Source organism: Streptomyces sp. NPDC047515, from assembly GCF_040643055.1.
Classification (GTDB): Bacteria; Actinomycetota; Actinomycetes; order Streptomycetales; family Streptomycetaceae; genus Streptomyces.
The window spans coordinates 171,464-229,134 of sequence record NZ_JBEYTM010000001.1 but is presented as its reverse complement, the minus strand read 5'-3'; the positions used below and the strand labels follow the sequence as shown (position 1 = coordinate 229,134).

General features: G+C 69.7%; 44 protein-coding genes, 2 tRNA genes and 1 pseudogene (2 of these 47 running past the window's edge). 8 read left to right on the top strand and 39 right to left on the bottom strand.

The features are described from left to right. The 24 genes and pseudogenes from ABZ826_RS00955 to ABZ826_RS00840 form a co-directional block, all read right to left on the bottom strand. Positions 1-160, bottom strand: partial view of a class I SAM-dependent methyltransferase gene (locus tag ABZ826_RS00955; RefSeq protein WP_361440170.1) — the 5' portion only. It extends 635 nt beyond the left edge of the window; 160 of the gene's 795 nt are visible here — the first part of the coding sequence; its start codon is at positions 158-160; the stop codon falls past the left edge of the window. A gap of 156 nt (positions 161-316) precedes the next feature. Beyond that, on the bottom strand, positions 317-1,201 hold the full coding sequence (gene rfbD, locus ABZ826_RS00950) for a dTDP-4-dehydrorhamnose reductase (protein ID WP_361440167.1): 885 nt from the start codon (positions 1,199-1,201) through the stop codon (positions 317-319). Then, the gene (gene rfbB / locus ABZ826_RS00945) at positions 1,198-2,184 is read right to left on the bottom strand and encodes a dTDP-glucose 4,6-dehydratase (RefSeq protein ID WP_361440164.1); all 987 of its coding nucleotides are present in this window, start codon (positions 2,182-2,184) and stop codon (positions 1,198-1,200) included. Before rfbB ends, rfbD begins: the two co-directional genes overlap by 4 nt. Next, positions 2,181-3,251, bottom strand: coding sequence for a glucose-1-phosphate thymidylyltransferase (locus tag ABZ826_RS00940; protein WP_361440161.1), 1,071 nt, complete (start codon positions 3,249-3,251; stop codon positions 2,181-2,183). The genes rfbB and ABZ826_RS00940 overlap by 4 nt, the downstream gene beginning before the upstream one ends. Positions 3,252-3,400: 149 nt before the next feature. Next, a complete protein-coding gene (locus tag ABZ826_RS00935) occupies positions 3,401-4,627 on the bottom strand; it encodes a glycosyltransferase family A protein (protein ID WP_361440158.1) in 1,227 nt (408 codons plus the stop codon). Between the two features lie 142 nt (positions 4,628-4,769). After that, on the bottom strand, positions 4,770-6,800 hold the full coding sequence (locus tag ABZ826_RS00930) for a hypothetical protein (protein WP_361440155.1): 2,031 nt from the start codon (positions 6,798-6,800) through the stop codon (positions 4,770-4,772). A gap of 147 nt (positions 6,801-6,947) precedes the next feature. Then, complete coding sequence (locus tag ABZ826_RS00925; RefSeq protein WP_361440152.1) at positions 6,948-8,447, bottom strand: bifunctional cytidylyltransferase/SDR family oxidoreductase; 1,500 nt, start codon at positions 8,445-8,447, stop codon at positions 6,948-6,950. A gap of 335 nt (positions 8,448-8,782) precedes the next feature. Further along, on the bottom strand, positions 8,783-10,219 hold the full coding sequence (gene obgE / locus ABZ826_RS00920; RefSeq protein WP_361440149.1) for a GTPase ObgE: 1,437 nt from the start codon (positions 10,217-10,219) through the stop codon (positions 8,783-8,785). Positions 10,220-10,378: 159 nt separating this feature from the next. Next, a complete protein-coding gene (gene rpmA / locus ABZ826_RS00915) occupies positions 10,379-10,636 on the bottom strand; it encodes a 50S ribosomal protein L27 (RefSeq protein ID WP_018103204.1) in 258 nt (85 codons plus the stop codon). A gap of 14 nt (positions 10,637-10,650) precedes the next feature. Continuing rightward, positions 10,651-10,971, bottom strand: coding sequence for a 50S ribosomal protein L21 (gene rplU, locus ABZ826_RS00910; RefSeq protein WP_030921216.1), 321 nt, complete (start codon positions 10,969-10,971; stop codon positions 10,651-10,653). A 515-nt stretch (positions 10,972-11,486) separates the two neighbouring features. After that, a complete protein-coding gene (locus ABZ826_RS00905; RefSeq protein ID WP_361440146.1) occupies positions 11,487-15,371 on the bottom strand; it encodes an Rne/Rng family ribonuclease in 3,885 nt (1,294 codons plus the stop codon). A gap of 232 nt (positions 15,372-15,603) precedes the next feature. Beyond that, positions 15,604-16,386, bottom strand: a complete 783-nt coding sequence (locus ABZ826_RS00900; protein ID WP_361440143.1) for a TIGR03936 family radical SAM-associated protein — start codon at positions 16,384-16,386, stop codon at positions 15,604-15,606. Between the two features lie 122 nt (positions 16,387-16,508). Further along, positions 16,509-17,698: pseudogene (locus tag ABZ826_RS00895) on the bottom strand (hypothetical protein). Between the two features lie 89 nt (positions 17,699-17,787). Beyond that, positions 17,788-19,713: a TIGR03960 family B12-binding radical SAM protein gene (locus ABZ826_RS00890; RefSeq protein WP_361440140.1), complete on the bottom strand. Its 1,926-nt coding sequence runs from the start codon at positions 19,711-19,713 to the stop codon at positions 17,788-17,790. 50 nt (positions 19,714-19,763) lie between these two features. Beyond that, a complete protein-coding gene (locus ABZ826_RS00885; RefSeq protein ID WP_361440137.1) occupies positions 19,764-21,290 on the bottom strand; it encodes a CYTH and CHAD domain-containing protein in 1,527 nt (508 codons plus the stop codon). A gap of 51 nt (positions 21,291-21,341) precedes the next feature. Further along, positions 21,342-22,532, bottom strand: a complete 1,191-nt coding sequence (rodA, locus tag ABZ826_RS00880) for a rod shape-determining protein RodA (RefSeq protein ID WP_361440134.1) — start codon at positions 22,530-22,532, stop codon at positions 21,342-21,344. Continuing rightward, the gene (mrdA, locus tag ABZ826_RS00875; protein ID WP_361440131.1) at positions 22,532-24,697 is read right to left on the bottom strand and encodes a penicillin-binding protein 2; all 2,166 of its coding nucleotides are present in this window, start codon (positions 24,695-24,697) and stop codon (positions 22,532-22,534) included. The genes rodA and mrdA overlap by 1 nt, the downstream gene beginning before the upstream one ends. Positions 24,698-24,758: 61 nt before the next feature. Further along, on the bottom strand, positions 24,759-25,424 hold the full coding sequence (mreD, locus tag ABZ826_RS00870; protein WP_361440128.1) for a rod shape-determining protein MreD: 666 nt from the start codon (positions 25,422-25,424) through the stop codon (positions 24,759-24,761). An 11-nt stretch (positions 25,425-25,435) separates the two neighbouring features. Next, the gene (gene mreC / locus ABZ826_RS00865; protein WP_361440125.1) at positions 25,436-26,488 is read right to left on the bottom strand and encodes a rod shape-determining protein MreC; all 1,053 of its coding nucleotides are present in this window, start codon (positions 26,486-26,488) and stop codon (positions 25,436-25,438) included. 125 nt (positions 26,489-26,613) lie between these two features. Beyond that, a complete protein-coding gene (locus tag ABZ826_RS00860) occupies positions 26,614-27,633 on the bottom strand; it encodes a rod shape-determining protein (RefSeq protein ID WP_361440122.1) in 1,020 nt (339 codons plus the stop codon). A 290-nt stretch (positions 27,634-27,923) separates the two neighbouring features. After that, on the bottom strand, positions 27,924-28,337 hold the full coding sequence (ndk, locus tag ABZ826_RS00855; RefSeq protein ID WP_093898216.1) for a nucleoside-diphosphate kinase: 414 nt from the start codon (positions 28,335-28,337) through the stop codon (positions 27,924-27,926). 96 nt (positions 28,338-28,433) lie between these two features. Further along, positions 28,434-28,793 (bottom strand): DUF4233 domain-containing protein, encoded by a 360-nt coding sequence (locus ABZ826_RS00850; protein WP_361440118.1) that lies wholly within the window; start codon positions 28,791-28,793, stop codon positions 28,434-28,436. Between the two features lie 5 nt (positions 28,794-28,798). Continuing rightward, entirely contained in the window at positions 28,799-30,322 is a 1,524-nt protein-coding gene (locus ABZ826_RS00845; protein WP_361440115.1) for a folylpolyglutamate synthase/dihydrofolate synthase family protein, read from the bottom strand. Between the two features lie 138 nt (positions 30,323-30,460). Then, positions 30,461-33,082, bottom strand: a complete 2,622-nt coding sequence (locus ABZ826_RS00840; protein ID WP_361440112.1) for a valine--tRNA ligase — start codon at positions 33,080-33,082, stop codon at positions 30,461-30,463. A 153-nt stretch (positions 33,083-33,235) separates the two neighbouring features. Between ABZ826_RS00840 and ABZ826_RS00835 the strand changes: the two genes are divergently transcribed. Continuing rightward, positions 33,236-34,237: a hypothetical protein gene (locus ABZ826_RS00835; RefSeq protein WP_361440425.1), complete on the top strand. Its 1,002-nt coding sequence runs from the start codon at positions 33,236-33,238 to the stop codon at positions 34,235-34,237. Between the two features lie 86 nt (positions 34,238-34,323). Here ABZ826_RS00835 and clpX read toward each other — a convergent pair whose 3' ends face one another. The 5 genes from clpX to ABZ826_RS00810 all read right to left on the bottom strand — a co-directional run bounded on the left by clpX (position 34,324) and on the right by ABZ826_RS00810 (position 39,070). Next, positions 34,324-35,622 (bottom strand): ATP-dependent Clp protease ATP-binding subunit ClpX, encoded by a 1,299-nt coding sequence (clpX, locus tag ABZ826_RS00830; RefSeq protein WP_351078417.1) that lies wholly within the window; start codon positions 35,620-35,622, stop codon positions 34,324-34,326. 157 nt (positions 35,623-35,779) lie between these two features. Then, complete coding sequence (locus tag ABZ826_RS00825) at positions 35,780-36,460, bottom strand: ATP-dependent Clp protease proteolytic subunit (protein ID WP_361440108.1); 681 nt, start codon at positions 36,458-36,460, stop codon at positions 35,780-35,782. An 80-nt stretch (positions 36,461-36,540) separates the two neighbouring features. Further along, positions 36,541-37,146, bottom strand: a complete 606-nt coding sequence (locus ABZ826_RS00820; protein WP_361440422.1) for an ATP-dependent Clp protease proteolytic subunit — start codon at positions 37,144-37,146, stop codon at positions 36,541-36,543. A 264-nt stretch (positions 37,147-37,410) separates the two neighbouring features. Continuing rightward, positions 37,411-38,805 carry a trigger factor gene (tig, locus tag ABZ826_RS00815; protein WP_361440105.1) on the bottom strand — a complete coding sequence of 465 codons (1,395 nt, stop codon included), beginning with the start codon at positions 38,803-38,805 and terminating at the stop codon, positions 37,411-37,413. A gap of 188 nt (positions 38,806-38,993) precedes the next feature. Continuing rightward, positions 38,994-39,070: transfer RNA gene (locus ABZ826_RS00810), tRNA-Pro, on the bottom strand. Between the two features lie 166 nt (positions 39,071-39,236). Between ABZ826_RS00810 and ABZ826_RS00805 the strand changes: the two genes are divergently transcribed. Beyond that, a tRNA-Gly gene (locus ABZ826_RS00805) sits at positions 39,237-39,310 on the top strand. Positions 39,311-39,434: 124 nt separating this feature from the next. Here the strand turns inward: ABZ826_RS00805 and ABZ826_RS00800 are convergent. Beyond that, a complete protein-coding gene (locus ABZ826_RS00800) occupies positions 39,435-39,629 on the bottom strand; it encodes a hypothetical protein (protein WP_361440102.1) in 195 nt (64 codons plus the stop codon). Between the two features lie 484 nt (positions 39,630-40,113). On the opposite strand from ABZ826_RS00800, the gene ABZ826_RS00795 reads away from it, so the two are divergent. Then, the gene (locus ABZ826_RS00795) at positions 40,114-41,268 is read left to right on the top strand and encodes an acyltransferase family protein (RefSeq protein WP_361440099.1); all 1,155 of its coding nucleotides are present in this window, start codon (positions 40,114-40,116) and stop codon (positions 41,266-41,268) included. A gap of 9 nt (positions 41,269-41,277) precedes the next feature. On the opposite strand, the gene ABZ826_RS00790 is transcribed toward ABZ826_RS00795, so the two are convergent. The 3 genes from ABZ826_RS00790 to ABZ826_RS00780 are packed head-to-tail and all read right to left on the bottom strand — an operon-like array spanning position 41,278 to position 45,119. Beyond that, a complete protein-coding gene (locus tag ABZ826_RS00790) occupies positions 41,278-41,784 on the bottom strand; it encodes an HD domain-containing protein (RefSeq protein ID WP_361440096.1) in 507 nt (168 codons plus the stop codon). 9 nt (positions 41,785-41,793) lie between these two features. Further along, positions 41,794-44,274, bottom strand: a complete 2,481-nt coding sequence (locus tag ABZ826_RS00785) for an FtsX-like permease family protein (RefSeq protein WP_361440093.1) — start codon at positions 44,272-44,274, stop codon at positions 41,794-41,796. Beyond that, positions 44,274-45,119, bottom strand: a complete 846-nt coding sequence (locus ABZ826_RS00780) for an ABC transporter ATP-binding protein (protein ID WP_361440090.1) — start codon at positions 45,117-45,119, stop codon at positions 44,274-44,276. Before ABZ826_RS00780 ends, ABZ826_RS00785 begins: the two co-directional genes overlap by 1 nt. 401 nt (positions 45,120-45,520) lie before the next feature. On the opposite strand from ABZ826_RS00780, the gene ABZ826_RS00775 reads away from it, so the two are divergent. After that, positions 45,521-46,717 carry a cation:proton antiporter gene (locus ABZ826_RS00775; RefSeq protein WP_361440087.1) on the top strand — a complete coding sequence of 399 codons (1,197 nt, stop codon included), beginning with the start codon at positions 45,521-45,523 and terminating at the stop codon, positions 46,715-46,717. A 132-nt stretch (positions 46,718-46,849) separates the two neighbouring features. Here ABZ826_RS00775 and ABZ826_RS00770 read toward each other — a convergent pair whose 3' ends face one another. Further along, complete coding sequence (locus ABZ826_RS00770; RefSeq protein ID WP_361440084.1) at positions 46,850-47,995, bottom strand: PP2C family protein-serine/threonine phosphatase; 1,146 nt, start codon at positions 47,993-47,995, stop codon at positions 46,850-46,852. Between the two features lie 105 nt (positions 47,996-48,100). On the opposite strand from ABZ826_RS00770, the gene ABZ826_RS00765 reads away from it, so the two are divergent. Then, positions 48,101-49,333, top strand: coding sequence for a GNAT family N-acetyltransferase (locus ABZ826_RS00765; protein ID WP_361440081.1), 1,233 nt, complete (start codon positions 48,101-48,103; stop codon positions 49,331-49,333). A gap of 177 nt (positions 49,334-49,510) precedes the next feature. Here ABZ826_RS00765 and ABZ826_RS00760 read toward each other — a convergent pair whose 3' ends face one another. From ABZ826_RS00760 to ABZ826_RS00745, 4 genes are all read right to left on the bottom strand, one after another. Further along, positions 49,511-49,720 (bottom strand): hypothetical protein, encoded by a 210-nt coding sequence (locus ABZ826_RS00760; protein ID WP_361440078.1) that lies wholly within the window; start codon positions 49,718-49,720, stop codon positions 49,511-49,513. Positions 49,721-49,905: 185 nt separating this feature from the next. Beyond that, the gene (locus ABZ826_RS00755) at positions 49,906-50,655 is read right to left on the bottom strand and encodes an IPT/TIG domain-containing protein (protein ID WP_361440075.1); all 750 of its coding nucleotides are present in this window, start codon (positions 50,653-50,655) and stop codon (positions 49,906-49,908) included. Positions 50,656-51,164: 509 nt separating this feature from the next. Next, entirely contained in the window at positions 51,165-51,974 is an 810-nt protein-coding gene (locus ABZ826_RS00750) for a DNA-formamidopyrimidine glycosylase family protein (RefSeq protein ID WP_361440072.1), read from the bottom strand. 83 nt (positions 51,975-52,057) lie between these two features. Further along, positions 52,058-52,546, bottom strand: a complete 489-nt coding sequence (locus ABZ826_RS00745) for a ribose-5-phosphate isomerase (protein WP_361440069.1) — start codon at positions 52,544-52,546, stop codon at positions 52,058-52,060. A gap of 256 nt (positions 52,547-52,802) precedes the next feature. On the opposite strand from ABZ826_RS00745, the gene ABZ826_RS00740 reads away from it, so the two are divergent. Then, entirely contained in the window at positions 52,803-54,251 is a 1,449-nt protein-coding gene (locus tag ABZ826_RS00740) for an amino acid permease (RefSeq protein WP_361440066.1), read from the top strand. Between the two features lie 115 nt (positions 54,252-54,366). Next, positions 54,367-55,674, top strand: a complete 1,308-nt coding sequence (locus ABZ826_RS00735) for an FAD-binding oxidoreductase (protein WP_361440063.1) — start codon at positions 54,367-54,369, stop codon at positions 55,672-55,674. On the opposite strand, the gene ABZ826_RS00730 is transcribed toward ABZ826_RS00735, so the two are convergent. Further along, positions 55,655-56,251 (bottom strand): biotin transporter BioY, encoded by a 597-nt coding sequence (locus tag ABZ826_RS00730; RefSeq protein ID WP_361440060.1) that lies wholly within the window; start codon positions 56,249-56,251, stop codon positions 55,655-55,657. The two genes, ABZ826_RS00735 and ABZ826_RS00730, sit on opposite strands and share 20 nt — an antisense overlap. Positions 56,252-56,789: 538 nt before the next feature. On the opposite strand from ABZ826_RS00730, the gene ABZ826_RS00725 reads away from it, so the two are divergent. Continuing rightward, positions 56,790-57,671, top strand: the 5' portion of a protein-coding gene (locus tag ABZ826_RS00725; protein ID WP_361440057.1) for an amino acid permease. Its footprint extends 537 nt past the window's final position; only the first 882 of its 1,419 coding nucleotides appear in the window; the start codon lies at positions 56,790-56,792; the stop codon falls past the right edge of the window.

Here is a 57,671-nt window from a genome sequence, read left to right as displayed (position 1 = left end):
CGTCGCAACTGATGTCCGTCACCACTCTGAAGGCGGGGTCGACGGCGATGGAGGGCACTCTCGAGAGGGCCAGGCTCCTGCCGTCGTTGACCCCGATCTCCAGATAGTTGCGAGGACGGTAGACACGGTGCATATGACGCAGAAAGTCATGGCGGTTCACGTGGAGCAGCCCTTCGGAGAAAACCAACTGGTCTGGTTCCCGGCGAAGTTACCCCATGACCGCACTGTGATGTAAGCGTTCTCCCCTATGTAAACCTTCGTTGTTCATTTCTTTGAAATTCGACTGAAGTCGACTGCCAATACGATCATTCGGTGATCATGATCGTTGTGCTGCAAAAAGTGCCGGAAATGCCTCTTCCAGCGCCGCCCGCCAGTCCCGAATCGGTTCGATCCCGGCCGCCGTCCAGCGCTCGTGTCCCAGCACGCTGAAAGCGGGCCGTGGTGCCGGCCGTACGAAGGTCTCACTGGTCGTGGGGCGGACGCGCTCCGGGTCGGTACCGAGCAGCCGGAAGATCTCCCGGGTGAAGCCGAACCAGGTCGTCTCGCCGCCGCTGGTGCCGTGGTAGACGCCGGCGGGCGCGGTGCCCGCGAGGGCGGCCTGTCCGAGCCGGACCAGCCGGTCGGCCAGATCGACGGTCCAGGTGGGCTGTCCGCGCTGGTCGTCCACCACGTCGAGGGTGTCCTTGACGCCCTCCAGCTTGATCATCGTACGGACGAAGTTGCCCCCGCCCGCGCCGTACAGCCAGGCGGTACGGACCACGTAACCGGTGTCCGGAAGGGTGTCCAGCACGGCCCGCTCCCCGGCCAGTTTGGTGCGGCCGTAGGCGCTGCGCGGTCCGGTGGGGTCGTCCTCGGCGTACGGCTTCTCGCCGTCCCCGGCGAAGACGTAGTCGGTGGAGACCTGGAGGAGGACGGCCCCGTGTTCGCGGCAGGCCGCGGCGAGGACCTCGGGGCCCGTGCCGTTGACCCGGAGCGCCGCGCCCTCCTGGGACTCGGCGTCGTCGACAGCGGTCCAGGCGGCGCAGTTCACCACGACGGCGGGGCGGTGCTTCTCGAAGCCGGCGCGCACCGACCCGGGGTCCGCGATGTCCATGGCCGCACGGTCCGCGGCGACTGCGGTGACGCCCTCACCGGCGAGCCGGGCCAGGACGTCCTGGCCCAGCATCCCGGCGGCTCCGGTGACGAGCCAGACGGCGCTCACAGCGCGGCCCGGCCCTTCAGCGGCTCCCACCAGGAGCGGTTGTCGCGGTACCACTGCACGGTCTCGGCGAGGCCGGTGCGGAAGTCCTTGCGGGGCTCGTAGCCGAGCTCCTCGTGGATCTTGGTGCAGTCGACGGAGTAGCGGCGGTCGTGGCCCTTGCGGTCCTCGACGTAGGTGACGCTGGTGTCCCAGTCGGCGCCGCAGGCGTCCAGCAGCAGGCCGGTGAGCTCCTTGTTGGAGAGCTCGGTTCCGCCGCCGATGTTGTACACCTCGCCGGCCCGGCCCTTCGTGCGGACCAGCTCGATGCCCTGGACGTGGTCGTCGATGTGCAGCCAGTCACGGACGTTGGCGCCGTCACCGTAGAGCGGGACCGTCTTGCCGTCCAGCAGGTTGGTGACGAAGAGCGGGATGACCTTCTCGGGGAAGTGGTGGTGCCCGTAGTTGTTGGAGCAGCGGGTCACCCGCACGTCGAGGCCGTGGGTGCGGTGGTACGAGAGCGCGATCAGATCGCTGGACGCCTTGGCCGCGGAGTACGGCGAGTTGGGCGCGAGCGGGTCGGTCTCGGGCCAGGAGCCCTCGTCGATGGAGCCGTAGACCTCGTCGGTGGAGATGTGCACGAAGGTCTTGATGCCGGCCAGGTGCGCGGCGTGGATCAGGGTGTGGGTGCCCACGACGTTCGTACGGACGAACTCGGCGCCGCCGTCGATGGAGCGGTCCACATGGGACTCGGCGGCGAAGTGCACCACCTGGTCGTGCTCGGCCATCAGCTTGGAGACCAGCTCGGGGTCGCAGATGTCGCCCTGCACGAACCTGAAGCCGGGGTGGTCGCGCACCTCGTCGAGGTTGGCCGGGTTGCCCGCGTAGGTGAGCTTGTCGAGGACCGTGACGGCGATGTCGCCGGGACCCTCGGGGCCCAGCACCGTACGGACGTAGTGCGAGCCGATGAAGCCGGCGCCGCCGGTCACCAGGATGTTGGTGGTCATGAAGAGATCTGCACCTTGCTGTGGTCGCCGAGCACGAGTCGGTGGGCGGACGGGGAACGGGGTGCGGGGGTCACTTCGACGTCACGGCCGATGAGCGACGCCTCCACGCGACGGACACCGGCGATGGAGGCGCCCCGAAGGACGATGGAGTACTCGATCTCGCTGTCCTCGATCCGGCAGTCCTCGGAGACCGAGGTGAACGGACCGACGTACGCGCCGCTGATCACCGACCGGGCGCCGATGATCGCGGGCCCGACGATGCGGCTGCCGCTGACCTTGGCCCCCGCCTCGATGCGTACCCGGCCGATGATCTCGCTCTCGTCGTCGACCTCGGCCTCCTCGTGGGACGGCTCGATGGTCTCCAGGACGGTCCGGTTGACCTCCAGCATGTCGGTGACGTTGCCGGTGTCCTTCCAGTAACCTCGAATCGTGGTGGAGCGGACATCGCGCTTCTGGTCGATCAGCCACTGGATGGCGTGCGTGATCTCCAGCTCGCCGCGCCAGGAGGGCTCGATCGAGCGCACGGCCTCGTGGACCGCGGGGGTGAAGAGGTAGACACCGACGAGCGCCAGATCGCTCTTGGGCTCCTTCGGCTTCTCCTCCAGGGCCGCGACCCTGCCGTCGGCGTCGAGCTCCGCGACCCCGAAGGAGGTCGGGTTCGGCACCTGGGTCAGCAGGATCTGCGCATCGGGCCGTTCCGTGCGGAACTCCTCCACCAGGCCGGTGATCCCGCCGACGATGAAGTTGTCGCCGAGGTACATGACGAAGTCGTCGTCCCCCAGGAAGTCGCGGGCGATCAGCACGGCGTGGGCGAGGCCGAGCGGCTCGTCCTGCGGGATGTACGTGACCTCGATGCCGAGCCGGGAACCGTCGCCGACCGCCTCGCGGATCTCCTGGGCGGTGTCGCCCACGATGATGCCGACCTCGGTGATACCCGCTTCGGCGATGGCTTCCAGACCGTAGAACAGCACGGGTTTGTTCGCCACCGGCACCAGTTGCTTGGCCGAGGTGTGGGTGATGGGACGCAGGCGGGTGCCCGCCCCTCCGGACAGTACGAGAGCCTTCACGTGACCAGTCCTCATGGGTTGAGATGTCGGTCTTGTCGCGGCTGCGACCTGCGGGGCGACTCTACTGAAAACTGCTGCGCGATCCGTCGTGCGTCAACCCCACGAACGAGACGCGAACACACGTATGGGTCCGGATGGGGTGGGTCCGGTCAGCCCACGCTCATCCTCGCCTTCCACCGCCGTACGTCCCGCCGCATACGCCGGGCGACGCGCCGCGACAGTGACGCCTTGCGGGCCGCGACCTCGGGTTTCTCGATGCGCTTGCCGTCGTGCCAGTCGGGCACGGTGACCTCGAAATCGGACATCGAGAGACCGCTCGAACGGTGCCGGAAGTGCGGGTACGCAAGGAAGACCTTGTCCCCCTTTCGTGAACCGACCACATCCGGAACAGTCTTCTCCCGCAGATACGTCAGTATGTCCACCAGTACGTCGGCCCGGCCCGCAGCGACGGCGGCGAGCCGCAGCCTCTCGGCGACCTTGATCAGGCGCGCCACCTCGTCGGTCCAGTACATGTCCATGAGCGGCGCCGCAAGCTCCATCTTGTGGCGCCGTACCTCCTCCGAGTCCCGGAGGAAGTTGGGGCCGAACTGCTGCAGCGTCCCGACCGTGAAAGGCCGAATCATCAGGAAGTCCCGCTTCGGCCCGGCCGGTTCGAGCCGGTGAATGAGCTCCATCATGGCCCGCATGGAATCGAAGCGCCACACATAGGTACCGCTCTTCGTCACATGCTTTCCGTCGTCGCGGCCGACCAGGTGATAGCAGGTGTAATTGGAGATCACGGAGACTCCGGCGCCCCTCAGATACGCCTCCATGGTGAAGAGTGCGTCCTCACCGGTCTTGAGTCCCTCATCAAATCTCAGACCAATTCGCTCCAGCAGTTCACGCCGGAAGAGTTTCTGTGCGCTCAGCGTGTAAATGACCTTGGAATCGTATACATTGACCCGCTCCTTGGTCGCCGTCCACATCGACCGGGGCGCCCCGCGATTGACCCCGACCACCTTGCCGAGCACCACATCGGTGTGCGCCCGGTCGGCCATGGCGACCATCCGCTCCAGGGCCTCGTCGCCGAAGTAGTCGTCCGCGTCGAGGAAGAACACATAGCGCCCCCTCGCCATGCCGAGACCCACATTGCGCGGCCCACTGGGACCGCCGGAATTCTCCTGCCTGACCACCCTGGTCGGAACCGCGGATCGGGCCGCGAACTTCTCCAGGTATTCACCGGTGCCATCGGTCGAACCGTCGTCGACCGCCACGATCTCGATCCGATGGGCGCCGATGGTCTGCGACTCCACCGATTCGAGACAGCGTATGAGATAGGGCATTGCCTCATAAGCGCCGATGACCACGGTGACGTCAGGAATTGGTATCTCGTTCACATCAACAGAAGACAGTCGCCTTCGCGTGTTGGTTGCCCGGCACCACACGACGGAGAAGTGACCCTTATCACAAAAGGCCCGGCACAACCCTTTTGGGGCTGCGCCGGGCCAGTTGGTTCGTGTAAACGGATTAGGCGATTCCTCAGCCGCTCACGGATTCGCCGAGGTTTCTCGCCATGCCTGCGTTCCGCGCCTCGGACTTGGCCGCGAGCGCCTTCACGGCCGCGTCGAACTGCATGAGGGACGTGGGCTCGTCCGGGCCGAGGAGGTAGTGCTTGAGCTCGCGCCGGTCCTCGGCGAGGGCGTCCGCACCGGGGTCCGTCACCGCGCCGAGCAGGGCGTCCAGCTCGACCGCCGAGTTGGAGAGGATCACCGCGGCGCGCACCGCGGTGTTCTGCCGACGGAACTCGGCCTCGCCCAGCTCCGCCGAGTCCGTGACCGCGTACGGCTTGCCGCTCGCGATGAAGTCCGACACCACGCTGGAGATGTCCGAGACCATGGCGTCCGACTCGTTGAAGCAGTCGTACAGCCGCATCTGGGCACCGGTGATGACCCGGTGCTCCCACCAGCCCTGGGAACGCCAGGACGCGGCGTTCCACTCGTCCTTGAGCCGTGCGGTCTCGGCCTCGCGCGCCGGGTCGGCCAGCGAGTCCCGGGACAGCTCCGCCTCGTCGCGGGCGGTGCGACCGCCGCTGGAGAGTTCGGCCAGCCGCGCCTCGATACGGGCCAGCTCGGCCCGCGCCTCGGCCTGCTCGCCCCGCAGAGCGGACGATTCCCGCGCCCAGCGGGGGTCGTTGGCGCGCTCGGCGGCAGCCCGCTCGATCATCTCGGTGATGCGCAGGTGCACGGCCTTGGCCTTGGCGCTGCGGGTACCGGTGAAGGGGTGCGGCTTGTAGAGCAGGCGGATCGGCTGCTCGGAGTTCAGCAGCCGCTCGACGATGTTCTCGCCGGCCAGCAGCAGCGAGGTGTTGCCCGGGTTGTCGTCCCAGCCCTCCCAGGTGGGGGCGTACAGCACCGTCGGAATCGGGTTCTTCGGCGCACCGGACCACGGCTGAATGGCGGCCAGCTGCGGGCGGCCCACCTCGACGATGTCCTCGTCGCGCACGCCGACGTCGGCCAGCGCGTAACGGTCGCGGCCGGCCCGGCCCGCGGTCCACACCTCGTCGTAGGCCTTGCTGTACGGGTTGACGCTGGCGAGCTTGTCGCTGTCGCCGTGGCCGATGAAGACGTGCTTCATCGTCGGCACCCGGAGCAGATGGATGTTCTTGCCGACGTTGGCCGCGTAGAGCGCGACCCGTACCGACGAGAGGTCCAGGTTCATGAGGTGCACACCACCGGGCACGCAGAGCACGGGCACCGATGTGCCGGCGAGCTGCGGGACGATGTTGCGCTCACGCAGGCAGATCAGCGGCCGTCCGCCGAGCTGGGCCATCGTCTCCAGCCACATGTTGACCTGATAGGCCGAGTCCTTGGAGCCGGAGAAGTACAGCATCACGGTCGGCCGGTACTCGGCGAGCCAGTCGCCCACCGCGTTGAGGACCTTGGTCTCCGGCGGTACGAGCCGGCTCGGCCGGACGTACGGCAGGAGCGCCGCCAGATAGCCGACCGCGAGAACGAGCGTGAGGCCCAGGCCGGCATAGGCGATGACGTACCTGCCGGTCTCGACCGCGACCAGCACCCCCACCATCGAGAAGATGTCCAGGTGCAGCATCTTCTCCGCGGGCCTGCTCATCAGGATCTGCGGCGGTGCGTCCCCTATCCGCACCGACCTCAGGTCGATGTTGCGGGTGACCACCGGAAGCTTGCGCCGCAGCCGGATGAGGGTGACCATCGCACTCTGCGGCGCCTGGAGTCCGTAGAAGGCCAGCAGGCAGGCGACCGTCACGTAGAACAGCGTCTGCTCGCCGTATCCCATGCGGGAGAGCAGCAGGATGAGCAGCAGCTGACGGACGAGGAAGCGGATCGACAGTCCGGCGCGGACTGCGGCGAGCCGGTTGATCAGATAGCTGCCGCAGTGGTGCAGATATCGGTCCGCGAGATAGGTGACCGCGGTCGCCGCGGCAAAGAACCAGAGATTGGGGATTATCGCCGCGAGCATGACGCACGGGAACCCCACAGCCACCAGGAGAGCGGCGGCCAGTTCCGAACCACTGCCCACCCGAGCCAAGCGCATGGCTTTCGAAATCACGAAGTACCGCTTCCGAGGATGCCGACTGATACCTTGCGAGGGAAATATGAAGCCAGAGCTTCACGAATTCGGACCCCTGCAGTTCGCACACGGCGAACTGCAGGGGTCCGAATAGTCGATTACCAAGAAGTATTACACATCGGCCTGTCGGTCCAGGACAGCGGCCAGTGCCTGCTCGAAGCCCGACGCCTCGGAGACACCGCGGGTCGGGTCCTGCTGCCGAACGTCGATGACATGGCCGGTCATCTCGGAGAGCAGGACATCGAGGGAGGTCCTGGCGACCGCCTCGGAGGAGAGCAGCGTGGCCGCGGGCTCGTCGCCGAACGCCTTGGTGCGCATCGGGGTGGCGGTGCGCTCCGGGTTCACGCAGTTCACCCGTACTCCGTCGCCCGCCCACTCGTCCGAGAGCGCCTGGGTGAGGTTCACCATGGCGGCCTTGGTGGACGAGTACAGGCTGTACTCCGCGCGGCCCCGGGTGTAGCTGCTGGAGGTGTAGAGCAGCAGCTGGCCCTTGGTCTCGGCGAGGTACTTGTAGGAAGCACGGGCGATCTGCACGGGCGCCAGGTAGTTGACGTTCAGCGCTTCCTGGATGGTCGTGTTGTCCGTCTCGGCCAGCTTGCCGATGCGGAGCACGCCCGCGGTGTTGATCACGTAGTCGATGCGGCCGGTGTCCGCGTACGCCTTGGAGAGCGCGTCGTCGACGTGCTCCGGGTTCTCCACGTGGGTACCGGTGGTGGAGCGGCCCAGGGCGTAGACGGTGGCGCCGTAGGACTCGGCGAGCGTCGCGATGTCCGCGCCGATGCCGTACGAGCCGCCGAAGACGACGAGGGTCTTGCCGGTGAGCAGCTCACGGTAGGCGGCGTCGTCCGTCGGCTGCGGGACGGCCGTGGAGGCCAGCTGGAAGAGCTTGTCCGCGATGAAGACGTCGACCGGCTGGGTGACCTTCATGTTGTACTCGTCGCCCGCGACGACGTAGATCGGCACGTCGGGGAGGTACTTCAGGACGACCGAGCAGTCGTCGGTGGCCTGGAAGTTCGGGTCGCTCGCGGCGACCTCGTAGGCCCGGCGGATCGTGGAGAGCTTGAAGGCCTGCGGCGTCTGGCCCCGGCGCAGCCGGGAGCGGTCGGGCACGTCGGTGATGAACTCGCCGTCGCCGCCGTGCGTACGGGTCACGATGATCGTGTCCGCGGACGGAATGGCGACGTCCACCGCCTGGTAGCGGTCCAGGGCGTCGACGCAGTCCTTGATGACCCGCTGCGAGAGCAGGGGGCGCACGGCGTCGTGGAACAGGACGTTGCGGTCCTCGCCCTCGGCCAGGCCCTCACCGAGGGCCGCGATGGCGCGCTCGGTGGTCTCGTTACGCGTGGAACCGCCCTCGATCACCTTGGTGACCTTGGTGAGTCCGGCCTTCGCGACGAGCTTCTCCACGTCGGGCACATAGCCCGGAGCCATCAGGACGATGACGTCGTCGATGGAGTCGGCCTGCTGGAAGATCGACAGCGTGTGCTCGATGACAGCCTTGCCTGCGATCTTCAGCAGCTGCTTGGGGATCGACAGTCCCACGCGCTGGCCGGTACCGCCGGCGAGCACGACTGCTGTGGTTCGGGCTTTGGCTATGTGCTGAGCAGACACAGACGACCTACCTTGCGAGGGCTGGGAGACACAGCGATGGTTGCACTCTCCGTTACCGTCTCGCAAGGTGGACGTCGGCCGCCGCACGCCCTGTCGAAACCTTGCGGTGCCTTGCGATCAGGGCGAATAACCGAATTGATCCGTTCCGGCGGGTGACCGACACCACACGGTTGAGCGGCATGAATCACCCTTGAGCGGGTTCGGATCCCCCGTTTGCGCGACGCGGAGGACATGCCGGACCGCCGGACGGGCCGGTGGAGCAGGCCCGTCCGGCGGGGTCGACCACGGCGGAACAGCCCGGAGAGCGACTCGCGCGACGAAAGACGAAGGAGGCCCTAGAACGGGTTGAAGTCGTCGAACTCGCGCTGCACCTCGTCGCGTTCGGCGTCACGGTCGCGGCGGCGCTGCGCCGCCGGGCGCGGCGCTTCGAGACGGTGGTCCTCGCCGCGTCGGCCGAGCATCTCCGCGCCCGCCGCCAAGGTGGGCTCCCAGTCGAAGACGACCGCGTTGTCCTCGGCTCCGATGGCCACACCGTCGCCCGCACGGGCACCGGCCTTCATCAACTCGTCCTCGACACCGAGCCGGTTGAGCCGGTCCGCCAGGTAGCCGACGGCCTCGTCGTTGTTGAAGTCGGTCTGCCGGACCCAGCGTTCCGGCTTCTCGCCGCGCACCCGGTAGAGGCCGTCCTCCTCCTTGGTGACGGTGAAGCCCGCGTCGTCGACGGCCTTCGGGCGGATCACGATACGGGTCGCCACTTCCACGGGCTTGGCCGCACGCGCCTCGGCGACGACCCCCGCGAGCGCGAAGGAGAGCTCCTTCAGTCCGGTACGAGCGACCGCGGACACCTCGAAGACCTGGTAGCCGCGCGCCTCCAGGTCCGGGCGGATCATGTCGGCGAGGTCCTGGCCGTCCGGGATGTCGATCTTGTTGAGGACGACGATGCGGGGCCGGTCCTCCAGTCCGCCGTACTGCTTCAGCTCCTCCTCGATCATGTCGAGGTCGGAGACGGGGTCACGGTCGGACTCCAGCGTCGCGGTGTCCAGGACGTGCACGAGCACCGAGCAGCGCTCCACGTGCCGCAGGAACTCCAGGCCGAGCCCGCGGCCCTGGCTGGCACCGGGGATCAGGCCCGGAACGTCGGCGATGGTGTAGACGGTGCTGCCCGCGGTCACCACGCCGAGATTCGGGACGAGGGTCGTGAAGGGGTAGTCGGCGATCTTCGGCCTGGCCGCGGAGAGGACGGAGATCAGCGAGGACTTGCCGGCGCTCGGGTAACCCACCAGCGCGACATCGGCGACGGTCTTGAGCTCCAGGACGATGTCCCTGGCCTCACCGGGCTCGCCGAGCAGCGCGAAGCCGGGGGCCTTGCGCCGGGCGGAGGCCAGCGCGGCGTTGCCGAGGCCGCCACGGCCGCCCTGGCCGGCGACGAACGTGGTGCCCTGGCCGACCAGGTCGGCCAGTACGTTGCCCTTCCGGTCGAGCACGACCGTGCCGTCGGGCACCGGCAGGACGAGGTCCTGGCCGTCCTTGCCGGAGCGGTGGTCGCCCGCGCCGGGCTGGCCGTTGGTGGCCTTGCGGTGGGGGCTGTGGTGGTAGTCGAGGAGCGTGGTGATGTCCTGGTCGACGACCAGGGTCACATCCCCGCCTCGGCCACCGTTGCCGCCGTCCGGGCCGCCGAGCGGTTTGAACTTCTCACGGTGTACGGAGGCGCAGCCGTGGCCTCCGTTACCCGCGGCGGCATGCAGCTCGACGCGGTCCACGAAGGTGGTCATGGTGGGAACCTCCAGTTACATACGTGCAGAAATGTCACTCGTGCTGTCCCGCGTAGGGGAAAGCCGTCTCTCATGGGAGAAACACGCGAAAGGCGGACCCGCTTCCCGTACGGGAAGTGAGGTCCGCCTCCGCAGAAACCGCTCGACGAGCGCCGAAAATCAGCCGGCGATCGGAACGATGTTCACGACCTTGCGGCCACGGTGCGTGCCGAACTCGACCGCACCGGCGGCCAGTGCGAACAGCGTGTCGTCGCCGCCACGGCCGACGCCCGTGCCCGGGTGGAAGTGGGTGCCGCGCTGGCGGACCAGGATCTCACCGGCGTTGACGGCCTGACCGCCGAAGCGCTTCACGCCGAGCCGCTGAGCATTGGAATCGCGCCCGTTCCGGGTGGACGATGCGCCCTTCTTGTGTGCCATGTCTCCTCAGTCCCTTACTTCGCAGCCGCGGGGATACCGGTGACCTTGATCGCCGTGTACTGCTGACGGTGACCCTGGCGACGGCGGTAGCCGGTCTTGTTCTTGTAGCGAAGGATGTCGATCTTCGCGCCCTTGTGGTGGTCCACGACCTCGGCCTGGACCTTGATCCCGGCCAGCACCCACGGGTCGCTGGTCACGGCGTCGCCGTCGACCACGAGCAGGGTCGAGAGCTCGACCGTGTCGCCAACCTGGGCAGTGGAAATCTTGTCAACCTCAACGATGTCACCGACAGCAACCTTGTGCTGGCGGCCACCGCTGCGCACGATGGCGTACACGCGGATCTCTCTTTCGCTCGGAACGGAGCCCCTGATGCCAGCCGCTCACACGGGCCGGGGCCCGAGGTGATCCGAATGGACGAGCGGCCTCTCACCGATGACGGGAGGAGGGTGCTCAGGGACAGGCGCATACGGAAACACGCCGATGGGCAAGATTACGGGCCGCCGACCGGAGGGTCAAACCGGGTCCTGTGTCCTACCCCCGCGTTCTCCGGCTCATTCCTTCCCGGGCCCATCGGCTGCCCCCGTCCGGCCGCGGAGGGCCCACTGACGCCGCCGACGGCCGCCGGACCGGCCGTCCGGCGGGTGGGGCGCCTCGCAGGCCCCTCAGGCGCCTGAGGGGCCGTACAGCCGTGCACCGCGCCGGGCGGCCGGTGGGCCCGGTCCTGGGCAGTCACCGGGGCCACGCACGACGGCCGGTGGGCCGCGCCCCTGTCGAGGTGCGGCCCACCGGCCGTCGTGTCGTGCCGTACGGCCGCGGAGGGGGTCCCTCCGCGGCCGTACCGCGCTGCCGCCTACGCCTCGGTACCGGCCGAGACGACCTGCGGCGACGGTTCCGCGGCAACCGTCTTCTTCGCCGCCGCCTTCTTGGCCGTCGTCTTCTTCGCGGCGGTCTTCTTGGCAGCCGTCTTCTTGGTGGCCGCCTTCTTGGCGGTGGCCTTCTTGGCCGTCTTGCGCGCCGTCTTCTTGGCCGGGGCCTCCGCCTTCGGAGCTTCCGGAGCTTCCGGGGCCTCCGAGGCTTCAGCGGTCCCGGCCGGCTCGGTCTCGGGCTTCGGCTCGATGGAGCCGGTCACCACGACGACCTCCGCCGCGTCCGCACCGGCGGGCGAACCCGCGGGGGCGGTGACCTTGCGGGTCACCCGGCGGCGGGCACGCGGCGGGGCGGCCTCGGGGGCCACCTCCTCGGGTGCCGCCTCGGGCTGCGGGGCCTCGGCGACCGGGGCCGCCTCGACGACCGGGGCCGCCGCCGGCACCGGCTCCTCGACCTGCTCGACCGGGGCCGGCGAGCCCGCCGGGGCAGTGGCCTTACGGGTCGCACGACGGCGCGTACGGCCCTGAGGGGCCTCGGCAGCCGGCTCGGGCTCCACCACAGGCTCCGGCTCCACGGCCTCCACCACCGGCTCCGGCTCGACGACCGGGGCGGGGGCTGCGGCCTTCGGGGCGCCGGCCGGAGCCGATGCCTTACGGGTCGCACGGCGCCTGCCGCGGCCACGCGAAGCGGCTGCCTCGGCCTCGGCCGGGCTGCTGTACAGCTCCTCGTCCGGGACGAACTCCGGCTCGGGCAGCGCCACGGGGGCGGCCACCTCCGCGGCCACCTCGGCCTCGGTCTCGCCCTCCGCGATGTGCTCGTGGTCCTGCTCGACGAGCTGCTCGAGCTCGTGCTCGTGGCCCGCGCCGCCCCGGCCGCGCTTCTTGGAACGCTTGCCGTTGCCGCCGCCACCGACCGAGGTCGGCTGCTCCATGTGCACGATCACGCCGCGCCCGTTGCAGTGGACACAGGTCTCGGAGAAGGACTCCAGCAGACCCTGGCCCACCCGCTTGCGGGTCATCTGGACCAGGCCCAGCGAGGTGACCTCGGCGACCTGGTGCTTCGTACGGTCGCGTCCCAGGCACTCCAGCAGACGGCGCAGCACCAAGTCCCGGTTGGACTCCAGCACCATGTCGATGAAGTCGACGACGACGATGCCGCCGAGGTCGCGCAGCCGCAGCTGGCGCACGATCTCCTCGGCCGCCTCCAGGTTGTTCTTGGTGACGGTCTCTTCGAGGTTGCCGCCCTGACCGGTGAACTTGCCGGTGTTGACGTCGACGACGACCATCGCCTCGGTCTTGTCGATCACCAGCGAACCGCCGCTCGGCAGGTAGACCTTCCGGTCCAGCGCCTTCATCAGCTGCTCGTCGATCCGGTACGTCGCGAAGATGTCGACCTCGGAGGTCCATCGCGACAGACGGTCCGTCAGGTCGGGCGCCACCTGCGAGACGTAACCGTTGATGGTCTCCCACGCGTCGTCGCCGCTGACGATGACCTTGGAGAAGTCCTCGTTGAAGATGTCGCGGACGACCCGGACGGTCATGTCCGGCTCGCCGTAGAGCAGCGTCGGCGCGTTGGAGCTGCCGGTGCTCTTGGACTTCTTCTGGATGTCCTCCCACTGCTGCTGCAGCCGCTCGACATCGCGGCGCAGCTCGTTCTCGCTCGCACCCTCGGCGGCGGTACGGACGATGACGCCCGCGTCCTCGGGAACGATCTTCTTGAGGATGGTCTTCAGCCGGGCCCGCTCGGTGTCGGGCAGCTTGCGGCTGATACCGGTCATCGAGCCCTCGGGCACATAGACCAGGTAGCGGCCGGGCAGCGAGACCTGGCTGGTCAGGCGGGCGCCCTTGTGGCCGATCGGGTCCTTGGTCACCTGGACGAGGACGGACTGGCCGGACTTGAGCGCGCTCTCGATGCGACGCGGCCCGTGGGCCATGCCGAGCGCCTCGAAGTTCACCTCACCGGCGTACAGGACGGCGTTGCGGCCCTTGCCGATGTCGACGAAGGCGGCCTCCATGGACGGCAGTACGTTCTGCACCTTGCCCAGGTAGACGTTGCCGACGTAGCTGGTGGCCTGCTCCTTGTTGACGTAGTGCTCGACGAGCACGTCGTCCTCAAGGACACCGATCTGGGTGCGCTCGCCGTTCTGGCGGACGACCATGACCCGCTCCACGGCCTCGCGGCGGGCCAGGAACTCGGCCTCGGTGATGATCGGGACGCGGCGGCGACCCTGCTCACGGCCCTCGCGGCGGCGCTGCTTCTTCGCCTCCATACGGGTCGAGCCCTTGATGGACTGGACCTCGTCGAAGCCGGTGCCGGCCTCCCGCTCTTCCTTCCTGCGGGGCTCGCGGACCTTGACGACCGTACGCTCCGGGTCATCCGCACCGGTCTCGGCATCGGCCGCGACGTCACCGCTGCGACGACGACGGCGACGACGACGTCGGCTGCTGCTGGATCCGGCGGCCGAGGCCTCGTGCTCCTCGTCCTCCTCCTCCTCGGACTCCTGAGCGCGCTCCTGGTCGTCCTCGGAATGGTCGGCAGCCTCGTCACCGTGCTGCTCGGCGCCCTCCTCGTCCTCGTTGATCTCGCCACGACGGCGGCGACGGCCACCTCGACGGCGACGGCGCGAGGGCCGGTCCCCGTACTCGTCCGTCTCCTCGCCCTCGTGCTCTGCTTCGGGCTCGCTCTCGGGCTCGTGCTCGTCCTCGACGTGCTCCTCCGCGGCGGGGGCGGCGGCCGGCTCGGACTCGGCGGCCTCACCGCGACGGCGGCGACGGCGGCGCGAAGCCGCCTGCGGCGCGGCCTCGGCGGCCGGGGCCTCGGTCGTGGCGGTCGGCTCCTCGACCGTCTCGGGCTCTTCCTCGATCTCCTCGCGACGCGAAGCGGCAGCGGCGGCGGCCGCGGTCTCCGGGGTCTGGAACATCGGCTCGGCGAAGACCGGCGCCTGGAACACGGCCACGGCGGGGCGCGTCGCGCGACGGCTCTTGCGTACGGGCTCCTCGGCCTTGCCGGTGAACTCGGGCCGACCGGCGGCTGCGGTGGCCCGGCGGCGCTGGCGACCGCGCGGTGCGGTGTCCTCGGCCTCGGTGGGCTCGACGGCCTCAGCGGCCTCGGCTACCGGCTCCGCGGCCTCGACCATCGTCTCGGCGGCCTGCGGCGCAACCGCCGGAGCGGTCGCCTTGCGCACCGCACGACGACGCGTACGCGCGGGCGGCGCCTCCACGACCTCGGCCTCCGCCTCGGCCTCGGCAACGGGCTCGGCCGCGACAACAGGCTCGGGCTCGACAGCGGCCTCGGCGGCCTGCGGCGCGCCGGCCGGAGCGGACGCCCTGCGCCGGGTGCGGCCGCGCGGCGCGGCGGGCTCGGGCTCGGCGACCACGGCCGGCTCGGGCTCGACCACGGCCGTGGCTTCCTCGACGATCTCGACGGGCTCGGCGGCCTGCGGCGTGCCCGCCGGAGCGGTCGCCTTGCGCACCGCACGGCGACGGGTGCGCGCGGGCGGCGCCTCCACGACCTCGGCCTCCGCCTCGGCGGCGGCTACGGGCTCGGCGGCGGGCTCCACGATCTCCACGGCCTCGGCGGCCTGCGGCGTGCCCGCCGGAGCGGTCGCCTTGCGCACCGCACGGCGACGGGTGCGCGCGGGCGGCGCGGCCTCCACCTCCGGGGCACTGCCGACTTCTGCAGCGGTGCTGTCGGACACGGCGGCGTCAGCGGCCGGTATGGCCGGCGCGGCGGCACCCTGGGCATCCGCCACCGGCGGGCCGGCCGGGCGGGACGCTGCGCGGCGCCTGCGGCGCGGCGGCAACTTGTCGCCGGGTGCGTTGTTCTCTGCGTCGTTCCCGGTCGTGCCGGGTTCGTTGGGCTGGGGCATGCGGGCGGTTCTCCCGTCAGGCTCCCGGGCGCCGCGCCTGGTTCCGGTCCGGCACGGTCCGCGTGATGTACGCGGGACCGCCGTCCGGGGCGCGGGCGCCGCACGGGAACTCAATGTCTGGCTCGCCGGTTCCGTACGCTCCGTGCGTACGGCCTGGCGAAAGTCTTATGGGTCATCGCGCGGCCCGGCCCAGGTGGCTCCCGAGTCGGAGGGCTGCGCTGCAACGACCGCCTTACGCGGAACCTGCACCTTCCGGCGCCGTCGCGACGGCGGTCCCGGTGGCCGCGGGTGGAGCGGCCGGGGCTGCCTCGCGGTCGGGCGCGAGCGGGTCGGTCACCGTGCCGGACTCCTCGTCGAAGAGCCCCTGCGCCAGCCTGGTCACCGCTGCGGGGACCGGCGGCGCCAGGTCGGCCACAACGCGGAGACCGGACAGGACGTCGTCAGGTCGCACGGCAGGTGTCACGTGCCGAACAACCAGCCGCAGTATCGCACAGGGCCTGTCCCCAGGCCTATCAGCCTGTGGATCAAGGGCCTGCAGTTCGACCACGGCGGCCCGGGCGTCGAAGGTCCGCATGCCGTTCTTCGTACGGCGCTGGACCTCGACGGTCTCGGCCCCGTTGAAGGCGGCCACGGCCTTGTCGGCCTCCTCGGCGGTGACTCCGTCGAGACGCAGCTCCCAGACCGAGGCGGTCAGCCGCTCGGCGAGGCCCGAGGTGCGGGCCTCCACGGCGTCGGTGATGTCGAGACCGTCCGGCAGCGAGGCGTTGAGCAGTTCGCGCAGGACGCCCGGATCCCGGGCCTCGGTGAGGGCGATCTCCAGGAACTCGGCCTCACTGCCCGTGCCGGTGGGGGCGGCATTGGCGTACGACACCTTCGGGTGCGGGGTGAAGCCGGCCGAGTAGGCCATGGGCACCTCGGAGCGGCGCAGTGCCCGCTCGAAGGCACGCTGGAAATCGCGGTGGCTGGTGAACCGGAGGCGGCCGCGCTTGGTGTAGCGCAGTCGGATGCGCTGCACCGCCGGTGCGGGCGGCGGGCCTTCGGGCTGTCGCTTGCCCAGTGGTTCTTCTCCTCGGTGCGGGGCGGACGCGGTGGCACGCCGCCCTCGAAATACGGGTGGCCCGGGGTGTCCGGTCCGGCTCACCCCCGCTCGGCGTTTTTCTCTCCGAGCGAGGAGATCTCTGGTTCGGGCGCCGCGCAGGGCACAGTCGTTGCACTACCCAGAGTACGCGCAAGGGGGCTTCCCGATTCCCGGGGCTCGGGCGCCCCCGGCCCGCCGACCAGCGCCCGCCAGGCGTCACGACGCGCCTGGGCCACCGTCTCGCGTGCCGAGCGCAGCGCCGCCCGGACCGCGCGTCCCGTCCCGACCGCGGCCCGCCCGGCGGGAGCCAGGACGACGTCACGTACGAAATGTCCCACCGGCGTGCACACCGTGCGCCAGACCCAGGTCACCGGCGCCCCGACGAGATGCCACGCCAGCCAGGCGACGGCCCTGCCGACGGCCCGCGAGATGAAGCCCGCGATGCGCCAGGCGACGCCGAACGCGGCGGCGACCTCCCGGCCGACCGGGGCGAGGACCCGCCGGTACAGCCATCCGAGCGGTGCGACGAGCAGCGTCGGAATCAGCCACACCACCGCCGCCCACAGCCCGCTCCCCACGGCCGCGATTGCGCGCGCCATCCGTTCGAGCAGCCAGGTGATGCCATGGCCGAGCGGGGTGAGCAGTTGCCGGTACGCCCAGGCCGACAGCCGTACGAGCAGGTGTTCCACCAGCCATGAGGCGGCGAGCGCGAGGGGCGTCAGGACGTACCGCCACAGGCCGACGACCGGCCGGACCAGCGCGGCGGTGAGCACCCAGCCGACCGCGACAGCGATCCCCGCCCGGCCGGGACCAGCAACTCCCGGTACACCCCGCGCAGCCCGTGACCGATCGGGGTGAGCACCGCTCCGTACAGCCACACCACCGGCACCACGAGCCCGTAGCGCACCACCGGCACCAGCACATACCGCCAGAGCGCGACCCACGGCCACACGAGGACCGCCGCGGCCAGCCACAGCAGCGCACGGCCCAGCGGGGTGAGCACCGTCTCGTACAGCCACGCCGCGGGGATCAGCACCGCGGTCCGGAACAACCGGGACAGGGCCCGGCCCAGGGGGCGCAGCAGGACGCGGTCGGCGGCGCGGGCGCCCGCCACCAGGGCGTCCCAGACCAGCCGCACGGGCAGGACGATCACCAGCACCACGATCCGTACCGGGATCCTGATCAGGGTGGTCAGACAGCCCTCTGCGGCTTCGTACCGCGCGAGGGCCTGGTGCTTGCCGTACTCCATGCCGTTCATGACACGAAGGCCCGGACCGGGGTTTCCCGGTCCGGGCCTTCGTCACCGAGCTGTCACCCGGACGGACCAGTCCGAGGCCGCTACTTCACGACCGACAACGGCAACAGCTTCTTGCCGGTCGGGCCGATCTGGATGCTGGTGTCCATCTGCGGGCAGACGCCGCAGTCGAAGCACGGGGTCCAGCGGCAGTCCTCCACCTCGGTCTCGTCGAGCGAGTCCTGCCAGTCCTCCCAGAGCCAGTCCTTGTCGAGGCCGGAGTCCAGGTGGTCCCAGGGCAGGACCTCCTCGTAGGTCCGCTCGCGGGTGGTGTACCAGTCGACGTCCACGCCGTACTCGGGCAGCGTCTTCTCGGCGGCGGTCATCCAGCGGTCGTAACTGAAGTGCTCGCGCCAGCCGTCGAAGCGGCCGCCGGACTCGTAGACCGCGCGGATGACGGAGCCGACACGGCGGTCGCCGCGCGAGAGCAGGCCCTCGACGATGCCGGGCTTGCCGTCGTGGTAGCGGAAGCCGATGGAGCGGCCGTACTTCTTGTCGCCGCGGATCTTGTCGCGGAGCTTGGCGAGCCGCGCGTCGGTCTCCTCGGCGCCGAGCTGCGGGGCCCACTGGAACGGCGTGTGCGGCTTGGGCACGAAGCCGCCGATGGAGACGGTGCAGCGGATGTCGTTCTGACCGGAGACCTCACGGCCCTTGGCGATCACGTTGACCGCCATGTCACCGATCTGGAGGACGTCCTCGTCGGTCTCGGTGGGCAGACCGCACATGAAGTACAGCTTCACCTGGCGCCACCCGTTGCCGTACGCGGTGGCGACGGTACGGATGAGGTCCTCTTCCGAGACCATCTTGTTGATGACCTTGCGCATGCGCTCGGAGCCGCCCTCGGGGGCGAAGGTGAGACCGGAGCGACGGCCGTTGCGGGTCAGCTCGTTGGCCAGGTCCACGTTGAACGCGTCGACGCGGGTGGAGGGCAGCGAGAGGCCGATCTTGTCCTCGGTGTACCGGTCGGCGAGGCCCTTGGCGATCTCACCGATCTCGGTGTGGTCCGCGGAGGAGAGCGAGAGCAGTCCGACCTCCTCGAAGCCGGTCGCCTTGAGACCCTTCTCGACCATTTCGCCGATGCCGGTGATGCTTCGCTCCCGCACGGGGCGCGTGATCATGCCGGCCTGGCAGAAACGGCAGCCGCGGGTGCAGCCGCGGAAGATCTCGACGGACATCCGCTCGTGCACGGTCTCGGCGAGGGGTACGAGGGGCTGCTTCGGGTAGGGCCACTCGTCGAGGTCCATCACCGTGTGCTTGGACACCCGCCACGGCACGCCGGACTTGTTGGGCACGACACGGCCGATGCGCCCGTCCGGGAGGTACTCGACGTCGTAGAAGCCCGGGACGTAGACGCCGCCGGTCTTCGCGAGGCGGAAGAGCAGCTCCTCGCGGCCGCCGGGGCGGCCCTCGGCCTTCCAGGCGCGGATGATCTCGGTGATCTCCAGGACGGCCTGCTCGCCGTCGCCGATGACCGCGCAGTCGATGAACTCCGCGATGGGCTCGGGGTTGAACGCGGCGTGGCCGCCGGCCAGCACGATCGGGTCGTCGACGGTGCGGTCCTTGGCATCCAGCGGAATGCCCGCGAGATCCAGGGCGGTGAGCATGTTGGTGTAGCCGAGCTCGGTGGAGAAGCTCAGTCCGAAGACGTCGAACGCCTTGACCGGGCGGTGGCTGTCCACGGTGAACTGCGGGACCCGGTGCTCACGCATCAGCTCTTCGAGGTCCGGCCACACGCTGTAGGTGCGCTCGGCGAGGACGCCCTGGCGCTCGTTGAGCACCTCGTAGAGGATCATGACGCCCTGGTTGGGCAGTCCGACCTCGTACGCGTCCGGGTACATCAGCGCCCAACGGACATCGCATTCGTCCCACGGCTTGACGGTGGAGTTCAGCTCACCGCCGACGTACTGGATGGGCTTCTGCACATGCGGGAGCAGAGCTTCGAGCTGTGGGAAGACCGAATCGACAGACATCGCGAACTTTCGAGAGCCGGCAGGGGTGACCATCCAGCGTACCCCGGCGCTCAGCCTCCCAGCGCCGCCCGCACCTGCGGCCGGGACGCCCTCTCCCAGACCTCCGGCAGCTCCCGCTCACCGGCGGCGGCGGCCGCCTCCTCGCGCCCGTACAGCAGTCCCCAGGCGAACGCGGACTCCCCCGCCGCGTGTGCCTGGGCGGCCAGGGTGCGCAGGACGTCGCGGGCCACCACGCTGTCCTGGTGGTCGCCGAGGAGGGTCTGCACGGCCTTCATCCGTTTCGTGAACCGCTTGGCGGGCTTCCCGAGCGCGGGCCGGGCCGCCTCTGCCGCGTAACGGACGCGCTTGGCGGCCTTGCGGGCGTCATGCAGGGCGATATCGCGGTCGTGACCGGGCGGGAGCTCCAGGGCGCGGCCGACGCGGGTCGCGAGGCGCGCGTACTCCTTCAACACGGCGCGGGCCAGTGCCCGCTGGGGGGCACGGGACGCGGCGGGCAGCAGCGGCGGGGCGGCGAGCAGGGCGTCGAGGCGCTCCAGGAGTGCCAGGTACCGCTTCCCGTCGAGCACGGCGACGGTCCGCTGCCGGGAGCCGCCCCGGTGGGCGACCGACCAGATCCGCAGCCGGCTGTGGACGGGCCCGAGGACCAGGGTGCGGGGCACAGCGGCGAGGCAGGCGCGCAGACGGGCGTCGAGAACCTCCTGGTCGCGGTCGATGCCGAGCTCGGCGGCCAGCCACTTCAGCTCGTCGCCGACCGGGTCGGTGACGCTCCGGTCGAGGATCCTGCGGTACGTCCGCAGCGCGCTGCGGAGCCTGCGGGTGGCGACCCGCATCTGATGCACGGAGTCGGGGAGGTCACGGCGTACGGCGGGGTCGAGGGCGACGATCGCCTCGGCCTGCCGGCGGATGTACGCGAGGACGTGGTCGCCCGCGGTGCGTCGCGGGGCGCTCCCGCCGGCCTCTTTCCTCCGGTTCCGTTCCGGAGCCGTCTCGGCGAGCGCCCTGGCCAGCTTGGACGGCAGTGCGGACGGGCGGACGCCGGCTCTGCGCAGCCGTCGTTCCACGGCGTCCAGGAGGGCCGGGTCACCGTCGTCGGCGAGTTCCACCTCGATCTCGGTCCAGGCGGCCGTGCCGTCGCCGCCCGTCAGCCGTTCGGCCCGCACGGTGTCGAGGGCGACCTCGGCGAGCGGGGCGCCCTCGGCGTCGACCAGGTGGTGGACGTCACGGGCGGTGCGCAGCCGGACGACGGGGACGGGCTCGCTCCCCCGGAGCCGGGACCGGAGCAGCCCGGCGAAGGAGCGCGGCAAGGTGTCGGAGAGCGGTTCCCGGAGCTCGTCCCGGATACCGGCGGCGACGGGGAACTTGAGATGCCAGCCCGCGTCGCTCCCCCCGGTGCGGCGGCGCAGGGTGAGGGAGCCGGCCGCCAGCCGCAGGTCCTCGGTGTCGTAGTAGACGGCGTCCAGCTCGCTGACGCCCCGGTGGACGACGGCCGAGACCCCGGCCACCCGGCTCAGATCGGGGAGCCGGGTCTCCGCGGTGGCTTCGTACTTCCGCTCGATCTCACGCTTCGAGTCCGCCATGAACCGAATCTAGACGTGTTGTCCGAGGATGGGCAGTGCTCCCGCATCGGCTCAGGCGCTTATCGGTCGTTGCACCCTGATCGACTGGAGCAGTCCGACGGCCACCCAGACGGCGAACATCGAGGATCCTCCGTACGACACGAACGGCAGCGGAAGCCCGGCGACCGGCATGATGCCGAGCGTCATCCCGATGTTCTCGAAGGCCTGGAAGGCGAACCAGGCGATGATTCCGGCGGCGACGATCGTGCCGTACAGCTCGGTCGTCTCGCGGGCGATCCGGCAGGCGCGCCACAGGACGACGCCGAGCAGGACGAGGATCAGCCCGGCACCAAGGAAGCCGAGCTCCTCGCCCGCGACGGTGAAGACGAAGTCGGTCTGCTGCTCGGGAACGAACTGGCCGGTGGTCTGGGTGCCCTGGAAGAGGCCCGTTCCGGTGAGGCCGCCGGAGCCGATCGCGATGCGGGCCTGGTTGGTGTTGTAGCCGACACCCGCCGGGTCGAGCGCGGGGTTGGCGAAGGCGGCGAAGCGGGCGATCTGGTAGTCGTCGAGCAGACCGAGCTGCCAGATGGCCACGGCGCCCGCCACGCCCGCACCGAGCAGGCCGAAGATCCAGCGGTTGGAAGCGCCGGAGGCAAGGAGCACACCGAGCACGATGACGACCATGACCATCACGGAGCCGAGGTCCGGCATCCCCATGACGACGGCCATCGGCACGGCCGCCAGGCCCAGCGCCTTGGCGACCGTCCGGTGGTCGGGGTGGAGCTGGTCCCCCGCGTCGACGCGCTCGGCGAGCAGCATCGCCATGATCAGGATGATGGTGATCTTGGTGAACTCGGACGGCTGGAGCGAGAAGCCGCCGCCGATGATGATCCAGGCGTGCGCGCCGTTGACGGTGGCGCCGAGCGGGGTGAGGACCGCCAGCACGAGGATCACCGAGAGGCCGTAGAGGATCGGCACGGCGCCGCGCAGGGTGCGGTGGCCGAGCCAGATCGTGCCGACCATCAGGGCGATGCCGATGCTGGAGTTGAGCACGTGCCGGAAGAGGAAGTAGTACGGGTCGCCGTGGGTGAGCGCGTGACGGCCCCGGGTCGCTGAGTAGACCAGCAGCGAGCCGATGAAGGAGAGTGCGATCGCGGACCCGAGCAGCGGCCAGTCGAGTTTGCGCACGACGGAGTCGCGGGCGATGAGTTTGCCCCAGGCGGAGCGCTCGGGGGCGTACCGCGAGACGGAGAAGCCGGCCATCAGTCGCGCCTCCCCAGGGCCGCCGCGAGGGTCTGTTCCTCCGGGGTCTTCTGCGAGTTCGGGTCGTACGGCTTGATCTCCGGGGCGTCGATCGAGCCGTCCCGCTGGATCTTCGGCAGGGACTTCTGCGGGGTGGGCAGCAGTGCCTTCTTCAGATCCTGCTTGCCGGAGTCGTCGAGGCCGTAGAGGGCGTCGTAGATGTTGCGCACGGCGGGCCCGGACGCGCCGGAACCCGTACCGCCCTGAGAGATCGTCATGACGATCGAGTAGTCCTTGGTGTACGTGGCGAACCAGGAGGTCGTCTGCTTGCCGTAGACCTCCGCCGTACCCGTCTTGGCGTGCATCGGGATCTTGTCCTGCGGCCAGCCGCCGAACCGCCAGGCCGCCGAACCGCGGGTCGCGACTCCCGCGAGGGCGCCGTCGATCTCGTTGCGGGTCTTGCGGGAGAACGGCAGCTTGCCGTGCGACTTGGGCGCGATCTCCTGGACGCTCTTGCCGTCGCCGCTGACGATCGCCTTGCCGACGGTGGGGTCGTAGAGGGTGCCGCCGTTGGAGATCGCGGCGTAGATGGTGGCCATCTGGATCGGGGTGACGAGGGTGTCGCCCTGGCCGATGGAGTAGTTGACGGAGTCACCGGCGCGCATCTTGTCGCCTTCGAGGCAGTTCTCGTACGCGATCTTCTCGACGTACGAGCCGTCCTTCTTGCCCTGCTTGCACCATTCGTCCTTGTTCGCCTTGTAGAAGTCCTGCTTCCACTTGCGGTCGGGGACGCGGCCGCTGACCTCGTTGGGGAGGTCGATGCCGGTCTCCTTGCCGAGGCCGAACTGGTGGGCGGTCCTGTAGAACCAGTCCTTGGCGTTCTTCTTCGGGTTCATGCCGCCGTCCTTCAGCCACTCCTTGTGCGCGATGCCGTAGTAGACGGTGTCGCAGGAGACTTCGAGGGCCCGGCCGATGGTGATGTCCCCGTAGCCCTGGGACTCGTAGTTCTTGAAGGTCTGGCCGCCGACGTTGTACGAGCTGGGGCAGGGGTAGTGGCCGTCGAAGGGGTAGCCGGCGTTGACCGCCGCGGTCGAGGAGATGACCTTGAAGATCGAGCCGGGGGCGGCCTGGCCCTGGATGGCCCGGTTCAGCAGAGGGAGGTTGGACTTCTTGCCGGTGAGCTTGGCGTAGTCCTTGGCGGAGATGCCGCCGACCCAGGCGTTGGGGTCGTAGTTGGGCAGGGACGCCATCGCGACGACCCGGCCCGTCTTGGCCTCCATGACGACGACGGCGCCGGAGTCGGCCTTGTAGTTCTCGCCGGTGTTCTTGTCGAACGACTGGCGGGCCGTCTTCATCGCCTCGTTGAGCTCGTACTCGGCAACGGCCTGGACCCGCGCGTCGATGGAGGTGACGACGCTGGAGCCGGGCTCCGCCTCGTCGTTCTTTGCCTCGCCGATGACCCGGCCGAGGTTGTCGACCTCGTAACGGGTGACCCCGGCCTTGCCACGCAGTTCCTTGTCGTAGGTGCGCTCCAGGCCGGAGCGGCCGACCTGGTCGGAGCGCAGGTACGGCGAGTCGGTGTGCTGGGCCTTGGTGATCTCCTCGTCGGTGACGGGCGAGAGATAGCCGAGGACCTGGGCGGTGTTGGCCTTGCCGGGCGCGGCGTAGCGGCGTACGGCGGTGGGCTCGGCGGTGATGCCGGGGAAGTCCTCGGCACGTTCGCGGATCTGGAGGGCCTGCTGGGTGGTGGCCTCGTCGGTGACCGGGATCGGCTGGTACGGCGAACCGTTCCAGCAGGGCTGCGGCGTCTTCGCGTCGCAGAGCCGGACCTTGTCGAGGACCTCCTTGGGCGCCATGCCGAGGACGTCGGCGAGCCGGGTCAGGACGCTCTTGCCGTCGTCCTTCATCTTCAGCAGCTCGGTGCGGCTGGCGGAGACGACCAGGCGGGTCTCATTGTCGGCGAGGGGCACACCGCGCGCGTCGAGGATGGAGCCGCGGACGGCGGGCTGGACGACCTGCTGGACGTGGTTGTTCTTCGCCTCGTCGCTGTACTCCTGGCCGTTGCGGATCTGGAGGTACCAGAGCCGCCCGCCGAGCGTGAGCAGCAGGGAGAAGACGAGGACCTGGATGACGACGAGACGGATCTGGACCCGCTGGGTCCGGCCGGTCTCGGGGATGTTGCTCACGGGGCGCCCCCGGTGGTGGTCGGGCCGGAGGTAGGGGAGGTGTCCTCCCGGTGGTGCGGCCTCACAGTCGCTTGACTCCCTTGATCCGTCCGGCGCGTGCGGCCCGGTTGCGGGCGACCTTGACGCGCAGTCCGCCGCGCTGGCCGGCGATCCGCAGTCCGGTGCCGGAGGACAGCCAGCCCGCGGCGACGTCGCCGCCGCCGCCGGACGATTCGGCCAGCGGATCGTTCACCGTGCGTCTGGCGACCGCCATGATCAGAGGCACGACGAACGGCGCGAGGAGCAGGTCGTAGACGGCGGCGGTGAACAGCAGGCTGCCGAGCCCCACATGACGGGCCGCCGTGTCCCCGACGAGCGCGCCGACGAGCGCGTACAGCAGGGTCGAACCGATCGCCGCGGCCACGACCGCGACCATCGGGACGAACGCCGACTTGAGCTGCCCGGTCTCCGGCTTGACCAGTCCGGCGAGGTAGCCGATGACACAGAGCACCAGGGCGTAGCGCCCGGCGGCGTGGTCGGCGGGCGGCGCCAGGTCGGCGAGCAGTCCCGCGCCGAAGCCGATGAGCGCGCCGCTGACGTGCCCGTACACGAACGCGAGGGCGAGGACGACGAGGAGCAGCAGGTCGGGCACGGCGCCGGGGAGTTGGAGTCGGGCGAACACCGAGACCTGGACGACCAGGGCGGCCACGACCAGCACGACGGAGAGCAGAATCCGGTTCAGACGCATGGGAATCAGCTCTACCTCTGCTCGTTGACCGCGGTGCCGGTGTTCGGTGTGGCGCCCGGACTGCCGCTCGGGTTCGGGCTTTCGCCGGGGTCCGGACTCTCGTGGATGTTCCCGACGACGTTGCCGTTGGTGTCGACGATGTCTCCGTTGGGCGAGATGGTCACGGTGACGGTCGGGGTGGGCTTCGGCTTGGCGGGCTTGGCCGGTTCCTTCGGCAGGACCATGTCGCGGGGGTCCTCGCGCGGGGCCTGGACGACGACGCCGACGATGTCGAGCTTGGTGAACCCGACGTACGGGCGGACGTAGACGGTACGGGTCAGGCCACCGCCGGACGGGTCGACGCGGACGACCTCGCCGACCGGAACGCCGGGCACGAACGGCTTGTTCTTGCTGGAGCCGAAGGTGACCAGCCGGTCGCCCTTCTGCACCTTGGCCTTGCCGTTGAGGAACTGGACGGACAGCGGCCGGGAGCCCTGGCCGGTGGCGAAGCCCAGTTCGTCGGTCTTCTCCATACGGGTGCCGACGGTGAAGTCGGGGTCGTTGGCGAGGAGCACCGTGGCGGTGTCCGGGCCGACGGTGGTGACCCGGCCGACGAGCCCGTCGCCGTTGATGACGGTCATGTCGCGCTTGATGCCGTCGTTGGAGCCCGCGTCGATGGTGACTGTCCAGGAGAAGCCCTGGGCCGCTCCTATGGCGATGACCTCGGCGCCCTTGATGCCGTACTGTCCGGCGGCCGACTTCTTCAGCATCCGGTCCAGCTCGCGCACCCGGTTGCGGTTCTGGTCGTTGCTGCCGAGCCTCGTCTTGAGCGCGGCGTTCTGCTGCTCCAGTTCAGCGATCCGGTTGTGCCGGGCGCCGGAGTCGCGTACCGCTCCTATGGCGTTGCCCACCGGGTCGACCGCCGCCGCGACGCCGTTCTCGACCGGCCCGAAGACCGTGGCGGCGGCCCGCCGGGCGCCGTCCACCGGTGACTCCTCGCCGCCGCGGATGTCCACCGTGATCAGTGCGAATGCGATGGCGATCAGCAGCACCAGGAGCAGCCGGCTCTCTCGTGTGTCCCTCACGTGCGGCGGCCGTGCCTTCCTCGTCGGAATGTTCGTGCCTGTATATAAACGATCCGGCGTACGGAGCCGCAGTGGTCCGTACAGCAGACTGATGTGTTGTGTACCCGCGGGCCGGCCCGTGCCGGCTACCGGCGGGGCTGGGCGTCCAGCACCTGCTGGAGTGCCTCGAACTCCTCGACGCACTTGCCCGATCCGAGCGCCACCGAGTCCAGCGGGTCCTCGGCGATATGGATCGGCATGCCGGTCTCGCGGCGCAGCCGCTCGTCCAGTCCGCGCAGCAGCGCGCCGCCGCCGGTGAGGACGATGCCGCGGTCCATGACGTCGCCGGAGAGCTCCGGCGGGCACTTGTCGAGCGTGGTCTTCACCGCGTCGACGATCGCGTTGACCGGCTCCTCGATGGCCTTGCGGACCTCGGCGGCCGAGATGACCACGGTCTTGGGCAGTCCGGAGACCAGGTCCCGGCCGCGGATCTCGGTGTGCTCGTCCTTGTCCATGTCGTACGCCGAACCGATCGTGATCTTGATCTGTTCGGCGGAGCGCTCACCGAGGAGGAGCGAGTACTCCTTCTTGATGTGCTGGATGATCGCGTTGTCCAGCTCGTCACCGGCGACCCGGATCGACTGGGCAGTGACGATTCCGCCGAGCGAGATGACCGCGACCTCGGTGGTGCCGCCGCCGATGTCGACGACCATGTTGCCGGTGGCCTCGTGGACCGGCAGCCCGGAACCGATGGCCGCCGCCATGGGCTCCTCGATGATGTGCACCTGGCGTGCGCCGGCCTGCGTCGACGCCTCGATGACGGCGCGTCGCTCGACCCCGGTGATGCCGGAGGGCACGCAGACGACGACCCGCGGACGGGCCAGGTAGCGGCGCTTGTGGATCTTCAGGATGAAGTAGCGGAGCATCCGCTCGGTGATCTCGAAGTCGGCGATCACGCCGTCCTTCAGTGGCCGCACGGCAACGATGTTGCCCGGTGTACGCCCGATCATTTTCTTGGCCTCGGAGCCGACCGCGAGGATGCCGCCGGTGTTGGTGTTGATGGCCACGACGGACGGCTCGTTGAGAACGATGCCGCGCCCCCTGACGTACACCAGCGTGTTGGCAGTCCCGAGGTCGATAGCCATGTCACGGCCGATGAACGACATTGAGTTCCCCTTGTTCCCCATGAGGATGCGTCGGGCCTTCCGGACAAGCGATGATGGCTTGTTCTGGTCGGCGAGGTTGGCGCTGCGGGCGTGGAAGATTCCATCGTAGTGCCGTATGCACGGACACCGCGCGAGGGTCCTTCGCCTTTGTGGGCGGAACGGGTGGCCGTTCCACTCATGGTGACGTTACGTCGGGGTGATGCGTTCCCGCGATCCGGGACCCTATGCCGAAGGGCGACCGAATTAATTCGGTCGCCCCAGGTCATGAGCGCTGTTCGGCTGATCCGAAGTCAGGAAAGGCCCGGGAAGAAAAGCTTCAGTTCTCGCTCCGCGGACTCCTCGGAGTCCGAGGCGTGGATGAGGTTCTCCCGGGTGATCGTACCGAAGTCACCACGGATGGAGCCGGGCGCGGCGGCGATCGGGTCGGTGGGTCCGGCGAGCGTACGGATACCCTCGATGACCCGCTCGCCCTCGGCGACCAGTGCCACGATCGGGCCGGACTGCATGAACTCGACAAGCGGCTCGTAGAAGGGGCGGCCGACGTGTTCGGCGTAGTGCTGCTCCAGCGTGGCGCGGTCGAGGGTACGCAGCTCCAGCGCGGTGATCCGCCAGCCGGCCTTGCGCTCGATCCGCCCGACGATCTCGCCGACCAGTCCGCGCCGGACGGCGTCGGGCTTGAGCAGAACGAGGGTGCGCTGGGTCATGGTGTGCGGCTCCTTGCAGGCATGCGGGTGCGGTGAGGCGAGGCTACAGGGGTACGGGAACGGGCCCGCGGCCGGGTTTGGCCACGGGGCACGGGATCAGCCACCGGCCGCGGCCTCGGCCGCCTCCTGTGCGGCCGCCCAGCGGGCCTTCGCCTCGTCGACCTTGCGGCCGTAGTGGACCGAGGCCCACCACAGTCCGCCGAAGACCAGACCGAGAATGAACATCATCGGGACGACGAAGCCGCTCAGCACCAGGGCGATCTGCAGCGCCCAGCCGAGCTGTATCCCGCCGGGGCGGGTGATCATCCCGCAGAGCAGCACAGAGAGCAGCATGCCGATGCCGCAGACCGTCCAGACCGTGGTGTCGGAGAGGTCGTCAGACTTCATCGCGACGAGACCGGCGAAACCGATCACGAAGAACTCGCCGATCAACGTCGACGCACAGAGCGTACGCACTTCGGTCAGTGCCTCCCCAGGAGCAGCCGGGCCTCGCCGACCGTGATCACGGAACCGGTCACCAGGACGCCGGCGCCCGCGTACTCGTCCTCTTCCTCGGCGAGGGTGATCGCCGCCTCCAGCGCGTCGTCGAGACGCGGTTCGACCTGGACGCGGTCGTGGCCGAAGACCTCGACCGCGACGGCGGCCAGCTCGTCGGCGTCCATCGCGCGGCCGCTGGAGTTCTGGGTGATGACGACCTCGGCGAAGATCGGCTCGAAGGCTTCGAGGAGCCCCTTGACGTCCTTGTCGCCGCTGGCGCCGACCACACCGATCAGCCGGGAGAAACCGAACGCCTCGGAGATCCCGTCGGCGGTGGCGCGGGCGCCCGCCGGGTTGTGAGCCGCGTCCAGGACGACGGTCGGGCTGGAGCGGACCACTTCGAGGCGCCCCGGCGAGATCACCGAGGCGAAGGCCCGGCGGACCGTGTCGATGTCGAGTGCGCCGGGCTGCTCGGCGCCGATCCCGAAGAACGCCTCCACGGCACAGAGCGCCACCGCCGCGTTGTGCGCCTGGTGGGCGCCGTACAGCGGGAGGAAGACCTCGTCGTACTCACCGCCGAGACCGCGCAGCGTCAGCAGCTGCCCGCCGACGGCGATCTCCCGCGAGAGGACGCCGAACTCCATGCCCTCACGGGCGACCGTGGCGTCGACCTCGACGGCCTTCTTCAGCATGACCTGCGCGGCGTCGACCGGCTGCTGCGCCAGGACGACCGTGGCCCCCTGCTTGATGATCCCGGACTTCTCACCGGCGATCTCGGCGGGCGTGGCGCCGAGCCGGTCGGTGTGGTCCAGCGAGATGGGGGTGACGACGGCGACCGAGGAGTCGATCACGTTCGTCGCGTCCCAGCTGCCGCCCATGCCGACCTCGACGACGGCGACGTCGACCGGCGCGTCGGCGAAGGCCGCGTACGCCATGCCCGTCAGCACCTCGAAGAAGGAGAGCCGGTACGGCTGCTGGGCGTCGACCATCTCCACATACGGCTTGATGTCCTGGTACGCCTCGATGAACCGCTCGGCATCGATCGGGGAGCCGTCCAGGCTGATCCGCTCGGTGATCGACTGGACGTGCGGCGAGGTGTAGCGGCCGGTGCGCAGATCGAAGGCGCCGAGCAGCGCCTCGATCATGCGGGCCGTGCTCGTCTTGCCGTTGGTCCCGGTGATGTGGATCGAGGGGTAGGCGCGCTGCGGCTCGCCGAGCACGTCCATCAGCGCGGCGATGCGCGCGACGGAGGGCTCCAGCTTGGTCTCGCCCCAGCGGCCGGCGAGCTCCTGCTCCACCGCGCGGAGCGCCTTGTCCACCTCGGGGTCGGCGGGGCGGGCCGGGACGTCCTGGCCCTGCGGCGGCCCCGAGCGGGTGCGCAGCGTACGGCTCCCGGCCTCGATCACCGCCAGGTCGGGGTCGCGCTGGGTCTCTTCGTCGACGATCTCCGCGAAGGTCTCGTCGGGATCGGAGTCGTCGTGCCGGTCGGAAGGGCGGGGCTCACTCACGGGGCCAGTCTACGGATCGGCACGGACATCGTGCGCGGCGCCCGGCGGTGCGGGAGCCCCGACCCCGACCGTGCGCGCAACGGCGAAGCCCCCGTACGCCCGGCAGCGGGGTACGGGGGCTTCGCCGTCAGCGGGTGATCAGCCCTGCGGCAGGTTCGCCAGCTGGTTGGTGATCCGCTCGATGTCCGCCTCGGCCTTGGCGAGCCGGCCACGGATCTTGTCGACCACGTTGTCCGGGGCCTTGCCGAGGAACGCCTCGTTGGAGAGCTTGCCGTTGGCCTGGGCCTTCTCCTTCTCGGCGGCGCCCAGGTCCTTCGTCAGGCGCTTGCGCTCGGCCTCGACGTCGATCGTGCCGGACAGGTCGAGGGCGACCGTGGCCCCGGCGACCGGCAGCGACGCGGTGGCGTGGAAGCCCTCCTCGGCGGGCTGCAGCCGCAGCAGCTGGCGGATGGCCGCCTCGTGCGGGGCGAGCGGCGTGCCGGTCAGGGTGAGCTCGGCCGGGACCTTCTGGCCGGGCTGCAGGCCCTGGTCGGAACGGAACCGTCGGACCTCGGTGACGACCTGCTGGACGAGCCCGATCTCCTGCTCGGCCGCGTCGTCGCGGAAGCCGGAGTCGGTGGGCCAGTCGGCGATGACCAGGGTCTCCTTGCCGGTGAGCGTGGTCCACAGCGTCTCGGTGACGAACGGGACGACCGGGTGCAGCAGCCGCAGCATCACGTCGAGGACCTCGCCGAGGACACGGCCCGAGACCTCGGCCGGCCTGCCGCCCGCGAAGAACGTCGTCTTGGACAGCTCGACGTACCAGTCGAAGACCTCGTCCCACGCGAAGTGGTAGAGGGCGTCGGAGAGCTTCGCGAACTGGAAGTCGTCGTAGAACGCGTCGACTTCGGCGACCGTCTTGTTCAGCCGCGACAGGATCCACCGGTCGGTCGCCGACAGCTGCTCGACGGGCGGCAGCTCGCCCTCCACGGTCGCACCGTTCATCAGCGCGAAGCGGGTGGCGTTCCAGATCTTGTTGGCGAAGTTGCGGGAGGCCTTGACCCAGTCCTCGCCGATCGGCACGTCCGCGCCCGGGTTGGCACCCGTGGCGAGCGTGAACCTCACGGCGTCCGAGCCGTACGCGTCCATCCAGTCGATCGGGTCCACCGCGTTCGGATTGGACTTCGACATCTTCTTGCCGAACTCGTCCCGGACCAGACCGGTAAGCGCGACGGTCTTGAAGGGGACCTCGCCGTCCATCGCGTACAGACCGAACATCATCATCCGGACGACCCAGAAGAAGATGATGTCGTGCCCGGTGACCAGGACGTCGGTCGAGTAGAACTTCTCGAGGTCCGGGGTCTCCTCCGGCCAGCCGAGCGTCGAGAACGGCCAAAGACCGGACGAGAACCAGGTGTCGAGGACGTCCTCGTCCTGGACCCAGCCCTCGCCGGTGGGCGCCTCGTCGTCGGGGCCGACGCAGACGACTTCGCCGTTCGGCCCGTACCAGACGGGAATCCGGTGGCCCCACCACAACTGCCGCGAGATGCACCAGTCGTTGAGGTTGTCGACCCAGTCGAAGTACCGCTTCTCCATGTCCTTCGGGTGGAGCACTACCCGGTCGTCGCGGACCGCGTCGCCCGCGGCCTTGGCGAGCGTCTCGACCTTGACCCACCACTGGAGGGAGAGGCGGGGCTCGACGGTCGTCTTGCAGCGCGAGCAGTGCCCGACGGAGTGGACGTACGGGCGCTTCTCCGCGACGACGCGGCCCTGCTCGCGCATGGCGGCGACGATCGCGGAGCGCGCCTCGAAGCGGTCGAGGCCCTGGAAGGGACCGTGCACGGTGATGACACCGCGCTCGTCCATGATCGTCATGAACTCGAGGTCGTGGCGCTGGCCGATTGCGAAGTCATTCGGGTCGTGAGCGGGCGTCACCTTGACGGCACCCGTTCCGAACTCGGGGTCGACATGGGTGTCGGCGACGACCGGGATCGTCCGGTCGGTCAGCGGCAGCTTGATCCGCTTGCCGACGAGATGCGCGTACCGCTCGTCGTCGGGGTGAACGGCGACCGCCGTGTCACCGAGCATGGTCTCGACCCGGGTGGTGGCCACGACGACGGTCTCGTCGCCCTCGCCGTACTTCAGCGAGACGAGCTCGCCGTCGTCGTCCTGGTAATCGACCTCGATGTCGGAGATCGCGGTCAGACAGCGCGGGCACCAGTTGATGATGCGCTCGGCGCGGTAGATGAGCTCGTCGTCGTACAGCTTCTTGAAGATCGTCTGGACGGCCTTGGAGAGCCCCTCGTCCATGGTGAACCGCTCACGCGACCAGTCGAGCCCTGCGCCGAGGCGCTTCAGCTGGCCCAGGATCCGGCCGCCATACTCGTCCTTCCACTGCCAGACGCGCTCGGTGAACGCCTCGCGGCCGAGATCTTGCCGCGACTTCCCTTCCTCGGCAAGCTGCTGCTCAACCTTGTTCTGGGTGGCGATGCCCGCGTGGTCCATGCCCGGCAGCCACAGCGTCTCGAAGCCCTGCATGCGCTTGCGCCGCGTGAGGGCGTCCATGAGCGTGACCTGGAAGGCATGGCCCAGGTGGAGCGCACCAGTGACGTTCGGCGGGGGAATGACGATCGTGTACGGAGGCTTCTCGCTCGTCGCGTCGGCCTCGAAGTAACCACGTTCTACCCAGCGCTCATACAGCTTCCCCTCTACCTCGGCCGGTGCGTACTGGGTCGGCAGTTCGGGGTTGCTGGCTGGCGTCTGCTGAGTGTTCTCGGTCACGGGGGACAGTTTAGGGCCGTCACAGTCGTGCGCCGAAACCGGTTTGTTGAGTAACGGTGTGGCTCCCGGTGGTCCACGCGAGTGGACCTTCCGTCAGGATGTTCGGAACGCATAAGCATTCCGATGAGCACTTCCGAACAGGGGACACCGCAGATGAGCTACAACCAGCCGGGACCGTACGGCGGCCAGCCTCCGCAGGGCCAGCCCGGACCGTACGGTGGCCAGCCGCCGCAGGGTCAGCCGGGCCCGTACGGCCAGCAGCCCGGCCCGTACGGCGGTCAGCCGCCGCAGGGTCAGCCCGGTTACGGCTACCCGCAGCAGGCTCCCCAGGGTGTCCCGCCGCAGCAGCCCCAGCCGGGCTACGGCTACCCGCAGGGTCAGCAGCCGGGCCCGTACGGCCAGCAGCCCCCCACTCCCCCGTACGGCGGCCAGCCGGCCTACGGCACGCCTCCCGAGGCCCCGAAGAAGAAGACCGGCCTGATCATCGGCGGCGTCGTCGTGGCGCTGGCGGTCATCGCGGGCGGGGTGTACCTCCTGACATCGGGCGGGGGTGCCAGCAACAGCGATGTGGCGGACTCCACCAAGGGGTACAAGCTGACACCGGCCGCCTCGGTGGACGACTACAAGAAGGGCACCAGCGCTCCGTCGGGGCCGGTGACCGGCGCTCAGAAGACCAACGCCGAGAACCTGGGCATCAAGGATGCCCAGCAGGCCGGCGCTCTGTACCAGTCGGGCTCCAAGGAGGAGCTGCTCACCGCCAAGTCGGTCAATTTCACGGGCCTCTGGGGCGACGTCACCGACCCCGCCAAGGTCATCGACAACTCCTTCAACAACACCGCGGCGGGCATGAAGAAGGGCGATCAGGGCATGGACGCCCAGCTCGTCGGCAGCCCCAAGTCCGTGACCCCGTCCGGGTTCAAGGGCGCGCTGATGAAGTGCCAGGACATGAAGGTGATCAACAAGGAAGGCGACGGAACCCCCGCGAAGGGCCCGAAGGAGTTCACGATCCCCATCTGCGTCTGGGCCGACTACAGCACGGTCGGCATCGTCTACGGCATCGACATGGGACTCGCGATGTCCGGCAAGGGCATGAACCAGGACGACGTGGCCGCCCTGACCGCCAAGCTCTACAACACGTCCCGCTCCAAGATCTGATCGCGTCACGACGTCGGAAGACACCGGAAGGGGCGCCCCGCCAGTCCACCTGGCCGGGCGCCCCTTCCGTCTGTGTTCACACGCCGCTACGCGGACTTCTCGTGCCGCCCGCCGTCGCTGTTCCCGATCGTCCGCGGCTCGCGCGGGACCAGCGTCGGGTTCACGTTGTTGCGGACGACGTCCGCCGTGATGACGACCCGGGCGACGTCCTTGCGGGACGGCACCTCGTACATCACGGACTGGAGGACCTCTTCCATGATGGCCCGCAGGCCACGCGCGCCGGTGCCACGCAGGATCGCCTGGTCGGCGATGGCCTCCAGGGCCGGGCGGTCGAAGTCCAGCTCCACACCGTCGAGTTCGAACAGTCGTTGGTACTGCTTCACCAGCGCGTTGCGCGGCTCGACGAGGATCTGCAGCAGCGCCTCACGGTCCAGGTTGTGGACCGAGGTGAGGACGGGCAGCCGGCCGATGAACTCCGGGATCATCCCGAACTTCACCAGGTCCTCCGGCATGACCTCCTGGAACTGGTCGCTCGCCTCGATCTCGCGCTTGGAGCGGATCGTCGCGCCGAAGCCGATGCCCTTGGCGCCCGCCCGCGACTCGATGATCTTCTCCAGACCGGAGAAGGCGCCGCCCACGATGAACAGCACGTTCGTCGTGTCGATCTGAATGAACTCCTGGTGCGGGTGCTTCCGGCCGCCCTGGGGCGGTACGGAGGCGGTGGTGCCCTCCAGGATCTTCAACAGGGCCTGCTGGACGCCTTCGCCGGAGACATCGCGGGTGATCGACGGGTTCTCGCTCTTGCGGGCGACCTTGTCGATCTCATCGATGTAGATGATCCCGGTCTCGGCCTTCTTGACGTCGTAGTCCGCGGCCTGGATCAGCTTCAGCAGGATGTTCTCGACGTCCTCGCCGACATAGCCGGCCTCCGTCAGCGCGGTCGCGTCGGCGATGGCGAACGGGACGTTGAGCATGCGGGCCAGGGTCTGCGCGAGCAGCGTCTTGCCGGAGCCCGTGGGCCCCAGCAGCAGGATGTTGGACTTGGCCAGCTCGATGGCGTCGTCCCGGCCCTGGGCGCCGCCGTTCTCGCCGGCCTGGACCCGCTTGTAGTGGTTGTACACAGCGACCGAGAGGGCCTTCTTGGCGGGCTCCTGCCCGACCACGTAGCCCTCAAGGAACTCGTAGATCTCGCGCGGCTTGGGGAGTTCCTCCCACCGCACTTCGGAGGTCTCCGCGAGCTCCTCCTCGATGATCTCGTTGCAGAGATCGATGCACTCGTCGCAGATGTACACACCGGGTCCCGCGATGAGCTTCTTCACCTGCTTCTGGCTCTTTCCGCAGAACGAGCACTTGAGCAGATCGCCGCCATCACCGATGCGTGCCACGAGGTGCTTCCCCTTCGCCTGGGAGCAGCCTGGTTCAGCGGCTCCTGGTGCCTCTATCCGACGGTACCTTGCCTTGCCCCCCGTTCGGGCCCCCCTTGGCACGGTTCACACGGCCGATGCGGTGCGAACTCGCCGTGCCAAGGGGTGAAGGCCGACGTCAGACGGCCGTGGCCGCCTGCTTGCGGGTCGACACGATCTGGTCGACGAGACCGTAGGCGAGGGCGTCCTCGGCGGTCAGGATCTTGTCGCGCTCGATGTCGTCGCGGATCTTGTCGATCGGCGTGGTGGAGTGCTTGGCCAGCATCTCCTCCAGCTGGGTGCGCATCCGCAGGATCTCCTTGGCCGCGATCTCCAGGTCGGAGAGCTGCTCACGGCCGGTCTGCGAGGACGGCTGGTGGATCAGTACACGGGCGTTGGGCAGCGCCATCCGCTTGCCCGGCGTGCCCGCGGCGAGCAGCACGGCCGCGGCGGAGGCCGCCTGGCCCATGCAGACCGTCTGGATGTCCGGCTTCACGAACTGCATCGTGTCGTAGATCGCGGTGAGCGCGGTGAACGAGCCGCCGGGGCTGTTGATGTAGATCGAGATGTCCCGGTCCGGGTCCATCGACTCCAGGCACAGCAGCTGCGCCATGACGTCGTTGGCCGAGGCGTCGTCGATCTGCACGCCGAGGAAGATCACGCGCTCCTCGAAGAGCTTCGCGTACGGGTCGTACTCACGCACGCCCTGCGAGGTGCGCTCCACGAAGCGCGGCACGATGTAGCGGTTGTCCACCTGCGGGCCGGTGTAGAGGCCGCTCGCGGAGGCGCCGGGGAAGTTGTTCATGTGGGTGTTCACCATCCTGGTGGCGTTCTGTGGCTGGGTGTCTCGGCGTACGAGAGGTGCGCGGGGCGGTGGAGTCCGAACCGGTGGGTACCGGATCAGGCGCCGGTGCCGCCGCCGCCCGGAACGCCCGATGCGATCGTGATGATCTCGTCGATGAGGCCGTACTCCTTGGCCTCGTCCGCGGTGTACCAGCGGTCGCGGTCGCCGTCGCGGATGATCGTCTCGACCGTCTGGCCGGAGTGGCGGGCGGTGATCTCCGCCATCCGCTGCTTGGTGCGCAGCAGGTACTGGGCCTGGATCTTGATGTCCGAAGCCGTACCGCCGATGCCGGCCGAACCCTGGTGCATGAGGATGTCGGTGTTCGGGAGCGCGAAGCGCTTGCCCGCGGTGCCGCCGGTGAGCAGGAACTGGCCCATCGAGGCCGCCATGCCCATACCGATGGTGACCACGTCGTTCGGGATGTACTGCATGGTGTCGTAGACCGCCATGCCGGCCGTCACCGAGCCGCCGGGGCTGTTGATGTAGAGGTAGATGTCCTTGTCCGGCTCGGCGGCAAGGAGAAGCAGCTGTGCCGTGATCTTGTTGGCGATCTCATCGTCGACCTGCTGACCGAGGAAGATGATGCGCTCGCCGAGCAGTCGGCTGTAGACCTGGTCACCGAGGCCTCCACCGAGGGACGGCTCTCCGGCGGCGTAGGGCATCAGATTCGTCACGTATCCACCTGCTCGTCTCTGACGGCTCCGGCCGTCTCAGCGTCTTCGTACCGGGTGGGCGGGGACTCCCCTGCCCTTCCTATTCATGGACCCTAACGCGCAGGTAGGACAACGCCATCCCGCTTCCGCAACTGTTCGCTGGGAGCGCAAGCTCCGCAGTCCGCACAAGGGTTGTGGGGCACCGTACGCCATACGACGACGGGCTCCGAACGCACAGCGTCCGGAGCCCGTCGTGCGGGTTCAGCGCGAGGCTCAGGCCTCGTTCTTCTCCTCGGCGGCCTCGGTGGTGCCCTCGGCGGCCTCGACCGTCTCGATGGCCTCCTCCGCCACGTCTTCATCGTCTTCCAGCTCGACGACCTCACCGTTGGTGTCGACGACCTTGGCGGCCTCGACGACCACGGCCAGCGCCTTGCCGCGGGCGACCTCGCCGACGAGCATCGGCACCTGGCCGCCCTCGACGACGGCCTGGGCGAACTGGTCGGGGCTCATGCCGGAGGAAGCGGCACGCCGCATGAGGTGCTCGGTGAGCTCCTCCTGGTTGACGTTCAGCTTCTCCTTGTTGACGAGCTCGTCCAGGATGAACTGGGTCTTGATGCCCTTGATCGCCTGCTCGGAGGTCTCGGCCTCGAACTCCTCGACCGTCTTGCCCTGGATCTCCAGGTACTTGTCGAGGGTCAGACCCATCTGACCGAGCTGGTGGTGCTCCAGGTTGTGCTTGCGGGTCTGGACCTCGTCCGCGAGCAGCTTCTCCGGGATCGGGACCTCGGCGAGCTTGAGCAGCTCGTCCAGGACACGCTCCTGGGCCTGGGTGGCCTGGTCGTACTGCTTGGTGTTCTCCAGGCGCTTGCGGCTGTCCGCCTTCAGCTCGTCGAGGGTGTCGAACTCGCTCGCCATCTGGGCGAACTCGTCGTCCAGCTCGGGGAGCTCGCGGGCGGCGACCGCGGTGACCTTGACGGTGACCTCGGCCTCCTTGCCCTCGGCCGAGCCGCCCTTCAGCTCGGAGGTGAAGGTGGCCTCGCCACCCGCCTCCAGGCCGGTGACGGCGGCGTCGATGCCGTCGAGGAGCTCGCCGGAACCGATGGTGTACGAGACACCCTCGGCCACGCCGTCCTCCAGCACCTCGCCGTCGACCTTGGCCTGCAGGTCGATCGTCACGACGTCGCCCTCGGCGGCGGCGCGCTCGACCGGGTTGGTGGAGGCGAAGCGCTCACGGAGCTGCTCCACGGCCTTCTCGACGTCCTCGTCGCTGACCTCAAGGGCGTCGACGGTGACCTCGATGCCGGAGTAGTCCGGGATCTCGATCTCGGGGCGTACGTCAACCTCGGCGGTGAAGGCCAGCAGTTCGCCGTCCTTCAGCTCGGTGATGTCGACCTCCGGCTGACCGAGGACGTTGAGCTCACCCTCGCTGACGGCCTCGGTGTAGAACTTCGGGAGGGCGTCGTTGACGGCCTCCTCCAGCACCGCACCGCGGCCGAAGCGCTGGTCGATGATCCGGGCGGGGATCTTGCCCTTGCGGAAGCCCTTCACCGTGACCTGCTGGTTGATCTTCTTGTACGCCGCGTCGAGGCTGTCCTTGAGCTCCTCGAAGGGCACCTCGACAGTGAGCCGAACCCGGGTCGGGTTCAGGGTCTCCACGGCGCTCTTCACGGTTCGGTCTCCTTGTGGCTGACTTCTTGGGGTTCTGCTCCGCCGCACGGGAGGCGGCTTCGCGGACCGAGCCCGGTACATCAGACACACGGGCACGCATTTTGCATAGTAACGGCAAGGAGACGGACTCCCACAATGCGATCGTGCCGGTGGTCCGCGGTCCCGCGAGTGGTCCGTGATCGTGCCGGTGGTCGGGGTGGCCGGATTCGAACCGACGACCTTCCGCTCCCAAAGCGGACGCGCTACCAAGCTGCGCCACACCCCGTCGGTGCGACACGTAGGGTACATGCAGAAAGGCGGTGCATCGGCCGCTTTGCTCGGGCGGCACCGAACGCGACACCGGGCGGCCGCAATCGGGTGTGCGGGCAGCGCCCGCGACCCGCTACGATGCTTCTCGTACCGCGGTCCCCCGGACCTGCGGTGCGTTGCTTGCGGGCGTAGCTCAATGGTAGAGCCCTAGTCTTCCAAACTAGCTACGCGGGTTCGATTCCCGTCGCCCGCTCCACGCTTGGTCCCGGTCCGACGAATTGCTTGTCGGACCGGGACCTTTGCGTTCTGTCCGGATTCCGCCGGCCGCGCTCCGCCGGCGATCTCCCGCGCCGGGGCGCGGGACAGCCGGTTCGGCCGGATCAGAAGCTGATCTGGTTGATGGTCTCCGCTATCGAGTTCATGAACCTGCTGATCGACGGCGCCATGCCCGTCGACGCCAGGAAGAAGCCGAAGAGCACCGCGACGATCGCGGGACCGGCCTTGATCGAGCCGCCTCGGATCAGGACCACCAGGATGATCGCCAACATCAGCACCACAGACAGTGAAATGGCCACAACTGATCACACCTTTGGTCGGTCCGCCTTGCCGGCCCGGAGGTGTCCGGCCGAGCACTCCTCCGTTCCGTCCATCGTGCCACCAACTCCCCTGTGGTCGCTGCCAGGTGACGGATCGAAGTGACGGGATCCCGCCATCCTTGCGCCCCACGTGCGCCGGGGGGCGCACAACCGCACAAGGGGGGGGCGCCACGGCCCCGACCGAGGACCCGCACGCCCTGTGAGCGAGCTGTGAATACAAACAATCACAACAACGTGCGATTGTGACGGTTCCCATATCCACACACTTCATTCACATGCAATTCCAGGACGGGCGTGCGGCGATATTGGCACCCCTCAATAGCCCTACGATATGCCCTATTCAATAGGGATGAACTCGGGCATAGCGGGCGGTTCTCGGCGGTTTCATTTTTGATTGGACGCGAACGCCAGATATCCGTGAGCGGTTTTACGAATTGCAATCGAGGCGTCTAGGGTGCTTTAGATGTTCCCCGCTCCGAACGTATTTCACAGGGCCCCGCTCCCATCAGCGCCCCGGGAGTCGGAGCCCAGACGCCAAGGGACGATGACCACCACCGCGGCGCCCCCCGCAACGGTGACGAACAAGCCTCCGGCGACCGCGCCGGCGAAGAGGCGGGACGCCTACTTCGACAACGTCAAATATCTGGCCATCGTGCTCGTCGCGGTGGCGCACTCGTGGGAACCGGTGATGGACGGCAGCCGGACCGCCCGTGCGCTGTACATGGTGGCCTACACCTTTCACATGCCGGCCTTCATCATCATCTCCGGCTATTTCTCCCGCTCGTTCGATATGTCCGCCGCCAAGGTAAAACGCCTGGTCACCGGCGTCGCCGTGCCGTACGTGGTGTTCGAGACGGCGTATTCGCTGTTCAAGCGGTACGCGGACGACTCGCCCGATCATCCGGTCAGCCTGATCGACCCCTGGTATCTCACCTGGTTCCTGGTCGCGCTGTTCATCTGGCGCATCACCACACCGATTTGGCAGTCGCTGCGCCATCCGCTGCCGGTGGCGCTCGTCATCGCCGTGTTCGCCTCCTTCTCCCCGACGATCGGCGACGATCTCGATCTCCAGCGCGTTCTGCAGTTCCTGCCGTTCTTCGTACTGGGGCTCCGTCTGAGGCCCGAGCACTTCGAGATGGTCCGTCGGCGGAAGGTGCGGATGCTCGCGCTCCCGCTGTTCGCCGGGGCCCTGGTGTTCGCGTACTGGGCGGCTTCGCGGATGCAGCTGGGCTGGTTCTACCGCAGCAACAGCGCGCAGGAGATGGGCGCCCCGTGGTGGTCCGGTGCCGTGATGACGCTGGCCATGTTCGGCTGCGCCCTGCTGCTCACCATCGGGTTCCTGTCCTGGGTGCCTCGGCGCCGCATGTGGTTCACCGTGCTCGGCGCCGGGACGATCTGCGGCTATCTGCTGCACGGGTTCCTGATCAAGGGCGCCGAATACGCCGGGCTGTTCGACACCTACGACTGGCTCTCGGCGCCCGGCGGACTGGTCCTCGTCTCCCTGGTCGCGGCCGGGGCGGTGACGCTGATGTGTACGCCGCCTGTACGGCGGGTGCTGCGTCCGGTGACCGAGCCGGAGATGAACTGGGCGTTCCGACGGGACGCGGCCCGGCGCTGATCCGGTGGCTCACTCCTGGCCCGTGTTGGCTTGAACCGATTGCTCGGCGGGCGATCCGCCTGGGGTGAGCCCGAGCAGCCGCCGTACCTGCGCATACTTTTCGGTCAGCCGGGTACGGTTCGCCGGTTCCAGCACGGCGAGGCGGGCCGGGTCGGCGTTGTGCGCCAGGTCAGACTCCTTAATCAGCAGTGCGCCCGGGGTCTCGAGGATGCGCCGGGTGTAGGAGCCCAGGTCCTCGCCGTCACGTTTGGTGACGGCGAGGACCATGTCCTTGACCCCCTGCGGCAGCGCGGCACCGGCCAGCCACTCCTGCGACAGCGCGTTGTCCTCGACGGCGTCGTGCAGCCAGGCCGCGGCGATCTGTTCGTCGCTGCCGCCCCTGATCCGTACGCCCTCGGCGACCGCGGCGAGATGCTCGGTGTACGGACGTCCCGCCTTGTCCCGCTGATCGGTGTGGGCCTCGCGGGCGATCGCCTCGACTTCGGCCAGGGTCAGCTCCGCGCGTGGTGTGGGCATAGCCCGACTCTACGGACGTGAGGTCGTCCCCCGCAGGGCGGCACGGGCCGGGACCGTCACGGCGGCAAGGCCGAGTCCGATGGTCGCGGCGAGGAAGGACCCGTACAACGCCGGCGGGATGTACGGCGATTCGCCCGTGAGTCCCCTCATCATCGGCACCAGTGTGGCCAGTGCGATGACGGTGCCGAGCGCGGCCCCGGCGACCGTGATGAGCAGCGCCTCCCAGCGGATCATCCCCATGACCTGGCGGCGGGTGGAGCCGACCAGCCGGAGCATGGTGAGTTCGCGGCGCCGGTCGAGGACGGTCATCACCAGGGTGTTGACCGCGGCGACGGCGGCGAATCCGCCGAGGACCGCGGCCATGGTGGTGTTGGCCCAGGCATTGAGTTCACGGTTCTGGTCCTGTGCGGCGGCGTAGCCGGTCCGGTCGGTGACGGTGCCGAGCGCGGCGAGCTTCTGTGCGGCGGCGGGTGTGGCCCGTACCAGCAGGTCGGAGGGGTACGGCGAGGTGACATGGGTCCTGAGGGCGGCGGCGGGCAGTGTGACCAGACCGGTGCCCAGGCCGCGGCCGTAGACGGCGACGATCTTCGGGGACGCCTTGGTGCCGTCCGGGAGACGCAGGGCCAGCCGATCGCCCGTGCCGAGCTTCGTGGATCCGGCGAGGGTGGTGTCGATGGCGACGGTGCCGGGGCGCAGGCGGGTCAGCGATCCGGTCCGGACGTCGAGGTCCTGGACCTTGGTGAGGTCGTGGCCGGAGCCGATGATCCCCTGGGCTGAGGTGGTCTGGAGCTGCCGGTCCCCGCCCGACCCCACGGACACCAGGACGGAGCCGCGGAGCAGCCCGACGGCGGTCGTGACACCGGGCGTGGCGGCGGCCCGTTCGGTCGCGTCGGAGGCGAGTCCGGCCGGGGCGGAGACGATGTGGTCGGCGATGACGGCGTCGCGCTGCTGGTGTGCGATCACCCGGTTCTCGCTGGTGTGCATGAAGACGAGCGTGCAGGAGAAGGCCATGGCGAGCACGATCGGGGTGATCGCGGAGGCCAGGCGGCGCGAGTTCGTCCGGGAGTTGGCGGCGGCCAGCGAGCCCGACGCGCCGGCGGCACGCAGCGGGAAGCCGATGACGGCGGCGCAGATCCGGGCGATCAGCGGGCCGAGCAGGCCGACCGCGAGCATGAAGGACATGACGACGCCGAGTGCGGCGTTCGCCGCGTCCTCGCCGCTCGTGGAGGCTGCGACGCCGGCGAAGGCCACGCCACCGGCGAGGGCGGCGATGCCGAGCGGGGTGCGGATCCAGCCGAACGGCGGTCGTTCCACCGCGGACTGCGCGAGAGCCAGGCCCGGCTTGGTCTTCGAGGGCCGGCGTGCGGCGAAGTATCCGGCGCTCAGCGCGGTGAGCATCGTCGCGGCCGCGGCGATGACCAGCGGCAGCCAGGACACCCGCAGAGCGACGGCTTCCGGGATGGCTCCCCTGTCCTGGAGCTGACCGAACCACCAGCGGGCCAGGGCGATTCCGGGCAGACAGCCGAGCGCTCCGCCGAGCGGTGCGACGAGCAGGGACTCGGTGGCGATGGTGCGGCGCAGCTGGCGCGGAGTGGCCCCGATGGCGCGCAGCAGGGCGAACTCGCGGCTGCGCTGGCCGACGGAGAGGGCGACCGTACCGGCGGCGGTGAAGACGGCGACCGTGGTGGCGACGCCGCCGAAGGATCCGCCGAGGCCGATGAGGAGTTCCTTGGCGCCCGCGAGTTCCGCGTCCTCGACGGCTCCCCGGCCGTCACCGGTGTGGACCTGGGCCCCGGCGGTGTGGCTGACGGCCGCACGCACCTGGTCGGCGAGGGCGGCGGTGGGGGTGGAGGGGGCGGCGAGCACGGCGATGGCGTCGACCCGGCCGGGGTGGCCGGAGAGCTGTACGGCCTGCCGGTCGGCGAACCAGACGGTGGCACCGGTGGCGGTGGTGCCCGCGACGCGGAACTCCCGTACGCCCTCGGGGGTGTCGAGGGTGATCTTCTCGCCGACCCGGACCCCGGCGCCGGTGGGGACGACGGCTTCGCCGGTCCCGGGCGCGTCGCCGGTGAGCAGCCGCGTGCCGGTGAGGGCGGTGGAGCCCCAGCCGTGGGCGGTGAGGAGGGTGTCGTCCTGCCGTACCGGGTAGCTGACGTCCCCGATCGCGGCTGCGGCGCCAGGGGCCGAGGCGACCTTGCCCACCAGGGATTCGGGGAGCCGCGCGGTCTCCGGTACGGGGGTGGCGGCGTCGTACTTCCCGTCGCCGCTGCCGACCGTCATATGGACCTGCTGGTCGGCGGCGACGACCACGGGCGCCTTGGCGTAGCGCTCCGGCGGCACGGAGGCGCGCACGCCGGTCTCCAGCAGGATGCCGCAGGCGGAGACGATCGCCGCGGCCAGCAGGAGCGCGACGAAGGTCCCGGCGAACGACGCGGGTTTGAAGCGGACGGCCGCGCGGGCGAGGCCGTTGGGGACGCGCGGGCGGAACATCAGGCTGCTGCTCCTGCGTGGGCGGGGGCGGTCTTGGCGGTCAGGGCGGTCATCCGGGCCGCGATCTGCGCGACGCCGGCGCGCGGCAGGCTGTCCGCGATCGCGCCGTCGGCGAGGAAGAGCACCCGGTCGGCATAGGCGGCGGCCGCCGGGTCGTGGGTGACCATGACGACGGTGGCGCCGAGGCTGTCCACCGCGTGCCGGAGGAGGGCGAGGATCTCGGCGGCGGTGGTGGTGTCGAGGGCGCCGGTCGGTTCGTCGGCGAAGACCACATCGGGGCGGGTGACCAGGGCGCGGGCGACGGCGACGCGCTGCTGCTGGCCGCCGGAGAGCTGGCTGGGGCGGCGGTCGCCCTTGTCGCCGAGACCGACCCGGCCGAGCATCTCGGCGGCTTCGCGGCGGCTGCGGGCGGAGCCGGTGCGCTGTCCGGCCAGGCGCATGGGCAGGACGACGTTCTGCTCGACCGTGAGGGACGGGAGCAGGTTGAAGGCCTGGAAGACGAAGCCGAGGCGGGTGCGGCGCAGCTCGGTGAGCCGGTTCTCGCTCATGCCGGTGATCTCGGTGCCGCCGAGGCGTACGGAGCCTTCGGTGGGGCGGTCGAGTCCCGCCGCGCACTGCAGGAAGGTCGACTTCCCGGAGCCGGACGGACCCATGACCGCGGTGTAACTGGAGCGCGGGAGGGCGAGGTCGATGCCCCTCAGGGCGTGGACGGCGGAGCTGCCGCGGCCGTACTGCCGGCGGACGCCGCGCAGTTCGACGGCGAGGTCCGAGGGGCCGGGCCCATGAGGGATGCCCGCCGTCAACTGCCTGTCCTGCGCGCCCTGCCTGGTGCGTCGCAGCCCCATGGTGTCCTGCCTTTCGGTTGCTCCCGGCCGGTCATCCGGCCGGTATCCCGAACGTACGGATCACGGGCGGGTCCGGACCATGGCGGCTGCTGGCGGATCGGAGGTGGGGGAAACCCCAGGGTGCCGCCGGGGGCGGGCGGGCCCCGGGGGACCCTCGGACGGGCGGGCGGTCTTCGGGGCGCTGCCCGAGGCGGGACAGCGGTCGGGGGTACGGGGGCGGTTCCCCGGTGCTGCGGGAGGGGCCGGTCTTCGGTGCTGCGGGAGGGGCCGGTCTTCGGGGTGTGGGGATGGCCACACTTGCAACGTCAATCGTTCGGTAAACTAATTACTGACGATTTCTTGACGCGCTCTTGACCTACCGAAGGATCAGGCTCATCGGACACGCAGACACGCTCATCGCCATGGGCGGCGCCTTCCTCGCCGCCGCCGTCCTCGCCCGCGTCGGCAGCCGCATCGGACTGCCGACCATCCCCCTGTTCATCCTGGCCGGAATCCTGCTCGGCCCGCACACGCCCGGCATCGTGCTCGTCGCCGACCCGCACGACCTGGAGATGCTCTCCGCGCTCGGCCTGGTGCTGCTGCTCTTCTATCTCGGTCTCGAATTCCATCTCGACGACCTCAAGGCCGGCGGCCGCAAGATGCTCGTCGCGGGCTCCGTCTATCTGGCGCTGAACGTCGGCGCCGGGCTCGCCTTCGGTTTCGTGCTGGGCTGGGGCACCTCGGAGGCCCTCGTCATGGCCGGGGTCATCGGCATCTCGTCGTCGGCGATCGTGACCAAGATCCTTGTCGACACGAAGCGCTTGGCCAGCCCCGAGACCAAGACGATCCTCGGCATCATCGTCGTCGACGACGTCTTCCTCGCCCTCTACCTCGCCGCCCTGCAGCCGATCCTGTCGCGCTCGGACAGCCTCGCCGCCGCGGTGCTCGATGGGGGCAAGGCGTTCGGCTTCCTGCTGCTGCTGGCGCTCACCGCCCGGTTCGGCACGAAGCTCATCAGCAAGCTGATCCACACCTCGGACGACGAGCTGCTCGTCATCTCCTTCCTCGGCGCCGCCGTGTTCGTGGCGGGGGTCTCCGAGTGGTTCGGGGTCGCGGACGCGATCGGCGCCTTCATGGTGGGCCTGATGCTTGGCAGTACGACATCGGGCAGGCGCATCCTCAAGCTGGTCCATCCGCTGCGCGATGCCTTCGGAGCGATCTTCTTCTTCGCCTTCGGGCTCTCCATCAACCCCGGCGATCTGCCGGGCGTGATGTGGCCGGTGCTGGCCGCCGTCGCGCTGACCGCGGCGATGAACATCCTCTCCGGCATGGTCTCCGCACGGGTCTACGGCTTCGGCCCGCAGGCCGCGGCGAACATCTCCACCACCCTGACGGCCCGCGGCGAATTCGCGCTGATCCTCGCCACGATGGCCGCCGGCGCGGGGCTGGACGAGCGGCTCCCGCCGTTCATTGCCGGCTACGTACTCGTCCTCGCGGTCCTCTCCCCGCTGGCGGCCGGGCGCTCGCACTGGCTGGCCCGCGTCCTGCCGGGCGGGCGGGGCCGGGGTGAGGGCAGCGACAGCGACGCCGGCGCCGGGAAACTCACGGTGCCGGCCTGAGCCGGCGACCGGCATGTCCGGGGGCTGGGTCCGCCGAGGCCGCACCCGCCCCCGGACATGCCGAAGGCCTCGTTCCGGTGATGAACCGATTCCCGTTGACGCACGCCCGGTTCCAGCCGGTTTGCGTACGGTTCAGAAGGTGCGTGACAGCAGCAGCAGCGCCCGGTCGTCGTTGACGTCCTTGGCGCATGCCTCGATCAGATGCCAGGCCGCGCCCTCGAAACCGGTGGCGACGTAGCGGTCGGCCTCACCGGTCAGCCGGTCGATGCCCTCCGCGATATCGCGGTCGGACGCCTCCACCAGGCCGTCCGTGAACAGCATCAGCACATCGCCGGGGGCCAACGAGCCCTTCACGGCGTCGAACTGCGCCCCGTCGTACACCCCGAGCAGCGGGCCCTCCGCGGCCTTCTCCTCCCACTGGCCGCTGCCCGAGTGGAGTTGCAGGGCCGGCGGGTGTCCTGCCGAGAGCAGTTCGTAGTCACCCGATTCGAGGTCCAGGACCAGATGGATCGAGGTGGCGAATCCCTCGTCCCAGTCCTGGCGCAGCAGATAGCCGTTGGCCGCCGGGAGGAAGCCGTGCGGGGGCAGCGAGCCGAGGAGCCCGCCGAAGGCACCGGACAGCAGCAGGGCACGGGAGCCCGCGTCCATGCCCTTGCCGGAGACATCGGTGAGGACCGCCTCCAGCGTCCGACCGCCGTTGGTACGGGCGGCGACGACGAAGTCACCGGAGAAGGACTGCCCGCCCGCCGGGCGCAGCGCCATCTCGCGGTGCCAGCCCTGCGGCAGCCGGGGCAGGGCGCTCTGCACCCTGATGCGTTCGCGCAGATCGAAGAGCATGGTGCCGCCGCGCCGCCACGGCACACCGACCCTGGCCCGGAACTGGGCGAGGACCAGCCCGAAGAAGCCACAGGCCGCGACCACCAGGACGATGCCGGGGGTCACCCGGGCCGGGCCGTGCTCGTACGGGCCGAGTGCGAGCGACTCCACGATCAGGGCCGTGGCGGCGGTCGCGTACAGACCCAGCAGGCTCGCGGGCCGCAGCAGCAGTCCGCCCGCGACGATCGGCAGGACGAGCGCGGCCGGTGAGCACCACACCGGGTCGAACAGGGTGGCGCAGGTGATGGCCGGGATGGTGAGCAGCAGTCCGGCCAGCGCGATCCAGTCCGAACCGTCACCGCGGAAGTAGTCGACACCGGACTTGCGCAGCGCGATGCGCGCCCGGTGCGCCGATTTCCGCAATCGGGCCGGGTACGTGTCTGCTCCTGCGCGTCGGGCCATTGCGGGGACTTTATCCACCCGACGGCCTCCGGTGCAGGGGGACCCCGTGACAATGCGTTCGAAATCGGGTCGCCCCCAGTGCCTCGCCCCTGGTAGGCATGGCCCATGACTACTGAGCTTCGCGTACTGCAGCCGTCCGAATGGAACGAATGGTTCGAGTGTCTGGAGCTCGCATTCGGCGGTGTCGCAGAGCCTCCCGAGCAGCGCGAGCTGGACGAACAGCTGACCGAGTGCGAGCGGTCGATCGGGATCTGGGACGGTTCCGAAGTCGTCGCCACGGCGGGGGCGTTCAGCTTCCGGCTCGCCGTGCCCGGCGGGACGCTGGTGCCCGCGGCAGGGGTCACGATGGTGAGTGTCGCGTCCACCCACCGCAGGCGCGGGTTGCTGACCTCGATGATGCGTCGGCAGCTCGACGACGTCCGGGCGCTGGGTGAGCCGATCGCCGTCCTGACGGCTTCGGAACCGGTGATCTACGGCCGGTTCGGGTACGGCGCGGCCTCGCGTCAGATGTCGTTGACGATCGACACGGACCGGGTGCGGCTGACGGTTCCGGAGGGCACGGACGAGGTGCGGCTGCGGCACGCGAAGCCGGACGAGGCGATGGCCGCGTGCGAGGCCGTGTACGACCGGCTGGTGGCCGGCCGGCCCGGCACACCGGCCCACGGCCCCGGCTGGGAACGCAAGCCGATGGTGGACCCGGTGAGTTCACGGCAGGGCGGTTCGGCCCAGCAGTGCGTGCTGGCGGAGCTGAACGGGCAGATCGTCGGCTATGTGACGTATCACATCAAGCCCGAGTGGGAGCCGTCCGGCCCCAAGGGCAAGGTGACGGTGAACGATCTGGCCGCGCTCGACCCGGCGGCGTACGCGGCGCTGTGGCGGTTCGTCTTCGAGATCGATCTGACCTCGACGGTCGAGGCGCGCAACCGGCCGGTCGACGACGCGGTGCTGCACCTGGTGTCGGACGTGCGGCGGTGCAACATCCGGATCCGGGACTCGCTGCACGTGCGGCTGGTGGAGCTGGGGGCGGCACTGGAGGCGCGGGCGTACCGGGCGCCGGTGGACGTGGTGTTCGAGGTCGAGGACGCGTTCTGTCCCTGGAACGCGGGGCGCTGGCGGCTCACGTCCGACGCGAAGGGGACGGCGACCTGCCGGCGGACCGACGAGGCGGCCGACCTGGCGCTGACGGTACGGGAGTTGGGCTCGGCGTATCTGGGCGGCGAATCCCTGAGCTCGCTGGCCCTGGCCGGGCGGGTGCGGGAGCTGCGTGCGGGCGCGCTGGCGGAGGCGTCGCCGGCCTTCTCGTCGGACGCGGCACCGTGGCTGCCGCGGGGGTTCTAGTACGGGGGAGGTCCTGTGCGGGTGGACAGGTGGGTGTGCAGAGTGCGGACCGCCGAGGTACGCCGTCCCGTGCCGCGCTCTCCCACGATGACGGCGAGGCCGTGCACGGCGAGCAGATTCGCGGCTCGCTGCGGGGTGGGAGCGTGCGCCCAGAGCGGCTCCAGAGCTGCCTCCCGGTCAGATCACCGGAGGGATCCGGCGTCTGTGCAGCTCACGGTGGTTGGGAGTGCTGTCGTACCCCTTGCCGCCGAGCAGGGCATCGGGGTGCCTACGCAGTCGGCCGGGCTTGCCGGCCGGCGGGAAGGTCGTGGTGATCTTCGTGTATCGCGAACGATCGCGCCGTTCCGCGTCCCGGACGATCCGCGAGCACCCGCGCAGGCGCGGCATCCGGGCAGTGATCCCGCGGCCCGCTGGCTGGCTGCCACCCGCTGCCGGCCCCCCGGGCCGGCCTGCTCCCGAGACTGAGCCAGAACGCCGAGGCGGCCACCGCCTACCGCGCGGCACTCGCGCGCCGACGGCGACGCGGAGCACCGGTATCTCCAGCGCCGGCTGCGCGAGGCCGAAGGGCGGGATCAGATGTAGGTGTAGCCGTTGGTGGCGGTGCTGGAGCCGCCCGCCGTGGTGACGGAGACATTGACCGCGCCGAGCACGCCCCCGGGGGGCGTGTAGAGCGTGAGCGTGTGGGGGCCGCCGACGGCGAAGGGGACGGAGGTGCTGCCGAACAGGACCTGCAACGTGGTCGTAGCGTCTCCGGTGGTCGTGATCGTCACGAGGGTGCCGCCGGTGAGTAGTCCGGTGTTCGGAGTGATCGTCAGCGTGCCGGGGCTGTCGACGTAGGTGTACGACAGGCCGTCGAAGGTGCCCGCGGCGGTCGTGACACTGACGTCCACCGGTCCGCCCGCGCCCGCCGGGGCGGTGACCGTGAGCTGACCGTCGGTCTTGGAGACCACGGTCGCGGCGCTGCCGCCGAACGACACGGCGCTGGTGGTGTCCAGGCCTGAGCCGGTGATGGTGACTCCGGTGCCGCTGGCCAGCGGCCCGGCCGTGGGGCTCAGCGTCGACTCCACGGGCGCCGGGATGTAGTAGAAGGGCACACCGTTGCTGGCCTGGCCGTTGGCGAGGACCACCGTCACCTCCACCACGCCCGCTCCGGCGGGAGAGTTGCAGGTGACGTGGTCGGCCCCCGCGTTGTAGGAGACATCGGTGGCCGGAGCGTCGCCGAACAGCACCTGGCTGACGGCGCTCAGGGCGTTGGCAGTGGTGCTGGTTATCGTCACGAACGTGCCGCCCCCCGTGGAGCCCTGGTTCGGGAACAGTGTCATCTGACTCTCCAATGGACAGGCACCGTAGTGCGGCGTACTGGCCCGGATACAGCCAGTAGCCCAAAGAGGTGCCCTTCGCCGCAACGATGCTGACGCTAATTCAGCCAGATGGCCGAGCGCGCGAGCAGCAGCTGTTCCGGGACGCGGGCGTAAATCATCTGGGGACTCCACGCAGAGGGCCTGATCACGTGGTTCGCCAACCGGGTCGGCAGCCCGCCGCTTCAGCAACGGTGGAACCGCCGGCTCGACGTCCTGGGCGAGGACCCGCTGGGCGACCCCCGCCGCGCCTCCGAGGCCCGGCTCGAACTGGTCACCTACCCCGAAGCCATCGTTCTCATCAGCCTGTTCCCCTCGCCGCACTGTCGAGACCACCCCCGGCAGCAGGTCGGCCCATCACTGGGCCGGCTCGCGGCGGCGGTCCTTGCGTGCGACCTGCTCCTTGGAACCGGAGTCAGGCGGGGCGCCGTCCGGCGTGCTGTGACCATGGCGGCCCCGGGGCGGCGGCACGCCTAGGCGCCCTGGCACCCCGGGCACCAGAAGAGGTTGCGGGCGGCGAGATCGGCGGTGCGGATCTCGCCGCCACAGATGTGGCAGGCCTGCCGGGCCCTGCGGTACACGTACACTTCGCCGCCGTGGTCGTCCACGCGTGGCGGGCGTCCCATCGCCTCCGGCATGTGCTCGGGGCGGACCGTGTCGATCCGGTTGTTCCGCACGCCCTCGCGCATCAGCACCACCAGGTCCGCCCAGATCACGTCCCACTGCGCACGCCCGAGGTCCTTGCCCGGCCGGTACGGGTCGATCCCGTGCCGGAACAGCACCTCGGCACGGTACACATTGCCGACCCCCGCGATGACCTTCTGGTCCATCAGCAGGGCCGCGACGGTGATCCGGCTGCGGGAGATGCGCCGCCACGCCCGCTCGCCGTCCTCGTCGGTCCGCAGCGGGTCCGGGCCGAGCCGGTCGTGTATCGCGCGCTTCTCGGGGTCGGTGATCAGCGCACACGTGGTGGGCCCGCGCAGATCCGCGTGGTGGTCGTCGTTCACCAGGCGCAGCCGGACCGTGTCGGTGGGCGGCGGGGCCGGGGCCGTACCGAAGCCGAGCTTGCCGAAGAGGCCCAGGTGGATGTGGACCCAGCCGGCGCCCTCGAAGCCGAGGAAGAGGTGCTTGCCGTGGGCGTCGACGCCGGTGAACGTCCGGCCGTCGAGCAGCGCGGCACTGTCGGTGAACTTGCCCTGCGGGCTGCTCACCCGCACCGGCCGCCCGGCGAACCTGTCCCGGTGGTCCGCCGCGAGGCGGTGGATCGTGTGTCCCTCGGGCACGACGACTGCTCTCCTCGATGGCGTGTGACGTGCGGACATGGCTGTGCCGCCGGGGGCACCGGCGGCACAGGGACGGAAGCCGGTCAGCCCTGCTGCGGGTGGTGGGCCGGGATCGGGGGGAGCTCGCCGGTCGTCTCGTACGCCGTGAGCATCTCGATCCGGCGGGTGTGACGCTCCTCACCCGAGTACGGGGTGGCGAGGAAGATCTCGACGAACTTGGTGGACTCCTCCACCGAGTGCATCCGGCCACCGATGGCGACCACATTGGCGTTGTTGTGCTCGCGGCCCAGGGCAGCGGTCTGCTCGCTCCAGGCGAGCGCCGCGCGCACCCCCTTGACCTTGTTGGCGGCGATCTGCTCGCCGTTGCCGGAGCCGCCGATCACGATGCCGAGGCTGTCCGGGTCCGCGGCCGTCTTGTCCGCGGCACGCAGGCAGAACGGCGGGTAGTCGTCCTGGGCGTCGTAGATGTGGGGGCCACAGTCGACGGCCTCGTGGCCCTGGGCCGTGAGCCACTCGACGAGGTGGTTCTTGAGTTCATAGCCGGCATGGTCCGAGCCGAGGTACACGCGCATGTTCCGAGTGTGGCACGAGCGTCGCCGGGTAGCCGTCATCGGGGTCGGGACCCTCCGGCCGGTCCGCCCCGACGGGCGGCGGGACCGCATGTGGGCCTCCTGTGCGGGCCCTGTGTGGTAAACGCCACTCGGGCGGATTCGGAAGAAAGGGTTCCGTTTTTGTGGTCCGGCGGGCTTCAATGCATCACTCGCCGCCGCACCCCACTCCGGCGGCGAGTCACGCACCGCGTGATCCGAGAACGTAAGGATTCGATCCATGACGTCGCAGACGACTCTGGCCGGGCCGGGCCACCAGCCCGAGAAGCCGGGCCGGCCGAACGGGCCGGACACAACGGGCTCATCCGACGGACTCCAGGCAGGCCTCAAGAACCGCCATCTCTCGATGATCGCCATCGGCGGGGTGATCGGCGCGGGCCTCTTCGTGGGCTCCGGCGCCGGTATCGCCGCCGCGGGACCGGCCATCCTGCTGTCCTACGCCCTGGTCGGCCTGATGGTCGTCTTCGTGATGCGGATGCTCGGCGAGATGGCCGCGGCCCGCCCCAGCTCGGGCTCCTTCTCCGCCTACGCCGACCAGGCGCTGGGCCGCTGGGCCGGCTTCTCGATCGGCTGGCTGTACTGGTTCTTCTGGGTCGTGGTGCTCGCCGTCGAGGCGACGGCGGGTGCCAAGATCCTGGAGGGCTGGGTGCCGGGCGTCCCGCAGTGGGCGTGGGCGCTGATCGTGATGGTCGTACTGACCGCGACGAACCTGGTCTCGGTCGGCTCGTACGGCGAGTTCGAGTTCTGGTTCGCCGGGATCAAGGTCGTGGCGATCGGCGCGTTCGTCATCGTCGGACTGCTCGCCGTCTTCGGGGTGCTGCCCGGCTCGGACAACCCCGGCGCGGGGCTCGCGCACCTCACCGACACCGGCGGGTTCTTCCCCAAGGGGCCCGGCGCCATCCTCACCGGTGTGCTGATGGTCGTCTTCTCCTTCATGGGCAGCGAGATCGTCACGCTGGCGGCCGGCGAGTCCGAGAACCCGCAGCGCGCCGTCCAGAAGGCCACCAACAGCGTGATCTGGCGGATCGCCGTCTTCTACCTGGGCTCGATCTTCATCGTGCTCACCCTGCTGCCGTGGAACGACAAGTCGATCCTGAAGGACGGCAGCTATGTCGCCGCCCTCAACTCCATCGGCATTCCGCACGCCGGCCAGGTGATGAACGTCATCGTCCTCACCGCCGTGCTGTCCTGTCTCAACTCCGGCCTCTACACCGCCTCGCGGATGGCCTTCTCGCTCGGTGGCCGCGGCGACGCGCCCAAGGCCTTCGCCCGGGTGAACAAGCGGGGTGTGCCGCAGGCGGCGATCCTCTCGTCCGTCGTCTTCGGCTTCGTCGCCGTGTTCTTCAACTACCAGTGGCCCGACACCGTCTTCCAGTTCCTGCTGAACTCCTCCGGCGCGGTCGCCCTGTTCGTCTGGCTGGTCATCTGCTTCACGCAGCTGCGGATGCGCGGCATGATCCTGCGCGAGTCGCCGGAGAAGCTGGTCGTGCGGATGTGGCTCTTCCCGTATCTGACCTGGGCGACCATCGCGATGATCTCGTTCGTCCTCGTCTACATGCTGACCGACGACGGCGGACGCGAGCAGGTGCTGCTCTCACTGCTCGTCGCGGCGCTGGTGGTGGCGATCTCGCTGGTGCGTGAGGTTCGGCAGCGGAAGGCGCGTGCCTGAGAGCCCGACAGGCTCTGAGGCCGTCGGCCGTACCAATACCTGACGGCGGATGTCAGGTATACGGGGGAGGCTCTCCGTCACAACGCCACCGAGCGAACGACCGGAGAGCCTCCTCATGACATCCGCCCCCGCCCGTGTCCCCACCGGTTTCCAGACCGGCTTCGCCGTCCGTCCCGCCTTCGTCGTCGAGGCCGCTCATGCCGAGGACGTACGGACCGCCGTGGCCGACGCCGCCGCGCGCGGCCTGCCCGTCCGCGTCCACGCCACCGGCCACGGGCTGTCCGGGGCCGTCGAGGGCGGGGTGCTGATCAGCACCCGCCGGATGGACTCCGTCGAGATCGATCCGGTACGCCGCACCGCACGCATCGGCGCGGGCGTCACCTGGGGCCAGGTGATCGAGGCCGCCGCACCGCACGGGCTCGCCCCGCTGAACGGCTCCGCACCGGGCGTCGGCGCCGTCTCCTACACCCTCGGCGGCGGGCTGCCCATCCTGGCCAGGGAGTTCGGCTACGCCGCCGACCGGGTGCGCTCGCTCGACGTGGTGACCGCCGACGGCGCACTGCGCCACGTATCCCCGCACAGCGAGCCCGAACTCTTCTGGGCGCTGCGCGGCGGCGGCCACCGGCTCGGTGTCGTGACCCGCCTGGAGGTCGACCTGGTCGAGGTCGGGCGGCTGTACGGCGGGTCGATCGCCTTCGACGGGGCCGGGGCCGGCGACCGGGTGATCCGCCGCTATCTGGAGTGGACCCGGACCGTTCCCGACACGCTGACGTCCTCACTGTCCGCGCTGCGCTTCCCCGACAGCCCCCAGCTGCCGGAGCCGATGCGCGGACGGTACGCGATCTCGGTGCGGGTCGCGTACACCGGCGAAACGGCCGGGGGCGAGCGGCTGGTCGCGCCGCTGCGGGCGGTCGGGCCCGCGCTCACGGACTCGCTGCGGGAGATGCCGTACACCGACAGCCACACCATTCACAACGACCCACCGTTCCCGCACGCCTACTACGGCGACGGCGTGGTGCTCGCCGATCTGGACGCGGGGCGCGCGGTGCGCACGCTGGGGCTGACCGGGCCGAAGGCGCCGATGATGACCGTGGTCCAGCTCAACCACCTGGGCGGCGCGCTGGCCGCACGGCCGGCCGTCGACAACGCGGTGCCGTACCGCGAGGCCGGATTCCTGCTGCGGCTGCTGTCGCCGCTCGACGGTACGGACGTGGCGTCGGTACGGGCCCTGTACGCGGAGGTGGCCGGGGTGCTCGCGCCGCTCGCCCTGGGCCGTTCGCTGAACTTCTCCTTCGGCAGCGGGGACCGCACCGAGGGTTTCCACGACGCGCGGACACAGCAGAGGCTCGCCGGTCTGGTGTCGCGACACGACCCGGCGAGCCTCTTCGGAGGGAGCTACGGCATCAGCCGCGACGGCCGATGAGCTTCCAGGCCGCGGGCAGCGCGCCCATCGCCAGCGCCGCCTTCAGCGCGTCACCGAACAGGAACGGCACCAGGCCGGCCGCGATCGCGGCGCTCGCCGACATGCCGGTGACCAGGGCCAGGTACGGGACGCCGACCGCGTAGATGATCGCGGAGCCCAGCACCATCGTGCCCGCGGTGCGCAGCACGGAGCGGTCACCGCCGCGGCGGGCGAGGCCACCGACCACGGTGGCGGCGAGCAGCATGCCGAGGACGTAGCCGAACGAGGCACCGCCCGCGCCGGAGCTGCCGCCCGCGAACCACGGCACGCCCGCCATGCCGACGAGCGCGTACACGGCGAGGGAGAGGAAGCCGCGGCGGGCGCCGAGCGCGGTGCCGACGAGGAGCGCGGCGAAGGTCTGGCCGGTGACCGGAACCGGTGAGCCGGGGACCGGAACGGCGATCTGGGCGGCGATACCGGTGAGCGCGGCACCTCCGAGGACCAGGGCCGTGTCGACGGCGTAACGGTGCCTGGCGGCGGGCAGCAGGTCGGCGAGGACCGCTCCGGTACGGACAGGGGCGGCGGCAGCAGTGCTCATCGGGACTCCGCGGGGTGAGGGCAGGTGGGGACAGACTGAGGCCGACGTTAGCCCACGGGTTAACGCCCGATCACCATCAGTGGCCCACAAAGCGGTGGTCGAGGCGTTGGTGAGGTTCATACAAAGGGGCTCACGCAATCATGCGGCGGCGTGATGCTCGTCACTGCGGTGGGGACGGATCGGCTCATATTTTGCCGGGAGGGGCGGCCGGGAGAGACTGTAGGTTCCCGCCAAAACGGTTCGGGGCCGCCCAGACGCCACGGGTGCCTGTTCCCGCGCCGCCTGCCCCCCGGGGGCGTTCCCGGCCCCGGGACCCGCGCCCGAGCCGCCCGGGATCACTCCCGGGCTTCGACGCGTACCCGGGTGTGCACCTTGTGTGAGGATCGTGCCCGTAATGCGGACAGTGGTTCCCTGTGGGCGCAGCGCGTGCTCAGACTGTCCGCGCAGGTCCCCCACTCCCCCACACCCGCTCCGTCCCTCCACGTCCCCGCGCGGCCCCCGCGTGCACCGTGCCTCCCCTACCGAACAGAGCTCGCCCATGTCTCGGAATTCCGCGTCTCCCCCCACCGACGCCCCGGTCGCCGCCTCCGGCACCGGGGCCGATTCGGCGCTCACCCACGGGCTCAAGCAGCGCCACCTCTCGATGATCGCCCTCGGCGGTGTCATCGGCGCCGGGCTCTTCGTCGGCTCGGGTGCGGGTATCGCCGCCGCGGGGCCGTCGATCGTCGTCGCGTACACCGTCTCCGGGCTGCTGGTCATGCTCGTGATGCGGATGCTCGGTGAGATGTCGGCCGCGAACCCGGCCTCCGGCTCTTTCTCCGTCCACGCGGAGCGGGCGATCGGGCCGTGGGCGGGGTTCACCGTGGGCTGGGCGTTCTGGGTGCTGCTGTGTGTCGCCGTCGGCCTGGAGGGCATCGGTGCCGCGAAGATCGTCACCGGCTGGCTGCCCGGCACGCCGGAGTGGGCCTGGGTCGCGCTGTTCATGGTGGTCTTCCTGGGCACGAACCTGGCCTCGGTGAAGAAGTTCGGCGAGTTCGAGTTCTGGTTCGCCACCCTCAAGGTCGTGGCGATCACCCTCTTCCTGGTGCTGGGTGTGCTGGCGATCCTGGGTGTGCTGCCGGGTACGGACGCCCCCGGCGCCACCAACCTCAAGGGCGAGGGCGGCTTCCTGCCCAACGGCGCCGAGGGTTGGGTGATCGGGCTGCTCGCCTCCGTCTTCGCGTACGGCGGTCTGGAGACCGTCACCATCGCCGCGGCCGAGTCCGAGAACCCGGTGCGGGGTGTCGCGAAGGCCGTGCGGACGGCGATGTGGCGGATCGCGCTCTTCTACGTCGGCTCGATGGCCGTCGTCGTCACACTGGTCCCGTGGGACGACCCGGAGGTCGTGAAGGTCGGCCCGTTCTACGCGGCTCTGAACCAC

What these genes read in the sequence shown, in the direction of transcription:
- ABZ826_RS00820 (WP_361440422.1), bottom strand. Translation starts at nt 37,146, where the DNA reads ATGCCCTACGCCGCCGGAGAGCCGTCCCTCGGTGGAGGCCTCGGTGAC.
- ABZ826_RS00790 (WP_361440096.1), bottom strand. Translation starts at nt 41,784, where the DNA reads ATGCCCACACCACGCGCGGAGCTGACCCTGGCCGAAGTCGAGGCGATC.
- ABZ826_RS00785 (WP_361440093.1), bottom strand. Translation starts at nt 44,274, where the DNA reads ATGTTCCGCCCGCGCGTCCCCAACGGCCTCGCCCGCGCGGCCGTCCGC.
- ABZ826_RS00775 (WP_361440087.1), top strand. Translation starts at nt 45,521, where the DNA reads ATGGGCGGCGCCTTCCTCGCCGCCGCCGTCCTCGCCCGCGTCGGCAGC.
- ABZ826_RS00745 (WP_361440069.1), bottom strand. Translation starts at nt 52,546, where the DNA reads ATGCGCGTGTACCTCGGCTCGGACCATGCCGGCTATGAACTCAAGAAC.
- rodA (WP_361440134.1), bottom strand. Translation starts at nt 22,532, where the DNA reads ATGGCCGGCTTCTCCGTCTCGCGGTACGCCCCCGAGCGCTCCGCCTGG.
- ABZ826_RS00835 (WP_361440425.1), top strand. Translation starts at nt 33,236, where the DNA reads ATGAGCTACAACCAGCCGGGACCGTACGGCGGCCAGCCTCCGCAGGGC.
- ndk (WP_093898216.1), bottom strand. Translation starts at nt 28,337, where the DNA reads ATGACCCAGCGCACCCTCGTTCTGCTCAAGCCCGACGCCGTCCGGCGC.
- ABZ826_RS00795 (WP_361440099.1), top strand. Translation starts at nt 40,114, where the DNA reads ATGTTCCCCGCTCCGAACGTATTTCACAGGGCCCCGCTCCCATCAGCG.
- mreD (WP_361440128.1), bottom strand. Translation starts at nt 25,424, where the DNA reads ATGCGTCTGAACCGGATTCTGCTCTCCGTCGTGCTGGTCGTGGCCGCC.
- ABZ826_RS00740 (WP_361440066.1), top strand. Translation starts at nt 52,803, where the DNA reads ATGACGTCGCAGACGACTCTGGCCGGGCCGGGCCACCAGCCCGAGAAG.
- ABZ826_RS00885 (WP_361440137.1), bottom strand. Translation starts at nt 21,290, where the DNA reads ATGGCGGACTCGAAGCGTGAGATCGAGCGGAAGTACGAAGCCACCGCG.
- obgE (WP_361440149.1), bottom strand. Translation starts at nt 10,219, where the DNA reads ATGACCACCTTCGTGGACCGCGTCGAGCTGCATGCCGCCGCGGGTAAC.
- ABZ826_RS00765 (WP_361440081.1), top strand. Translation starts at nt 48,101, where the DNA reads ATGACTACTGAGCTTCGCGTACTGCAGCCGTCCGAATGGAACGAATGG.
- ABZ826_RS00930 (WP_361440155.1), bottom strand. Translation starts at nt 6,800, where the DNA reads ATGCGCTTGGCTCGGGTGGGCAGTGGTTCGGAACTGGCCGCCGCTCTC.
- ABZ826_RS00780 (WP_361440090.1), bottom strand. Translation starts at nt 45,119, where the DNA reads ATGGGGCTGCGACGCACCAGGCAGGGCGCGCAGGACAGGCAGTTGACG.
- rfbB (WP_361440164.1), bottom strand. Translation starts at nt 2,184, where the DNA reads ATGACCACCAACATCCTGGTGACCGGCGGCGCCGGCTTCATCGGCTCG.
- ABZ826_RS00905 (WP_361440146.1), bottom strand. Translation starts at nt 15,371, where the DNA reads ATGCCCCAGCCCAACGAACCCGGCACGACCGGGAACGACGCAGAGAAC.
- ABZ826_RS00730 (WP_361440060.1), bottom strand. Translation starts at nt 56,251, where the DNA reads ATGAGCACTGCTGCCGCCGCCCCTGTCCGTACCGGAGCGGTCCTCGCC.
- ABZ826_RS00860 (WP_361440122.1), bottom strand. Translation starts at nt 27,633, where the DNA reads ATGTCGTTCATCGGCCGTGACATGGCTATCGACCTCGGGACTGCCAAC.
- ABZ826_RS00735 (WP_361440063.1), top strand. Translation starts at nt 54,367, where the DNA reads ATGACATCCGCCCCCGCCCGTGTCCCCACCGGTTTCCAGACCGGCTTC.
- ABZ826_RS00825 (WP_361440108.1), bottom strand. Translation starts at nt 36,460, where the DNA reads ATGGTGAACACCCACATGAACAACTTCCCCGGCGCCTCCGCGAGCGGC.
- ABZ826_RS00760 (WP_361440078.1), bottom strand. Translation starts at nt 49,720, where the DNA reads ATGCCGCGCCTGCGCGGGTGCTCGCGGATCGTCCGGGACGCGGAACGG.
- ABZ826_RS00755 (WP_361440075.1), bottom strand. Translation starts at nt 50,655, where the DNA reads ATGACACTGTTCCCGAACCAGGGCTCCACGGGGGGCGGCACGTTCGTG.
- ABZ826_RS00890 (WP_361440140.1), bottom strand. Translation starts at nt 19,713, where the DNA reads ATGTCTGTCGATTCGGTCTTCCCACAGCTCGAAGCTCTGCTCCCGCAT.
- ABZ826_RS00770 (WP_361440084.1), bottom strand. Translation starts at nt 47,995, where the DNA reads ATGGCCCGACGCGCAGGAGCAGACACGTACCCGGCCCGATTGCGGAAA.
- rpmA (WP_018103204.1), bottom strand. Translation starts at nt 10,636, where the DNA reads ATGGCACACAAGAAGGGCGCATCGTCCACCCGGAACGGGCGCGATTCC.